The 56,612-nt window shown below is 68.4% G+C and carries 52 protein-coding genes and 1 tRNA gene; 24 read left to right on the top strand and 29 right to left on the bottom strand.

What is annotated here, in order from left to right; translation table 11 throughout:
- Positions 1–193: 193 nt before the first annotated feature.
- Positions 194–1,003, bottom strand: a complete 810-nt coding sequence (locus tag ACZ7KI_RS15535; RefSeq protein ID WP_470273788.1) for an Fpg/Nei family DNA glycosylase — start codon at positions 1,001–1,003, stop codon at positions 194–196.
- A gap of 1 nt (position 1,004) precedes the next feature.
- Positions 1,005–1,478: a ribose-5-phosphate isomerase gene (locus tag ACZ7KI_RS15540; RefSeq protein WP_465464641.1), complete on the bottom strand. Its 474-nt coding sequence runs from the start codon at positions 1,476–1,478 to the stop codon at positions 1,005–1,007.
- Between the two features lie 45 nt (positions 1,479–1,523).
- Here ACZ7KI_RS15540 and ACZ7KI_RS15545 point away from each other — a divergent pair, with 45 nt between their 5' ends.
- Positions 1,524–2,267, top strand: coding sequence for a 2-phosphosulfolactate phosphatase (locus ACZ7KI_RS15545; protein ID WP_470273789.1), 744 nt, complete (start codon positions 1,524–1,526; stop codon positions 2,265–2,267).
- The gene (locus tag ACZ7KI_RS15550; RefSeq protein WP_470273790.1) at positions 2,264–3,067 is read left to right on the top strand and encodes an MBL fold metallo-hydrolase; all 804 of its coding nucleotides are present in this window, start codon (positions 2,264–2,266) and stop codon (positions 3,065–3,067) included. Before ACZ7KI_RS15545 ends, ACZ7KI_RS15550 begins: the two co-directional genes overlap by 4 nt.
- On the opposite strand, the gene ACZ7KI_RS15555 is transcribed toward ACZ7KI_RS15550, so the two are convergent.
- Positions 3,064–3,684, bottom strand: coding sequence for a mycothiol-dependent nitroreductase Rv2466c family protein (locus ACZ7KI_RS15555; protein ID WP_470273791.1), 621 nt, complete (start codon positions 3,682–3,684; stop codon positions 3,064–3,066). The genes ACZ7KI_RS15550 and ACZ7KI_RS15555 overlap by 4 nt on opposite strands.
- A 165-nt stretch (positions 3,685–3,849) precedes the next feature.
- Between ACZ7KI_RS15555 and pepN the strand changes: the two genes are divergently transcribed.
- Complete coding sequence (pepN, locus tag ACZ7KI_RS15560) at positions 3,850–6,423, top strand: aminopeptidase N (protein ID WP_470273792.1); 2,574 nt, start codon at positions 3,850–3,852, stop codon at positions 6,421–6,423.
- Between the two features lie 103 nt (positions 6,424–6,526).
- Here the strand turns inward: pepN and ACZ7KI_RS15565 are convergent, their stop codons facing one another.
- Together ACZ7KI_RS15565 and ctaJ are read right to left on the bottom strand one after the other, a co-directional pair.
- Entirely contained in the window at positions 6,527–7,009 is a 483-nt protein-coding gene (locus ACZ7KI_RS15565; RefSeq protein WP_470273793.1) for a DUF5130 family protein, read from the bottom strand.
- Positions 6,996–7,259 carry an aa3-type cytochrome oxidase subunit CtaJ gene (gene ctaJ, locus ACZ7KI_RS15570; RefSeq protein WP_465506566.1) on the bottom strand — a complete coding sequence of 88 codons (264 nt, stop codon included), beginning with the start codon at positions 7,257–7,259 and terminating at the stop codon, positions 6,996–6,998. The genes ACZ7KI_RS15565 and ctaJ overlap by 14 nt, the downstream gene beginning before the upstream one ends.
- A gap of 300 nt (positions 7,260–7,559) precedes the next feature.
- On the opposite strand from ctaJ, the gene ACZ7KI_RS15575 reads away from it, so the two are divergent.
- Complete coding sequence (locus ACZ7KI_RS15575) at positions 7,560–7,931, top strand: hypothetical protein (protein WP_470273794.1); 372 nt, start codon at positions 7,560–7,562, stop codon at positions 7,929–7,931.
- Between the two features lie 125 nt (positions 7,932–8,056).
- Here ACZ7KI_RS15575 and ACZ7KI_RS15580 read toward each other — a convergent pair whose 3' ends face one another.
- Positions 8,057–8,551 (bottom strand): HNH endonuclease, encoded by a 495-nt coding sequence (locus tag ACZ7KI_RS15580; protein ID WP_470273795.1) that lies wholly within the window; start codon positions 8,549–8,551, stop codon positions 8,057–8,059.
- Between the two features lie 422 nt (positions 8,552–8,973).
- On the opposite strand from ACZ7KI_RS15580, the gene ACZ7KI_RS15585 reads away from it, so the two are divergent.
- From ACZ7KI_RS15585 to ACZ7KI_RS15595, 3 genes are read left to right on the top strand one after another with little or no spacing between them, the layout of a single operon-like run.
- A complete protein-coding gene (locus tag ACZ7KI_RS15585; protein ID WP_470273796.1) occupies positions 8,974–9,951 on the top strand; it encodes a mechanosensitive ion channel family protein in 978 nt (325 codons plus the stop codon).
- Between the two features lie 20 nt (positions 9,952–9,971).
- Positions 9,972–10,367, top strand: a complete 396-nt coding sequence (locus tag ACZ7KI_RS15590; protein WP_465464631.1) for a globin — start codon at positions 9,972–9,974, stop codon at positions 10,365–10,367.
- Positions 10,367–11,920, top strand: a complete 1,554-nt coding sequence (locus ACZ7KI_RS15595) for a glycoside hydrolase family 13 protein (RefSeq protein ID WP_470273797.1) — start codon at positions 10,367–10,369, stop codon at positions 11,918–11,920. The genes ACZ7KI_RS15590 and ACZ7KI_RS15595 overlap by 1 nt, the downstream gene beginning before the upstream one ends.
- Positions 11,921–11,952: 32 nt before the next feature.
- Here the strand turns inward: ACZ7KI_RS15595 and ACZ7KI_RS15600 are convergent, their stop codons facing one another.
- Both ACZ7KI_RS15600 and ACZ7KI_RS15605 read right to left on the bottom strand, forming a co-directional pair.
- On the bottom strand, positions 11,953–12,888 hold the full coding sequence (locus ACZ7KI_RS15600; protein WP_470273798.1) for a hypothetical protein: 936 nt from the start codon (positions 12,886–12,888) through the stop codon (positions 11,953–11,955).
- Between the two features lie 128 nt (positions 12,889–13,016).
- On the bottom strand, positions 13,017–14,465 hold the full coding sequence (locus ACZ7KI_RS15605; protein WP_470273799.1) for an LVIVD repeat-containing protein: 1,449 nt from the start codon (positions 14,463–14,465) through the stop codon (positions 13,017–13,019).
- A gap of 87 nt (positions 14,466–14,552) precedes the next feature.
- On the opposite strand from ACZ7KI_RS15605, the gene ACZ7KI_RS15610 reads away from it, so the two are divergent.
- Entirely contained in the window at positions 14,553–15,194 is a 642-nt protein-coding gene (locus ACZ7KI_RS15610) for a DUF305 domain-containing protein (protein WP_470273800.1), read from the top strand.
- Positions 15,195–15,271: 77 nt separating this feature from the next.
- On the opposite strand, the gene ACZ7KI_RS15615 is transcribed toward ACZ7KI_RS15610, so the two are convergent.
- The 8 genes from ACZ7KI_RS15615 to ACZ7KI_RS15650 all read right to left on the bottom strand — a co-directional run bounded on the left by ACZ7KI_RS15615 (position 15,272) and on the right by ACZ7KI_RS15650 (position 29,262).
- Positions 15,272–15,565, bottom strand: a complete 294-nt coding sequence (locus tag ACZ7KI_RS15615) for a hypothetical protein (RefSeq protein ID WP_465506559.1) — start codon at positions 15,563–15,565, stop codon at positions 15,272–15,274.
- Between the two features lie 63 nt (positions 15,566–15,628).
- Positions 15,629–16,264 carry a DUF8010 domain-containing protein gene (locus tag ACZ7KI_RS15620; RefSeq protein WP_470273801.1) on the bottom strand — a complete coding sequence of 212 codons (636 nt, stop codon included), beginning with the start codon at positions 16,262–16,264 and terminating at the stop codon, positions 15,629–15,631.
- Positions 16,257–16,676: an acyl-CoA thioesterase gene (locus ACZ7KI_RS15625; protein ID WP_470273802.1), complete on the bottom strand. Its 420-nt coding sequence runs from the start codon at positions 16,674–16,676 to the stop codon at positions 16,257–16,259. The genes ACZ7KI_RS15620 and ACZ7KI_RS15625 overlap by 8 nt, the downstream gene beginning before the upstream one ends.
- Positions 16,676–21,649, bottom strand: coding sequence for an NAD-glutamate dehydrogenase (locus ACZ7KI_RS15630; protein ID WP_470273803.1), 4,974 nt, complete (start codon positions 21,647–21,649; stop codon positions 16,676–16,678). Before ACZ7KI_RS15630 ends, ACZ7KI_RS15625 begins: the two co-directional genes overlap by 1 nt.
- 344 nt (positions 21,650–21,993) lie before the next feature.
- Positions 21,994–24,513: a tetratricopeptide repeat protein gene (locus ACZ7KI_RS15635; RefSeq protein ID WP_470273804.1), complete on the bottom strand. Its 2,520-nt coding sequence runs from the start codon at positions 24,511–24,513 to the stop codon at positions 21,994–21,996.
- Between the two features lie 16 nt (positions 24,514–24,529).
- Positions 24,530–26,206 (bottom strand): energy-dependent translational throttle protein EttA, encoded by a 1,677-nt coding sequence (gene ettA / locus ACZ7KI_RS15640; protein ID WP_044855908.1) that lies wholly within the window; start codon positions 26,204–26,206, stop codon positions 24,530–24,532.
- 273 nt (positions 26,207–26,479) lie between these two features.
- Positions 26,480–26,935: a single-stranded DNA-binding protein gene (locus ACZ7KI_RS15645; RefSeq protein ID WP_470273805.1), complete on the bottom strand. Its 456-nt coding sequence runs from the start codon at positions 26,933–26,935 to the stop codon at positions 26,480–26,482.
- Positions 26,936–27,234: 299 nt separating this feature from the next.
- Positions 27,235–29,262, bottom strand: coding sequence for a bifunctional copper resistance protein CopD/cytochrome c oxidase assembly protein (locus tag ACZ7KI_RS15650; protein ID WP_470273806.1), 2,028 nt, complete (start codon positions 29,260–29,262; stop codon positions 27,235–27,237).
- A 42-nt stretch (positions 29,263–29,304) separates the two neighbouring features.
- On the opposite strand from ACZ7KI_RS15650, the gene ACZ7KI_RS15655 reads away from it, so the two are divergent.
- Entirely contained in the window at positions 29,305–29,940 is a 636-nt protein-coding gene (locus ACZ7KI_RS15655) for a histidine phosphatase family protein (protein WP_470273871.1), read from the top strand.
- Here the strand turns inward: ACZ7KI_RS15655 and ACZ7KI_RS15660 are convergent.
- Together ACZ7KI_RS15660 and ACZ7KI_RS15665 are read right to left on the bottom strand one after the other, a co-directional pair.
- Positions 29,914–31,053 carry a sensor histidine kinase gene (locus ACZ7KI_RS15660; RefSeq protein WP_470273807.1) on the bottom strand — a complete coding sequence of 380 codons (1,140 nt, stop codon included), beginning with the start codon at positions 31,051–31,053 and terminating at the stop codon, positions 29,914–29,916. The genes ACZ7KI_RS15655 and ACZ7KI_RS15660 overlap by 27 nt on opposite strands.
- Positions 31,054–31,155: 102 nt before the next feature.
- Positions 31,156–32,334 (bottom strand): MFS transporter, encoded by a 1,179-nt coding sequence (locus ACZ7KI_RS15665; RefSeq protein WP_470273808.1) that lies wholly within the window; start codon positions 32,332–32,334, stop codon positions 31,156–31,158.
- Between the two features lie 121 nt (positions 32,335–32,455).
- Between ACZ7KI_RS15665 and ACZ7KI_RS15670 the strand changes: the two genes are divergently transcribed.
- The 6 genes from ACZ7KI_RS15670 (at position 32,456) to ACZ7KI_RS15695 (ending at position 37,076) form a co-directional block, all read left to right on the top strand.
- A complete protein-coding gene (locus ACZ7KI_RS15670) occupies positions 32,456–33,505 on the top strand; it encodes a LacI family DNA-binding transcriptional regulator (RefSeq protein ID WP_470273872.1) in 1,050 nt (349 codons plus the stop codon).
- Between the two features lie 186 nt (positions 33,506–33,691).
- Positions 33,692–34,081: a peptidase inhibitor family I36 protein gene (locus ACZ7KI_RS15675; RefSeq protein WP_470273809.1), complete on the top strand. Its 390-nt coding sequence runs from the start codon at positions 33,692–33,694 to the stop codon at positions 34,079–34,081.
- Positions 34,082–34,324: 243 nt separating this feature from the next.
- Positions 34,325–34,398: transfer RNA gene (locus tag ACZ7KI_RS15680), tRNA-Arg, on the top strand.
- Positions 34,399–34,730: 332 nt separating this feature from the next.
- On the top strand, positions 34,731–35,933 hold the full coding sequence (locus ACZ7KI_RS15685) for a hypothetical protein (protein ID WP_470273810.1): 1,203 nt from the start codon (positions 34,731–34,733) through the stop codon (positions 35,931–35,933).
- Positions 35,930–36,346: a hypothetical protein gene (locus ACZ7KI_RS15690; protein WP_470273811.1), complete on the top strand. Its 417-nt coding sequence runs from the start codon at positions 35,930–35,932 to the stop codon at positions 36,344–36,346. The genes ACZ7KI_RS15685 and ACZ7KI_RS15690 overlap by 4 nt, the downstream gene beginning before the upstream one ends.
- Positions 36,347–36,422: 76 nt before the next feature.
- Complete coding sequence (locus ACZ7KI_RS15695; protein WP_470273812.1) at positions 36,423–37,076, top strand: MFS transporter; 654 nt, start codon at positions 36,423–36,425, stop codon at positions 37,074–37,076.
- A 4-nt stretch (positions 37,077–37,080) separates the two neighbouring features.
- Here the strand turns inward: ACZ7KI_RS15695 and ACZ7KI_RS15700 are convergent, their stop codons facing one another.
- Positions 37,081–37,491, bottom strand: a complete 411-nt coding sequence (locus ACZ7KI_RS15700; RefSeq protein ID WP_470273813.1) for a MarR family transcriptional regulator — start codon at positions 37,489–37,491, stop codon at positions 37,081–37,083.
- 87 nt (positions 37,492–37,578) lie between these two features.
- On the opposite strand from ACZ7KI_RS15700, the gene ACZ7KI_RS15705 reads away from it, so the two are divergent.
- Entirely contained in the window at positions 37,579–38,655 is a 1,077-nt protein-coding gene (locus ACZ7KI_RS15705) for a substrate-binding domain-containing protein (protein ID WP_470273814.1), read from the top strand.
- A 114-nt stretch (positions 38,656–38,769) separates the two neighbouring features.
- On the top strand, positions 38,770–39,771 hold the full coding sequence (locus ACZ7KI_RS15710; protein WP_470273815.1) for an aliphatic amidase: 1,002 nt from the start codon (positions 38,770–38,772) through the stop codon (positions 39,769–39,771).
- Here ACZ7KI_RS15710 and ACZ7KI_RS15715 read toward each other — a convergent pair.
- Positions 39,749–39,883, bottom strand: coding sequence for a hypothetical protein (locus ACZ7KI_RS15715; protein WP_470273816.1), 135 nt, complete (start codon positions 39,881–39,883; stop codon positions 39,749–39,751). The genes ACZ7KI_RS15710 and ACZ7KI_RS15715 overlap by 23 nt on opposite strands.
- The gene (locus ACZ7KI_RS15720) at positions 39,880–41,349 is read right to left on the bottom strand and encodes an MFS transporter (protein WP_470273817.1); all 1,470 of its coding nucleotides are present in this window, start codon (positions 41,347–41,349) and stop codon (positions 39,880–39,882) included. Before ACZ7KI_RS15720 ends, ACZ7KI_RS15715 begins: the two co-directional genes overlap by 4 nt.
- 91 nt (positions 41,350–41,440) lie before the next feature.
- On the opposite strand from ACZ7KI_RS15720, the gene ACZ7KI_RS15725 reads away from it, so the two are divergent.
- Complete coding sequence (locus ACZ7KI_RS15725; protein ID WP_470273818.1) at positions 41,441–41,869, top strand: winged helix-turn-helix transcriptional regulator; 429 nt, start codon at positions 41,441–41,443, stop codon at positions 41,867–41,869.
- A gap of 8 nt (positions 41,870–41,877) precedes the next feature.
- Complete coding sequence (locus ACZ7KI_RS15730) at positions 41,878–42,882, top strand: ROK family transcriptional regulator (RefSeq protein WP_470273819.1); 1,005 nt, start codon at positions 41,878–41,880, stop codon at positions 42,880–42,882.
- On the opposite strand, the gene ACZ7KI_RS15735 is transcribed toward ACZ7KI_RS15730, so the two are convergent.
- The 5 genes from ACZ7KI_RS15735 to ligD (ACZ7KI_RS15755) form a co-directional block, all read right to left on the bottom strand.
- Positions 42,860–44,248, bottom strand: a complete 1,389-nt coding sequence (locus tag ACZ7KI_RS15735) for an amino acid permease (RefSeq protein WP_470273820.1) — start codon at positions 44,246–44,248, stop codon at positions 42,860–42,862. The genes ACZ7KI_RS15730 and ACZ7KI_RS15735 overlap by 23 nt on opposite strands.
- 34 nt (positions 44,249–44,282) lie before the next feature.
- Positions 44,283–45,647 carry a pyridoxal phosphate-dependent decarboxylase family protein gene (locus ACZ7KI_RS15740; protein WP_470273821.1) on the bottom strand — a complete coding sequence of 455 codons (1,365 nt, stop codon included), beginning with the start codon at positions 45,645–45,647 and terminating at the stop codon, positions 44,283–44,285.
- Between the two features lie 77 nt (positions 45,648–45,724).
- On the bottom strand, positions 45,725–46,270 hold the full coding sequence (locus ACZ7KI_RS15745; protein ID WP_470273873.1) for a MarR family winged helix-turn-helix transcriptional regulator: 546 nt from the start codon (positions 46,268–46,270) through the stop codon (positions 45,725–45,727).
- Positions 46,271–46,397: 127 nt separating this feature from the next.
- Positions 46,398–46,670, bottom strand: a complete 273-nt coding sequence (locus ACZ7KI_RS15750; RefSeq protein WP_470273822.1) for a hypothetical protein — start codon at positions 46,668–46,670, stop codon at positions 46,398–46,400.
- 51 nt (positions 46,671–46,721) lie between these two features.
- Positions 46,722–47,639, bottom strand: coding sequence for a non-homologous end-joining DNA ligase (gene ligD, locus ACZ7KI_RS15755; RefSeq protein WP_470273823.1), 918 nt, complete (start codon positions 47,637–47,639; stop codon positions 46,722–46,724).
- A 46-nt stretch (positions 47,640–47,685) separates the two neighbouring features.
- Here ligD (ACZ7KI_RS15755) and ligD (ACZ7KI_RS15760) point away from each other — a divergent pair, with 46 nt between their 5' ends.
- Together ligD (ACZ7KI_RS15760) and ACZ7KI_RS15765 are read left to right on the top strand one after the other, a co-directional pair.
- Entirely contained in the window at positions 47,686–48,651 is a 966-nt protein-coding gene (gene ligD, locus ACZ7KI_RS15760) for a non-homologous end-joining DNA ligase (RefSeq protein WP_470273824.1), read from the top strand.
- 268 nt (positions 48,652–48,919) lie between these two features.
- A complete protein-coding gene (locus ACZ7KI_RS15765) occupies positions 48,920–50,176 on the top strand; it encodes an HNH endonuclease signature motif containing protein (protein ID WP_470273825.1) in 1,257 nt (418 codons plus the stop codon).
- Positions 50,177–50,391: 215 nt separating this feature from the next.
- Here the strand turns inward: ACZ7KI_RS15765 and pip are convergent, their stop codons facing one another.
- Positions 50,392–51,336, bottom strand: a complete 945-nt coding sequence (pip, locus tag ACZ7KI_RS15770) for a prolyl aminopeptidase (RefSeq protein WP_470273826.1) — start codon at positions 51,334–51,336, stop codon at positions 50,392–50,394.
- 150 nt (positions 51,337–51,486) lie between these two features.
- Here pip and ACZ7KI_RS15775 point away from each other — a divergent pair, with 150 nt between their 5' ends.
- A complete protein-coding gene (locus ACZ7KI_RS15775) occupies positions 51,487–52,584 on the top strand; it encodes a carboxylate-amine ligase (RefSeq protein WP_470273827.1) in 1,098 nt (365 codons plus the stop codon).
- Between the two features lie 13 nt (positions 52,585–52,597).
- Here the strand turns inward: ACZ7KI_RS15775 and ACZ7KI_RS15780 are convergent, their stop codons facing one another.
- On the bottom strand, positions 52,598–53,203 hold the full coding sequence (locus ACZ7KI_RS15780) for a response regulator transcription factor (protein ID WP_465507387.1): 606 nt from the start codon (positions 53,201–53,203) through the stop codon (positions 52,598–52,600).
- Between the two features lie 442 nt (positions 53,204–53,645).
- Between ACZ7KI_RS15780 and ACZ7KI_RS15785 the strand changes: the two genes are divergently transcribed.
- Positions 53,646–54,344: an AraC family transcriptional regulator gene (locus tag ACZ7KI_RS15785; protein ID WP_470273828.1), complete on the top strand. Its 699-nt coding sequence runs from the start codon at positions 53,646–53,648 to the stop codon at positions 54,342–54,344.
- 78 nt (positions 54,345–54,422) lie between these two features.
- Here ACZ7KI_RS15785 and ACZ7KI_RS15790 read toward each other — a convergent pair whose 3' ends face one another.
- A complete protein-coding gene (locus ACZ7KI_RS15790) occupies positions 54,423–55,418 on the bottom strand; it encodes a DUF1702 family protein (protein ID WP_470273829.1) in 996 nt (331 codons plus the stop codon).
- Positions 55,419–55,866: 448 nt separating this feature from the next.
- Here ACZ7KI_RS15790 and ACZ7KI_RS15795 point away from each other — a divergent pair, with 448 nt between their 5' ends.
- Positions 55,867–56,472, top strand: coding sequence for a response regulator transcription factor (locus ACZ7KI_RS15795; protein ID WP_470273830.1), 606 nt, complete (start codon positions 55,867–55,869; stop codon positions 56,470–56,472).
- The last annotated feature ends 140 nt before the right edge of the window (positions 56,473–56,612 follow it).

Below are 56,612 nucleotides of genomic sequence, written 5' to 3' on the forward strand. Positions count from 1 at the left end.
AACGGAGGACCCGGGAGAGGCTTCCTAAGGGCCAAAAAAGGCCGAAAAAATCCAAAAAACAAACACCAAGAGGGGCGGTGGGGGGCTCCCTCCTTCTTGGGGGGGGGGGGGGGGGGGGCCCCCCCCCCCCGCTCCCCAGTACAGGATGGCGAGCCAGTACACGAGTAGGTACCTAAGAGAGGTGCGCGGCGCGTCAAGCAGGCTGACAGGTGGGGCACCAGAAGAGGTTCCGCGCGGCCAGGTCGCTGCGCAGCACCGGCGTCCCGCAGACCAGGCACGGCAGCCCTTCGCGGCGGTAGACGTAGACCTCTCCCCCGTGCCGGTCCTGTCGCGGCGCGCGGCCGGTCACCTCGGGCAGATGCTCCGGCGCGACCGTGTCGATCCGTCCCACCCGGACACCGTGCCGCATGAGCGTCACGAGATCCGCCCACAGGTCGTCCCACAGCCCGCGATCGAGCGCGCGGCCGGGCAGGAGCGGGGCGACACCGTGCCGGAACAACACTTCGGCGCGGTAGACGTTGCCGACCCCGGCCAGCACCGACTGGTCCATCAGCAACGCCGCGATCGACGTCTTGGACCGCGAGATCCGCTCCCACGCCTTGTCCGGCTTCGCGTCACGACGCAGCGGATCCGGGCCAAGCCGGGCCTTGATCGCGTCGACCTGGGGCGTGTCGAGCAGTTCGCACCGGGTCGGGCCGCGCAGGTCGGCGGAATGCGTCGGGCCGACCAGGCGCATCCGCACCTGTCCCACCGGCTCCGAAACCGGCAAGGCGTCGTCGGAAAACGTGCCGTAGAGGCCGAGGTGGACGTGCACCGTCCCGTGTGGACCGTAGTCGTGGAACAGGTGCTTCCCGTACGCCTCGGCCTTCACCAGCACCCGGCCGTCCAAACGGGACGCTTCAGCGGCGAACCGTCCCTGCGGGCTGCTCACTTCGACCGGGTGACCGGCGAAACGGCGTTTGTGCAGACGGGCGAGGCGATGGAGCGTGTGCCCCTCGGGCATGTCAGTGCTCGGGCAGCGGCGGCGGCCAGCCGGTGTTCTCGTAGTCGACGATCTGCTGGACCCGGCGGCCGTGGCGCTCGTCCGGGCTCGGCGGGGTCGCGAGGAACGCCTCGACGATCTCGGTGGCCTCTTCGGCGGTGTGCATCCGCGCCCCGACGCCGATCAGCTGGGCGTGGTTGTGCTCGCGGGTGAGCTTCGCGGTCTCGACGCTCCACGCGAGACCGGCGCGGGCGCCCTTCACCTTGTTGGCCGCGATCTGCTCGCCGTTGCCGGAACCGCCGACGACGATGCCGAGGCTGCCCTCGTCCGCGACGACCCGGCGGGCCGCCTCGATGCAGAAGGCCGGGTAGTCGTCCGCCGCGTCGTAGACGAAGGGACCGACGTCCTCGACGTCGTGACCCTGCTCCTTGAGGTGGGCCACGAGGTGGTTCTTCAGTTCGAAACCGGCATGGTCAGAGCCAAGGTAAACACGCACGGTGCGGAGTCTGCCATCACCACGAGCCTCGGGCATGCTCTGGGGGTGGACATCTGGGGCCAGCGGGAATCCGACATCAGACTCGAATGGGGTCCCGAAGGCGTCGGCGCCCTCGGCGGGACTTGTGCCGTCCTGATCATCGTCGACGTGCTTTCCTTTTCCACCACAACGAATCTCGTGATCGGCAACGGCGGACGGGTACGGCCGGTCCGCTGGCGCGATCACCGTGCCGAGGAAGAAGCGAAGGCCGCCGGAGCCATCCTGGCGGGTGAAGGCGAGTGGACCCTGCGACCTTCGTCTGTGACGGAAATCCCTTCCGGCACCCTCCTCGCACTCCCGTCGCCCAACGGCGCCACGCTCTGCGCCGCCGCGGCCACGACCGGAGCCGACGTCTTGGCGGGCTGCCTGCGCAACGCCTCCGCCGTCGCCGCGCGTGCGGCCGAACTCGCGGACGGCCGCCCGATCGGCGTCATCCCGGCGGGGGAACGCTGGGGCATCGACGTACTCAGCGACGAGGGCGCGTTCGGACCGCTGCGGCCTTGTGTGGAAGACCAGCTCGGCGCGGGCACGGTCGTGGCCGCACTACGCCACTACGGCCGCATGTCCGCCGAAGCCCGCCTCGCGGCCGTCGCCGCCGAAGCGACCGACATCCCCCAAGCACTGGCAGAGTGCTCCTCGGGGAGAGAACTCGCCGCGGCCGGGCACGGGAACGACGTCACCCTCGCCGCACGACTCGATACGAGCAGCACGGTTCCGGTGCTGCGCAACGGAATTCTGGAGGACCTGTGACTTGGCTCGAACTCGCGGACGGCGTGTACGCCCGCCGCTACGAGGAGCTGGACCTGACGGTCGGACTGGTCGTCGGGAGCGAACGCTGCCTGGTCGTCGACGTCCGGGGTGACGTCGACCAGGGCGCCGAACTCGCCGCGGCGGTGCGGGAGATCACCCCGCTGCCGTGGTCGGTCGTCTACACCCACGCGCATTTCGACCACGCCTTCGGCACCACGCCGTTCCTGCCGTGCGATGTCTGGGCGCACGAAGCATGCCTGACCGAGCTGACCACTTACGGTGAGGGCGCCCGGAAAAAGTGGATGGAGCACTACCTCAAGGAAAACCGGCCCGAAATGGCCAAGGCGCTGGAACGCACCGAGCTCACCATGCCGGACCGGCTGATCACCGACACCGCCGAGATCGATCTGGGCGGTCGCGAGGTCGTGCTGCGGTTCCTCGGCCACGCCCACACCGACCACGATCTGTTCGTGCACGTGCCCGACGCCGGCGTCCTCTACGCGGGCGACGCCGTCGAGAACGCCGAAGCAGGCTTCAGCGCGTTCTCCTTCAACGACGGCAGCTCGCTGCCCGGTTGGACGGACGTGATGGACGCGATCCTCGCGCTGGACCCGAAGATCATCGTCGCCGGGCACGGAGACCCGGTCGACACCGCGTTCATCGCGAAGCATCGCGATGGGCTGCGCGAACTCGTCGCACTCAAAACACGGATCAAGGCAGGAGACCTCACGACGGACGAAGCCGTCGCGAAGTCCCCTTACCCCGACGATGTCACCAAGGCCGCGCTGGAGACCCCTTAATCGAAGTTCAGGTCCCCGGTCCGGGTGCGCTTCAGCTCGAAGAAGTCCGGGTAGCTCGCGAGCGCGCGGGCACCGTCGAAGATCTTGACGGCGTCCTCGCCACGCGGGATCGAGCTGAGCACGGGGCCGAAGAAGGCGACGCCGTCGATGTGGATGGTCGGGGTGCCGACGTCCATTCCGACGGGGTTCATACCTTCGTAGTGACTCTTTTTCAGCGCCTCGTCGTACTCGGTCGACTCCGCGGCCTCGGCCAGTTCGGCCGGGGCGCCGATGGCTTCGAGGGTCTCCTTGATCACCTGCGGGATGTCCTTGTTGCCCTGATTGTGGTGGCGCGTGCCGAATTCGGTGTAGAAGTCGCGCAGGGCCTCCTCGCCGTTCTTCTGCGCGAGCGCCGTCGCGACACGGACCGGGCCCCAGCCCTTGCTCAGCAGCTCCTTGTACTGCTCAGGCAGGTCTTCGCGACCGCTGTTGAGCTCGGAAAGGCTCATGATCCGGAAGCGCAGATCGAGCGAGCGGTGCTTTTCCACTTCGAGGATCCAGCGCGAGCTGATCCAGGCGAAGGGACAGATCGGGTCGAAGTAGAAGTCGACCTTGGTCGTCTCGGACGGGGCGGTCATCAAGTTCTCCCAATGCCATCGTCTGGTGGAGCGGTGCCTACAGAGTGCTACACAGCGAGCCAACATCGCGGCCGTCGGTGTTGTTCCCGTCGTCAGCACCGCCCTCGACATGATTGGATGCCTGTAGTTGGAAACCAAAACCGATACCGATGACCAGAGGTGCCAGTGCCCGCCCCCAACCTGACACGAGACCAAGCCAAGCTGCGCGCGGATCTGCTCGACGTCGAGTCCTACGACATCGAGCTGGATCTGACCGACGGCCGCGGCGGTCCCGGTGAGAAGACCTTCACGTCGAAGACGACGATCAAGTTCGCGAGCGCCAGAAGCGGCGAAGCGTCGTGGGTCGACATCGTCGCCGAGGGGATCGAGTCCGCCGTCCTCAACGGGACGGAGCTCGACGTCAGCGGGTACGTCGAGGACAAGGGCGTCGAGCTGCCGTCGCTCGCCGAGTCCAACGAACTCGTCGTGGACGCGGTCTGCCGGTACATGAACACCGGCGAGGGCCTGCACCGGTTCGTCGACCCGGTGGACGACGGCGTCTACCTCTACACGCAGTTCGAGACCGCCGACGCCAAGCGCATGTTCGCCTGCTTCGACCAGCCCGACCTCAAGTCGGTCTACCGGCTCACCGTGCTCGCGCCGAAGGACTGGAAGGTCATTTCGAACGCGCTGGTCGAGTCGACGGAAGAGACCCCGGAGGGTGCCGTCCGCACCGTTTTCGCCGTGTCCGAGCGGATCTCGACCTACCTGGTCGCCCTCATCGCGGGCCCGTACAGCGAGTGGCGCGACGAGTACTCCGACGAGCACCGCACGATCCCGCTGGGCATCTACTGCCGCGCTTCGCTCGCCGAGCACATGGACGCGGACAAGCTGTTCACCGAGACCAAGCAGGGTTTCGCCTTCTACCACGACAAGTTCGCCACCCCGTACCCGTTCTCCAAGTACGACCAGCTGTTCGTGCCGGAGTTCAACGCGGGCGCGATGGAGAACGCGGGCGCCGTCACCTTCCTCGAGGACTACGTCTTCCGCAGCCGTGTCACGCGCTACGCCTACGAGCGCCGCGCCGAGACGCTGCTGCACGAGATGGCGCACATGTGGTTCGGCGACCTGGTCACCATGCGCTGGTGGGACGACCTGTGGCTGAACGAGTCGTTCGCGACCTTCGCGAGCGTGCTCGCGCAGGCCGAGGCGACCGAGTACAAGAACGCGTGGACCAGCTTCGCGAACATCGAGAAGTCGTGGGCGTACCGGCAGGACCAGCTGCCCTCGACCCATCCGATCGCCGCGGACATCGTCGATCTGCACGCGGTCGAGGTGAACTTCGACGGCATCACCTACGCCAAGGGCGCGAGCGTGCTCAAGCAGCTCGTCGCCTACGTCGGGCTCGACCACTTCCTCGAAGGCCTGAAGGTCTACTTCGGCAAGCACGCCTGGGGCAACGCGACCCTGGCGGATCTGCTGGGCGCGCTGGAAGAGGCGTCGGGCCGCGACCTGTCGTGGTGGAGCGCGCAGTGGCTGGAGACCACCGGTCTCAACTCGCTGAGCCCGCGCTACGAGGTCGGCGCGGACGGCACGTACACCTCGTTCGCGGTCACCCAGACCGGCGCCAAGCCGGGTGCCGGTGAGCTGCGGACGCACCGCGTCGCGGTCGGCGTCTACGACGAGGACGAAAACGGCAAGATCGTCCGCAAGCACCGCGTCGAACTCGACGTCGACGGCGAACGCACCGACGTGCCGGAGCTGGTCGGTCTCCCGGCGGGCAAGCTCGTGCTGGTCAACGACGACGACCTGACCTACTGCACGATGCGGCTCGACCCGGCGTCGCTGACCACGCTGATCGACCGCATCGCCGACATCACCGACCCGCTGCCCCGCACGCTGTGCTGGTCGGCGGCCTGGGAGATGACGCGGGAGGCCGAGCTCAAGGCCCGCGACTTCGTCACGCTGGTCCAGCGCGGCGTGCACACCGAGACCGAGGTCGGCGTGGTGCAGCGGCTGCTGCTCCAGGCGCAGACGGCGCTGAACTCGTACGCGAACCCGGCGTGGGCGGCGGACAAGGGCTGGCCGGAGTTCTCCGGACGGCTGCTGGAACTGGCGCAGGGCGCCGAAGCCGGTTCGGACCACCAGCTCGCGTTCGTGAACTCGCTCGCCGGATGCGTGCTCGACGAGAAGACGCTGGCGATCATCGCGGGCTGGCTCGACGGCACGGCTCCGCTGGAGGGCCTGACCGTCGACACCGACCTGCGCTGGCGGCTGCTGCAGGCGCTGGTCGCGCACGGCAAGGCGGAGAACGCCGAGATCGACGCGGAACTTGCCAAGGACGACACCGCCGCCGGGCGGCGGCAGGCGGAGCGCTCGCGGGCGCTCCGGCCGACCAGCGACGCGAAGGCCGACGCGTGGCAGCGGGCGGTGTACGACGACGAGCTGCCCAACGCGGTCAGCGACTCGCTGATCACCGGCTTCTCCCACCCTGGTCAGAAGCATCTGCTCGGCGACTACGTGACGCGCTACTTCGACGTCATCGACGAGGTGTGGCAGCGGCGCTCCAGCGAGCGGGCGCAGCCGACCGTGGTCGGGCTGTACCCGTCGTGGGCGGTCGAGCCGTCGACCGTGGCGGCGTCGGACACGTGGCTGGCCGGGGAGCGCCCGGCGGCACTGCGCCGTCTCGTTTCGGAAGGCCGGGCCGGGATCGTCCGCGCGCTGGCCGCCCGTGAGTTCGACTCGCAGGCCGACGCGTAGTCCGGTGACGCCCTTGGTCCCGTAACGCAATGAAAGGTCCTTTCCTTGCAAATTTTGCAAGGAAAGGACCTTTCATGGCACTCGGAAGTGCTTGAAGCGAGCGTCAGTGCTGAGGTGAGCCGGCCTGGTCGCTCAGCATGCGCAGGGCGTTCACGAGACCGCCGATGAGGTCGCCTTCCTTGAAGGAGGCCACCATGCTGGCCACGGCGAGCTTCGCGCCGCGATCGGGCAGGCGGTACCGGGCCTGCGAGCCCGTCACGATCTCGATGGCACGCTGACCGGGCGACACGGCGACGACCACGGAGTCGGCCGGGTTGTCGGTCGAGGCCAGCAGGCCTTCGGCGGCCGCGCGGGTGTCGTCGCCGAGTTCACCGAGGTACACACTGAAGTCGAGGCCGGTCTCGCGGCTGGCCAGCGTGAGCGCCTCGTCCAGCCGGGCAAGCTGCTGGGTCGAGAATGGGCTGATCGGCCCAGCCGGTTCGTACATCTTGGCGGCGGAAATCCGGCCGCTCGAGGTAACGGCGGCGCCGTAACCGGGCTCTTCGTCAACAGCTGCGGACGCGTGGGTCAGTTCACCAGTTGCCACGAGCGCCTCCCGTCACCGAAGTTCCGTCCGTCGCACCGACGGCGGTCGCACCGCCAACGTTCGCGTGCGAATGCCTGGCGCCGACACCCTCGGGGTTGGCGCTCCACCACATGGCCGGGTACTCCCACGGCTGCCCCGGCCGGTACCGGGCGTTGCCCGCGCCCTTCGACCGCAGCGTGGCCACCCCGCAAAGCGCGTAGATGGCCAGGGGGATCACCGCGAAGACCAGGATCGTCTCGACAAGGTTCACGCGCGTGAGCGTATCCGACCCGGGTACGGAACGCCGTGCCGCACCCGGTCCCGTGACATGGTCCGTGCCACCTACCGCTCGCCGTCCGCGAGGGGCCGTCCGCCGCTTGCCGCGAAAGCGCTCCCACGTTGGGCCGAAGCCCTCAAGGCCGAAAGGTTGCAACTCAACGTACGGGCGGCCGCACCCGGCGCTGTCGTCTTGTCGTGGCCTTGAAATCCTCGTAGCTTTTTCACCTGTACGGGCCTTGCGCCCAGCTCCCCCACCCCAGCAGGTAACGCACCGGTCGCAGGAGGACTTGTCATGCAGAGCACCCAGACACCCGGCCAGGCGATCATCGACGACATTTCGTCACTCTTCGAAACTGAATTCTTCACCGGCACGCGTGTGACGGCGGGCACACGGGTTACGCGGGGTACTCGTGTCACTCGCGGTACCCGGGTCACCGCCGGCACCCGCGTCACCCGTGGCACCCGGGTGACCCGTGGCACCCGGGTGACCCGTGGCACCCGCGTCACCGCCGGCACTCGCGTCACCTGCGGAACCCGCGTCACCCGTAGCACGCGCGTCACTCGCGGAACCCGCGTCACGGCAGGCACCCGCGTCACTCGCGGCGCCCGGGTGACCCGCGGCACCCGCGTCACCTGCCAGAACGACTTCTCGCTGGCCGCCTGAGCCCGGGCACGACCGGTCAAGCAGGGGACGGCGTACTCGTAACAAGTTTCACCACGGCATCATCGGCTCGCCCCGGCCGCCGAAAGGCAGCCGGGGCGCCGACGTGTTCAGCTTCAGAACCGAAGTCAGGCCGCGGTTCCCAGGTACGGCCGCCACAGCGGGTCGGCCTCCTTGGAATGGGCGAGCAGCCGCCAATGCGGCCCGTGCGGGGCCCTCGGCACGACGCGCAGCCGCCAGCCGATCTCGGACAGCAGCTTGTCCGCCTTCCGATGGTTGCACTTGGCGCAGCAGGCCACGCAGTTCGTCCAGGTGTGGGGACCACCACGGCTGCGTGGGACGACGTGGTCGATCGTCTCGGCCCGTCCCCCGCAGTAGGCGCAGCGGTACCGGTCGCGGTGCATCAGCCCGGCCCGGGTCAGCGGCACCTGCGCACGGTAGGGCACGCGTACGTAGGTACTCAGCCGGATCACCGAAGGCACGGGCAGCGAGACCGAAGCGGCGTGCAGTTCGAGCCCTCCCGGGTCTCCGTGCACCACCTCGGCCTTGCCGCACATCACCAGGACCACCGCGCGCCGCAACGGCAGCGCCGTGAGCGGCTCGAACGTGGCATTCAACAGCAATACCCGTCTGCGACCCCACGAAGTCGTCGTGGGTGCCGCCGTAGTCGACGGATCCCGCCCTCTACGCTGTCCGGGCGGGCGGGCAACACCCCCTGGCCGGGTTCCCGGCCCGCCCGGTGGCGCCCCGTGCGAGGGGGCACCTCCCGGATGAGCGCGCAACACGACCTCCGGCGCCTGTCCGGCCAAGGCTTGGCTCGGGACGCCGAGGGGGATGGGTTGTCGGTCTGGCACTCGACCACCTCCACCGGTGCAGGCATAGTCGACCACAGATCAGCCCCAAAGTGCACGTGTGTTACAAGACGTGTCACATGCGCGCGACCCCGCGTCCACCTGAAGTCGGGTGTTTTCGAATCCGCGGGGGCTCCTGCCGCGCCCAGCAGCGCGAACGGTCCCCGCCGAGCTGGAAAGGACATTTCTTCTCCGTGAACCTGCTCCCCACCGAACCACCGGCCTGCGTCAAGGACGCCAGCACCTTCTGCGGCCAGGTGTTCCAGGTCACAAACAACGAATGGCTCTCCGCGTCGGCCGGCTGGCTGCTGACGAAGCCGATCAAGATCCTGCTGATCATGGCCGTGGCGTTCCTGCTGCGGTACCTGGTCCGGCGCCTGATCAACCGCGTGACGCGGATGCCGGGCGGCTCCAAGAAACTGCCCACCCTGTTGAGACCGCTGCGGGAAAAGGCTCCCGAAGTGCTCGGGTCGGCGGTCATGGAACGACGCCGTCAGCGCGCCGCCACGATCGGCTCGGTACTCAAGTCGATGGCGACGTTCTTCATCTACGGCCTCGCGTTCATCCTCGTGCTGGGCGAACTGGGCATCGACCTGGCGCCGATCATCGCCTCCGCCGGCATCGTCGGTGTCGCGCTCGGTTTCGGCGCGCAGAACCTCGTCAAGGACTTCCTCTCCGGCATCTTCATGATGATCGAGGACCAGTACGGCGTCGGTGACGTCGTCGACGTCGGAGAGGCGTCCGGCACCGTCGAGGCCGTCGGCCTCCGGATCACCACCCTGCGTGACATCAACGGCACCGTCTGGTACGTCCGCAACGGCGAGGTGCTGCGGGTCGGCAACTCGAGCCAGGGCTTCGCGGTGGCCGTCGTCGACGTCCCGCTCAGCTACTCGGTCGACGTCGAGAAGGCCACCGAGCTGATGGCCGAGAAGTCGAAGGCCCTCCTGGAGAACGAGGCACTGGCACCCCACGTACTGGAGCCGCCCGAGATGCTCGGTGTGGAGTCCGTGACGCCGGAAGGCATCAAGGTCCGGCTGACGGTGAAGGTCCGGCCCGGCAAGCAGTGGTCCGTGCAGCGCGCGCTGCGGGCGCACCTGCTCGCCGCGCTCGACGAAGCGGGCTTCGAACCACCTCTGGGGCGCTTTATGTCGACCAGCCCCGCCGCCCAGTAGGACAAGGGCAGAATGGAAGTGTGTCCGTGAGCGAACCAGACCCCACGACCTTGTACGAGGCGATCGGCGGTGAACCGGTCTTCACCCGGATCGTCGCGCGGTTCTACGCCGAGGTGGCGGTCGACGAAGTCCTTCGCCCGCTGTACCCCGAGGAGGACCTCGGGCCGGCGGAGGAACGCTTCCGGCTGTTCCTCATGCAGTACTGGGGTGGCCCGCACACCTACTCCGATCAGCGCGGCCACCCTCGGCTGCGGATGCGGCACGCGCCGTTCAAGATCGGCCCGATCGAACGCGACGCCTGGCTGCGCTGCATCAAGATCGCGGTCGACGAGGAGCACATCGAAGAGCCGTACCGCAGTCAGCTGTGGGCGTACCTGGAGATGGCCGCCAACAGCATGATGAACAGTTTCGTCTGATGGGGCGCGACGTGGCTTGGTGGGACCAGGCGGTCTTCTACCAGGTCTACGTGCGCTCGTTCGCCGATTCCGACGGGGACGGCGTCGGTGACCTCGAAGGCATCCGCGGCAAGCTCGGGTACCTGGAGCTGCTCGGGGTCGACGCGCTGTGGCTGACACCGTTCTACCGCTCGCCCATGGCCGACCACGGGTACGACATCGCCGATCCGCGCGATGTCGACCCGATGTTCGGCACCCTCGGCGATTTCGACGTCCTGCTGACCGAGGCGCACAAACGCGGCATCAAGGTCACCATCGACGTCGTCCCCAACCACACCAGCAACACCCACGCCTGGTTCAAATCGGCGATGGCGGCGCCGCCGGGAAGCCCGGAACGGGATCGCTACATCTTCCGTGACGGGCTCGGCCCGCGCGGCGACGAGCCGCCGAACAACTGGGTCAGCGCGTTCGGCGGCCCGGCGTGGACCAGGGTCCCGGACGGCCAGTGGTACCTGCACCTGTTCTCGCCACAGCAGCCGGATCTGAACTGGACCAACCACGAGGTCGCCGCCGATCTGGAGCGCACCCTGCGGTTCTGGCTGGACCACGGGGTGGACGGCTTCCGCATCGACGTCGCGCACGGCATGGCGAAACCGCCGGGCCTGCCGGACATGGACCCGCGGGTTAACCCGATCGGGCAGAGCGAGTTCTACGACCCAAGGTTCGACAACGACCGGGTTCACGAGATCCACCAGATGATCCGCAAGGTCCTCGACGAGTACCCGGACGCGATGGCCGTCGGCGAGATCTGGGTGACCGACGAGGAACGCCTCGCGCGTTATCTGCGGCCGGACGAACTGCATCTGGCGTTCAACTTCCGGCTCGCGCTCACGCATTTCGACGCGGACGCGCTGCGGACGGCCATCGAACGGTCCCTGGCGGTACCGAAGGCCGCCGGGGCCTCCGCCACCTGGACGCTGAGCAACCACGACGTCTGGCGGCAGGTCAGCCGGTACGGCGGGGGTGAGCGGGGCGTGCGGCGGGCGCGGGCGATGGCGCTGGTCGAACTCGCGCTGCCCGGAACGGTCTATCTGTACAACGGCGAGGAACTGGGCCTCGGCAACGTCGACCTCCCGCCCGAGGCGCTCGCCGACCCGCGCGCCAAAACCGCCGGCGCCGAATTCGGCCGCGACGCGGCGCGGGTGCCGCTGCCGTGGGAAGGCGACCGTCCGCCGTTCGGTTTCTCGCGCAATCCGCGCACCTGGCTACCGATGCCCGGTTCCTGGGCGTCGGTGACCGTGGAGGCGCAACTGGAGGATCCCGCGTCGACGCTGTCGCTGTACCGGCGGGCGATCGAGCTCCGCAAGTCACATCGGGCTTTCCGCGGCGACGACCTCGAGTGGTACGGCGCCCCGGCCGGCTGTTTCGCGTTCCGGCGGCGCGGCGGCGGGCTGGTCTGCGCGCTGAACACGTCCGCGAGCCCGATCGCGTTGCCACCGGGCGAGGTGTTGCTCTCCAGCGTGCCGCTGGTGGACGGAAAACTGCCTCCGGACGCGGCCGCCTGGCTCGTCTGACCTCTTTCGGGAGCTCAGACGAGCCGAGCGACTCAGTTCACGACGATGGAGTAATTGCGGCTGTTGATCGACAGGGCGCCGTCAGCGGTGCGGCTGAAGACCTGCATGGGGTAGAAACCCGACGCGGTGGGAGTGAAGATGAAGCTCGCCTTGCCGTCGGCCCCGGCCGGGACCACGGTCGGATTGCTCCACTCCTCGTTGAAGTAGTAGACGTACTCGACGACGCCCAGCGTACGAGGGGTCAGGGTGAAGACGCCGGCGATGCCGGGACCTCCGCTGCCCTGCAAGTCCGGGTAATCGGTGCTCGCCACCAGCGGAGCGTCCTGGGCCGTGTACAGCCAGCCGGCGGTGCCCGAGGTCAACCCCGCTCCGGTCGTGCTCCGCACGTACAGCTGGTGAGACCCCATGGCCGCCGTGACGACGTTCGCGGTCGCGGTGCCACCGGCCGAGGCCGCGACGGTGGTCTCCGGCCCGTTGTCGATCCGGTAGGTGTAGGACACGACATCGGCGATGCCGGGGCTGAAGCGGAACTCGGCGGGCACTCCGACCCCGGTTTCCCAGGGCCCGGAGATCCGGGGCTCCGTCGACTGCACGTAAAAGTGGTGGACGTGCTGCGGCGACCGGTTGCCCGCGCTGTCGACGCTCGCCACGTAGAGATCATTCGGGCCGGACGTCTGCGGGGTGTAGGAAACCGTCGCGGACCCGCCGGCGTGGTTCGCCGCCACGAAGGTGCCTGCCGGATCGGTGTTCCCGTAGTAGAACCCGACGACCGTGCTGTCGCCGTTGGCGTCGAAGGTGAACGAACCCGGCACTCCGGCGCCGGGGTGCCAGGCACCGTCGTCCGGGTACTCGGCCGAAGTCACGGTGGGCTCGGCGATCAGGGAAGTGGCGCTCGCCTGTGCCGGTGCGGCGCTCAGCGCCACCACCCCGACGGCCAGCAGCGCGGTGACTCTCTGACGAATTCTCATTTCGAAACCCCCAGGTGATTTTGCTGTCGAATTCAACTGAACACATTCCCGCAGGGGAACGGACGCCATGAAAGGTCCTTTCCTCGCAAATTCTGCGAGGAAAGGACCTTTCCTAGCGCGCTAGGAGCTCAGTTCATGCCCGGGTGCAGCTTGTACTGCGTCTGGGCGTTGAACTGGTTCTGCCGGACGAGCTTCGCCGGGAAGGTCCGCCAGTCGTTCAGTTCCAGGACGTCGAGGCCCTTCACGATGTCGGACGAGAAGATGTGGCCGTTGTACCAGTACGCCGACCACGTGCCGCCGCCGACGAGCTTCTCGTTCGAGAGCGGGCCGCGCTCCCAGTACGCGATCTCCTTCGGCTTCGCCGAGTCGGTGAAGTCCCACACCGAGACACCGCCCTGGTACCAGGACTGGACCATGATGTCCTTGCCCGGAACCGGGATCAGCGAGCCGTTGTGCGCCACGCAGTTCTCGGTCTCGGACTGGAGCCGCGGGATCTTGTAGTAGCTGCGGAACTCCAGCTTGCGGTTGTCGCCGCGGCCGGTGATCTCGTAGATGCCGTTGGCACCGCGGGTGGAGCCGAACTTCTCCAGGCAGGTCGCCATGCCACCGCCGCCGAGTTCGTCGGTGAAGACGACCTTGTTGGCTTCGTTATTGAAGGTGGCGCTGTGCCAGAACGCGAAGTTCACGTTGTCCTGGACACGGCTGAGGACCCGCGGCTTGAGGCGGTCGGAGATGTCGAACAGGACGCCGTCACCCATGCAGGCACCGGCCATCAGGTCCTTCTCCGGGAGCGCCGTGAGGTCGTGGCAACCAGTGGTCGCCGAGCGGCGGGTGCCGTCGGGGTTGTCGCCGCCGGCGTTGCCGCCGTCCGGGAACAGCACCGGGGTCGCGACGAGCGCGGCCTTCGCCGGGTCCTTGACCGGGACCTTGACGATCGAGATCTTGTCGTGCGGCGGCTGGCAGTCGGGCAGGTTCGCGGCCGGCGCGTACGACGAGACGTACACGTAGACGTTCTTGCCGCTCTTGTCCGGCACCATCGTGTTGGTGTGCGAACCGCAGTCGGTCTCGACCGCCGCGACGTACTTCGGCGCAGCGAGGTTCGAGATGTCGAAGATCTTGATGCCTTCCCACGCCGACTTCTCCGACGCGGGCTTCGCGACGCTGTTGCACGAGTTGTCGCTACGCGAGGAGTCGGTCGACAGGAAGAGCAGGTCACCGGAGATCGACACGTCGTTCTGCCCGCCGGGGCAGAGGACCTGGCTGACGATCTTCGGGCGGTAGGGGTTGCGGACGTCGAAGACGTTGAAGCCGTCGTACGTGCCGACGATCGCGTGTCCCTTGGTGAACGCGATGTCCGTTCCGGTCGAGTCCTTGGTGAACGGTCCCTGCTGCGGGACGTTCGCGATCGACCGGAGGTTGGGGCTGTGGACGATCTCGTCCACCCCCGGGATCGTGGTCGCCGACGGTTCGGCGATGACGGCCGGCGCGACGACCGCGCTGGAGGCCCCGAGGGCGGCGACTGCGGCCGCCGACACGAAGACCCTGGTCAAGCGGCGTTTCAGCCCAGGCTGCAGCACGATATGGCTCTCCTTCCACCCAGCTTTACGGGAACCTTATTCCTTATTTAGGCTCAGCAGATACCGACCAATGGAGGATCTCCCGGGATGAAAAAGAGTTTGACATCGGCGCTGGTGATCGCCGCGTTCCTCGTCTCGGGCTGCACCGGCTCCGACACCCCCGCCACGACGACGTCCAGCGCCCCGGTGATCGTCCCCGGAAAGCCGGGTGAGCAGGCGGGCACCGTCGCTCCCGGCCCGGTGAAGCGCGATCAGCCCAACCAGGCCGACGTCGACTACATCACCATGATGATCCCCCACCACCAGCAGGCGAAGGTGATGACCGACCTGGTGCCGGGCAAGACGGCGAACGAGCAGATCCGCGCGATCGCGGGCCGGATCTCGGTCGCCCAGGACGGTGAGATCACGATGATGAAGACGTGGCTCACCGATCGCGGCAAGCCGGTGCCCGGCGAGGGCCACGACGGGCACGGAGGCCACCACGATCACGCGCTCATGCCCGGGATGGCGACGGAGGAGCAGCTGGCCGATCTGCGGGCGGCCTCCGGCACGGCCTTCGAGAAGCTGTTCCTCGACCTGATGATCGCGCACCACCAGGGCGCCTTGACCATGGCCGAAGCCCAGCTCGGCAAGGGAGTGGAGATCAAGGCTCAGGAGATGGCGCAAGAGGTCATCACCGGCCAGTCCGCCGAGATCGAGCGCATGAAGGCGATGCGGGCGACGCTCTAGTCACCCCTGCGTTTCGTCCTCTGAATGCGGTAGTTGGCGACGCCAACTACCGCATTCAGAGGACGAAACGCGGGAGGTCAGGCGTCGCCGGACGAGCCCATGTCTCCGAAGCCGGAGTCCGAGCCGGAGTCGTCGAGGGTGCCCGAGACGATCCAGGTCGCCAGCGCGGCGGCCTGGACGTAGGGCGCCGCCTTCGCCGCGGCCCGTCCTGCCGATTTGGCCCGGCCCCATTTCTCCGGGCGTTCGGCGCGTTCCGGCGCCTCTTCACCCGGCGGCCGCTCGGTGCGCCACGGGGTCTCCTCCGGCCGGACCTCGGCGAGGAAGTCCGCGGTCGGGTCCTCCCCGTCCTTACCGGCGTCCTTGTCGCTCATGGGGACAGCCTGACACCGCGGGCGGCCCGAAGCCACCCGCGGCGCGCGGCGGTAAGAAACCCGTCAGAACAGCAAGGGTAGGAGCGCGTGGCGGCGCTTGAGGACGGCGCCGTACCGCGCGTCGATGCGCATCCACGAATCCGTCGCGGTCACGCGGACGACGTCGTCGGCGATCGACGAGTCGAGGAAGCCCATCCCCGACAACGCGAACAGGCACCGCATCTGAACCTTGATCTCCAGCTCACCGCCGGTGACGGTGAGCACCGCCTGGTCCATCAGCGACGCGGGCGGGTTGCCGTGCGGGCCGACGTTGTCGCGGGCGAGCGCCACCCCGCGATCGGCGAGCTCCGAGATCACCGTCGCCGGCAGTTCGTCCACCAGCTGCCAGCGCCCCGGAGCGGGCAGCTCCGAATGCCACATCAGGTCCCTGGCCGGCCCCGGATCCATCCGCTCGCCGCCCGCCACGGTCAGCGCGGCGAGCAATTCGTTGCCGGAGACCGTGACGTCCGACGGCGTGATGTCGCCGGCGACGGCCCTGGTCGCGAGGACCTCGAACGGGGTCGCGCTCCACGCCTCGACGACACCGTCGCCGCGCTGACGCAAACGCACCAGCGTGTTCTGGTCGAGCCGGACCGCCCTGGCCACGAACGCGCCGAGCGTTTCGCGGTCACCCGCGTCCGGGATGACGAGCTCAGGCATCCACGAACCCCTTCTCCAGGAAGGCGCGTTCGTCCTCGGTCAGCCGCCGCGGCCGCTCGGACACCGTGTCGTACGGCGCGAGCACCGTCTCCGCGGTGACCGCGACCTTGTCGGACTCGGCGGGCCCGGCGTGTACCCGGTAGCCGAGAGTGAAGCTGGCGTGCTTCAAGTCCTTCAACGAGATCTCCACCCGGATGTCCTGATCGGACACCACGATCGGCGAACGGTAATGGACGGCCAGCTTCACCACCACGATGCCCTTGGGCAGTTCGGTGAGCCCGGCCCGGACGGCGTCCCCGAACAGCAGCGGGATCCGTGCCTCCTCGAGCAGGGTCACCAGATTCGCGTGGTTGACGTGCCCGTAGACGTCCATATCCGACCAGCGCGGCCGGATCAGGGAAATGTAGCTCACTACCTCACCGTGCTCCGGATCTGCCTCGCCGCCACCGACAGCGTCGCCAGGTCGAGCTTGCCGGACTTGCTGATCTCGTCCAGTGCCACCCTGGCGCGCTGCAGCCGCGACGCGTTGGTCTTCTCCCAGTGCGCGATCTTCTCATCCGCGTCGGTGCCGGAATCGCTGTGCCGCAACGCGTCCAGCGTGATCGCCCGCAGTGAGCCGTACACGTCGTCCCGCAGCGCCAGCCGCGCGAGCGCGTGCCAGCGGTTGCCGCGTTCGAGACCGCTGATCGAGGTCAGCATCTTGTCGACGCTGAGGTGATCGGACAGCGCGTAGTACAGCGCCGCGGTCTCCGCCGGGCTCTGCACCGCGTCGATCCCGACCTGCTGCTCGGCCAGCTCCGCCACGTCGGTGACGTCGAGCAGGCCGAAGGTGTGCAGCAGGAGCGCCACGCGCTGGGCCAGTTCGACCGGGACACCCCGCTCGGCCAGCCGCTCGGCGTTGTGGTCGACGGACTCGCATTCGACACCGCGGAGCAGTTCGTGCGCCCGCGGGGCCAGTTCGCCGACGACCCGGCCGAACCGGTTGATCTCGGCGAGCGGGGCCAGCGGCTGCGGCCGGTTGGTGAGGAACCAGCGGGCCGCCCGGTCGAGCAGCCTGCGGGTCTCCAGCATCATCTCGTCCGCGACCTCGGTCGGCACGACGTTGTCCAGCGCGTCGATCTGCGCCCACAGCGAGGGCAGGTCGAAGACGTGGGTGACCACGGCGTACGCGCGGACGGCGTCGGTCGCGGTCGCGTTCATCTCCTCCATCAGGCGGAAGACGTAGGAGATCCCGGCGCCGTCGACGACCTCGTTGGCCACCATCGTGGTGATGATCTCGCGCTTCAGCGGGTGCTGGAAGATCGCGTCGCCGAAGCGTTCGCGCAGCGGCTTGGGGAAGTACTCCGGCAGACGGCGCGAGAACACTTCCGAATCCGGGAGTTCGCTCGCCAGCAGCTCGTCCTTGAGGTCGAGCTTGACGTGCGCCATGAGCGTCGCCAGCTCCGGCGAGGTGAGGCCCTTGTCCGCCTTCTCCAGCGCACGGAACTCCGCCGAACTCGGCAGGGCTTCGAGCTTGCGGTCGAAGGCGCCCTTCGCGACCAGTGCCGCGACGAGCCGCTGGTGCACCGAGACCATCGGCTCGGCGTGCGCCCGGCTGACGCCGAGCACGGCGTTCTGCCGGTAGTTGTCGGCGAGCACCAGCTCGCCGACCTCGTCGGTCATCTGCTCCAGCAGTTCGTTGCGCTGCTCGGCACCCAGCGATCCGGTCGCGACCAGGTGATCCAGCAGGATCTTGATGTTGACCTCGTGGTCGGAGCAGTCGACGCCGGCGGAGTTGTCGAGCGCGTCGGTGTTGATCTTGCCGCCCGCGCGGGCGAACTCGATCCGGCCGAGCTGGGTCAGGCCCAGGTTGCCGCCCTCGCCGACGACCTTGACGCGAAGCTGGTTTCCGTTGACGCGCAAGGCGTCGTTGGCCTTGTCACCCGCGTCGGCGTGGGTCTCGTTCTCGGCCTTGACGTAGGTGCCGATCCCGCCGTTCCACAGCAGTTCGACCGGGGCCAGCAGGATCGCCTGCATGAGGTCGTTCGGCGCCAGCTTCGTGACGTCCTCGCCGAGCCCGAGGGCCTCGCGGACCTGCGGGCTGATCGGGATCGTCTTCGCCGACCGCGAGTAGATGCCACCACCCTCGCTGATCAGCGAACGGTCGTAGTCCTCCCATGACGAACGCGGCAGGTCGAACAGCCGCCGCCGCTCGGCGAACGAGGTCGCCGAGTCCGGGTTCGGGTCGAGGAAGATGTGCAGGTGGTTGAAGGCGGCCACGAGCCGGATGTGCTCCGAGAGCAGCATCCCGTTCCCGAAGACGTCGCCCATCATGTCGCCGATGCCGACGACGGTGAAGTCCTCGGTCTGGGTGTCCTTGCCCAGCTCGCGGAAGTGGCGTTTGACGCTCTCCCAGGCACCCTTCGCGGTGATGCCCATGGCCTTGTGGTCGTAACCGACCGAACCACCGGAGGCGAAGGCGTCCCCGAGCCAGAACCCGTAGTTCGCCGAAACCTCGTTCGCGATGTCGGAGAACTTCGCGGTGCCCTTGTCGGCCGCGACCACGAGATAGCTGTCGTCGCCGTCGTGACGGACCACGCCCGGCGCCGGGACGGTCTTGCCCTCGACGCGGTTGTCGGTCACGTCCAGCAGGCCGGAAATGAACATCCGGTAGCAGGCGATGCCCTCGTTCAGCTGGGCGTCGCGGTCCAGACCCGGGTCACCGGTCGGCGTCGGCGGGCGCTTCACGACGAACCCGCCCTTCGCGCCGACGGGCACGATGACCGCGTTCTTGACCGCCTGCGCCTTGACCAGGCCGAGGATCTCCGTGCGGAAGTCCTCCCGGCGGTCGGACCACCGCAGGCCACCGCGCGCGACGTCGCCGAAGCGCAGGTGCACGCCCTCGACCCGCGGCGAGTAGACGAAGATCTCGTACTTCGGCCGCGGCTCGGGCAGTTCGGGCACCGCGCTCGGGTCGAGCTTGAGCGCCAGGTACTGCCGGGAATTCCCGTCCGCGTCGGTGACGTGGTAGTTCGTGCGCAGCGTGGCGAGGATGACCGCCATCAGCCGCCGCAGGATCCGGTCCTCGTCGAGACTGGTCACCTCGTCGACCAGCTTGCCGATCTCGGCGGTGAGCTGATCGGCCTGCGACGCGCGGGCCTCGGCACTGATCGAGAGGTCGAAGCGGGTCTCGAACAACCGCACCAGCGCGGTGGCGATATCGGTGTGCGCGAGCACGGTGTTCTCGATGTACTCCTGCGAGAACGGGATCTTCGTCTGGCGCAGGTACCGCGAGTAGGCCCGCAGGATGGCCGCCTGACGCCAGGTGAGCCCGGCGCGCAGGACGAGCCCGTTGAAGCCGTCGACCTCGCAGTCGCCGCGCCAGGCGGCGTGGAACGCCTCCTGGAAACGGACGCGCAGGTCGGTGTCCGCGTGGTCGAGGACCTGCGGGTCGATCCGCAGGCCGAAGTCGTAGATCCACGACCGGCCACCGTCTTCACGGCGCAGTTCGTAGGGCCGCTCGTCGACGACCTCCACACCCATCCGCTGCAGGACCGGGAGCACCTTCGAAAGGGTGACACCCTCGCCGCGCAGGTACAGCTTGAAGCGCCGCTCCCCCGCCTCGGCGTCGGCGGGCAGGTAGAACGACATCGACAGGTCGCCCTCGTCGGTCAACGACTCCAGGGCACGGAGGTCGGCGAGCGCTTCGAGCGCGCTGAAGTCCTCCTTGTAGCCCTCGGGGAACACCGCGGCGAACCGCTGCCCCTGTTCACCCGCGGACTCCTCGCCCAGCAGGCCGATCGCGACGCCGCTGTCCCCGGCGCGCTCGCGGCGTTCGGCGAGGATCGCCTCGACCATCCGGTCGTCCCAGCTGCGGACGGCTTCGTTGAGCCTTTCCTGGATGCGCAGGGTGTCCGGTTCCGACGCCTGCGAGGGGTCGGTGTGCACGATGAAGTGCACCTGCGCGAGCACGGTCTCGCCTATGCGCGCGCTGTACTCCAGTTGCGTGCCTTCGAGTTCTTCGAGCAGGACCTCCTGCATGGCGAGCCGCGAACGGGTCGTGTAGCGGTCGCGCGGGAGGTACACGAGGCAGGAGTAGAAGCGGCCGTACGGGTCGCGGCGCAGGAACAGCCGCAGCCGCCGTCGATCCGACAACGTGATCGCGCCGGTCGTCGTGGAGTACAGCGAATCGGTGTCGGCCGAGAACAGGTCTGCCCGCGGCCAGTTCTGCAGCACCTCGAGCATCCGCTGGCCGGAGAAGGACTCCATCGGGAAGCCCGCGCGGTGGATGACCTCGCGAACCCTGTTGCACACCACGGGGATGTCCAGCACGTTCTCGTGCAGGGCGGTGGTGGTGAACATGCCGAGGAAACGGTGTTCGCCGGTGACGTTTCCCTTGTCGTCGAACGTTTTCACGCCGACGTAGTACGGATAGACCGGGCGGTGCACCGTCGACGGCGCGCTCGCCTGGGTCAGCACCAACAGCGTCGGCGCGAGCGCGGACACCGCCGTGTCAGGACCGGCGGTGAGGCTCCGCGCGGCCAAGCTGTCCTGGCGCAGCACGCCCAGCCCGGTCGCGAGCACCGCGCGCAAGGCGGGCTCGTCGTTGTCGGGGTGCGGGTTGTCGATCAGCTCGTAGCGGCGGTAGCCGAGGAAGGTGAAGTGGCCGTCGGCGAGCCAGCGCAACAGCCGGGCACCTTCGGCGACCTCGTGCGCGGACAACCGCGGCGGGTTCTCGTCCAGCTCGTCGGCGAGACGGCGCGCCTGCTCCGCCATCTTGTCGGTGTCCTCGACGACCTCGCGCACGTCGCCCAGCACCGACGAGAGCCGGTTGTCCAGCTCGCGGGCCCGGTCCGGGTCCGTCACCAGGTCGATCTCGATGTACATCCACGATTCGGCCGCCGAATTCGCCGGTGGCTCGGCCGGATCGGCGTCCGGGTGGACCGCCAGCAGCTCGCCGGTGAGATCACGGCTGACCACGACGATCGGGTGCACGATGCGCTGCACCTGCACGCCGTCACGGGCGAACTCGGCCGCGACGGAATCCACGAGATAGGGCATGTCGTCCGTGACGACCTGCACGACGGTGGCCTCACGCGTCCAGCCGTCTTCGGGACCGGTCGGGTTCAGCAGGCGCACCGCGGGCCGGCCGGGCATCCGGTCCTTGGCCAGCTGCAGATGCGAGCGGACCGCGCCGACGAGGTCGACCGGGTCGTCACCGAGAATCTCTTCGGCCGGGATGTGCCGGTAGTACAGGCGGATCAGGTCGCCGATCTCCGGGGCGTACGCCGCGGCGGCGTCGATCAGGTCGTCCCGGATCTGCTCCGGGTTCACCGACCGGCGCCGGGCGCCATCTTCGGTGCCGACATCTTTTCCGGGCGGGGACGAGACTCCCGTCGAGCTCATTTGAGACAACTCTCCACTGTGCGAGATTGACACCGCGACCGGCACGACTCTGTACCGGCCCAGACCCCAACCTACAGCTCCGGACTGACGGCTCCACAAGGCCGGGTCATTCCCGTCCGTCGAAGATTTCCCTGCTCAGATAGCGGAATCGCCGTGATCGGTTCAGCTACCGGCGGGTCACATAGGCGGTCTGTCCGGACCTTCGCGCGCCTCGCCGCACTGGGGTGACCAGCACCCATTCCCGCTCACGGGAATGACACGAGGTTTCACCCCGGTCGGCTGAATCGTTCCAGTTCAGCACTGCTCCGACCGAGGTGGAGCAAGGGACCTTTGCTATCGCCGGGTCAGTCGCTCCCATTGGCGCGGTGCCGGTCGCGGCCGTTGACCGGCCGCTTTCCCGAGTCCTGGGAACCCAGTTGTTTCACGAGCGCGGCGGCGCTCGCGGTGCCGGCCTGATGCTCGGCGAGCGCGCGGGCCAGCAGATCGGCGAGACCGGCGTCCGGCGGCGGCTCGTCTTCCGCGATGGCGCGGGCGTAGCTCTCCGGGAACGGCGTGATCGGCCGCCAGGAACCGGTGTCGGTCAACGGGTCCAGCGCCGGTGGCATCCGCAGCCGCGGCAGCCACGGATCAACGACCTCTTCCTTAGCGCTCTCCTGGACGTTCTCCTGGGTATCACCGGGGAACGACGGTGCCGGATCTTCCCGGGGCGGTGGCGCGAGCGGGACGGCGGGTTCGGCGTACTCCACCGGCGTCTGCTCCCGGCGGGCGCGTCCGGTTTCGGCGCGCTCCTCGGCGGCGGGGTCGGGATGCGTGGCGTCCGCGGTGTTGTCCGCACGACGGCGGCCACCGCCTTGCCCGGCGGCGCTGGAGATCCCCAGCCGGTCCAGCACCGATTTCGCCGCCACGGAACCGTGTTCCGCGTCGTGCCTGGTCGTCCGCGAGACGGGCGCGGTGGACCGGCGGGCGCGTTCTTCGGCCGCCCATTCGTCGCTCTCCCACAACGGCGCGGCGGTCCCCGGCGTACGCGGTGGTTCGGCTTCCGCCGCGATCCGCGGCCGGGGTTCGGCGGCGGGTTCGGGGGCCAGGAGCAGTTCCGGGATCACCGGTTCCGGCATCGGTTCCTCGTACCGGGCGGGAGTCTCCGACCGACGCCGCGCGGCCGGGATCGGGGTTTCCGGCCGGGTGACCGTGGGGTCAGGCGCCGAAGAGGTGACGTGCTCGCGAGCGGCGGGAGCTTCCGGACGGCTGCGTCGTCCGCGCTCCGGCTCCGGTCGCGGTGCGGGTTTCGGCGGCGGCATCAGTTTCGGCGCGGCGGGTTCGGCCTTGGGCTCGAACCGGATCGACGGCTTGGGCTCCTGGGGTTTCTTCGGTACCCGGCGGCGCCAGTCACCGGCGGACGCCGCGGCTTCGCGAGCCGGCTCCGGACGGGACGGCGGCTTCAACACCGGCGCTTCGGTCTTTTCCGCGGCGGGTGCCACGGGAGGCTGTTCCTCCGGACGCGGAGGGGCGACGGGACGCGACGGCTCGTCCGGCGTGTGCCGCGACGGCTCGGGTGCGGCGTGGCTGTTCTGCCGCACGGGCCGCGGCGGTTCACGGTGAACCGGCGGCTCAGCGGCCGCCCGCTTCGGAGGCGCCGCGTCGATCGGCGCCATCACCGAGGTCACCTCGGCCGGCGCGGGTTCGGGTGCCGTGACGGCGGACGGACGCACGGCGACGGCCCGCAGGACGTCGTCCAGGTCGACCGCGGTGTTCTCGGCCGCGCCGAACTCGCCGACCAGGACATTGCACGCCTGCCTGCGCGCGCGGGCGTGCAGGTGCTCGGCAGCACGCGAACGGTGCAGGCAGCCGATGGCCTCCTCGGGACGGCCGAGCCGTTCCTCGATCTGCGCGAGTTCCAGCCACAACCGTGCCGTGACAGCGTGCAGGCGGTGATCCTCGGTCCCGGCGACCGCTTCGCGCACGAGCATTCCCGCGGCTTCCCCGGATCCCGCGGGCAGCAGGACGCGGGTGGCCACCGCCAGCCGCAACCACGCGGCAGGCGAGATCCCGGCGGCCCGCACGGGCGCGTCGAGGACCGGCTGTGCCACCTCCAGCGCCATCTCCGTGTCGCCCCGGTCCAGCAACGTGCAGACGAGTTGCAGGACCAGCCGGATCCGGACGAGACCGCCGTCGTCGTCGGGGTTCGCGAGCTTTTCGAGCATGCCCAGCCCGGTCCGCGCGGCGTCCGCCGCCGCCGTCAGATCGCCGTGACGACGACGGTGCGCCGACACCCCGACCCGCAGCATCGCGCGGATCAGCAGCTGTGAATCCGCCGTCATCGAGCCGTCGCCGAGCACGAGCTTGTCCGCTTCGGCGAGCACGCGGTCCAATTCCGTCTTCCGGCCGAACTGGGCCAGGCAGCCGACGAGATGGCACAACGCCTCGGCCCGGTGCACCGGCGAGACCGCCGGATCCGCCAGCAGCGGACGCAGCGCGGCCAGCCCGGTCAGCGGGATACCGACACTGCGCGCGCAGACCGCGAGGTCGATCCTCAACCGGGCCGCGATGTCGCCGTAGCCCGCGTGTTCGGCGGCGCGCAGGGCCGCCACCGCCCGGCCGACCGTCCGGGGACGGCCGCCGAGCCGCACCCGAGCGGTCACCACGAGGCTCTCCGCGCGGATCCACTGCTCGTCGGCACCGGCCGCCTCGGCGAGCGCGGCCGCGCGCTCCCCGAGGACCAGTGCGAGTTCCGGCGCCCTCAAATGCAGGGCGTCCGCTCGTTCGATCAGCCTGCCGACAGCGGACAAGGTTCCCCCGGTGGCAGCCGTCCGCCCACCCACCATGGTGGTGGGTGAGCCCGGCCGTTGGCGCTTGCTGGCTTCCACGGGGAACCCCCGGCCCTCAGTCGCGGGTCAGCTTGCGATGGGTGACGCGGTGCGGACGAGCGGCCTCGGCACCGAGACGCTCGACCTTGTTCTTCTCGTAGCCCTCGAAGTTACCTTCGAACCAGAACCATTGCGAGGGGTTCTCGTCGGTGCCTTCCCAGGCGAGGATGTGCGTCGCGACCCGGTCGAGGAACCACCGGTCGTGCGAGATGACCACGGCGCAGCCGGGGAACTGTTCGAGAGCGTTCTCCAGCGAACCCAGCGTCTCGACGTCCAGGTCGTTCGTCGGCTCGTCGAGCAGGATCAGGTTCCCGCCCTGTTTGAGGGTCAGCGCCAGGTTCAGCCGGTTGCGCTCACCACCGGAGAGCACGCCCGCCGGCTTCTGCTGGTCCGGCCCCTTGAAACCGAACGCGCTGACGTAGGCACGCGAGGGCATTTCGGTCTGCCCGACGTGGATGTAGTCCAGCTTGTCCGAAACCACCTCCCATACCGTCTTCTTCGGGTCGATCCCACCACGGTTCTGGTCCACATAGGACAGTTTGACCGTCTCGCCGATCTTGACCTGCCCGGCGTCCGGCTCTTCGAGCCCGACGATCGTCTTGAACAGGGTCGTCTTACCGACACCGTTCGGGCCGATCACACCGACGATGCCGTTGCGCGGCAGGTCGAACGACAGTCCGTCGATCAGCACCCGGTCGTCGAAACCCTTGCGCAGCTTCTCGACCTCGACGACCACGCTGCCCAGCCGGGGCCCCGGCGGGATCTGGATCTCTTCGAAGTCGAGCTTGCGGTGCTTGTCCGCCTCCGCGGCCATCTCCTCGTAGCGGTCGAGCCGGGACCGCGACTTGGTCTGGCGCGCCTTGGCGTTGGACCGGACCCATTCGAGTTCGGACTTCAGCCGCTTGGCGAGCTTGGCGTCCTTCTTGCCCTGTACCTCGAGCCGCTCGCGCTTCTTCTCCAGGTACGTCGAGTAGTTGCCCTCGTAGCCGACGACGCGGCCGCGGTCGAGCTCCATGATCCACTCGGCCACGTTGTCCAGGAAGTACCGGTCGTGGGTGACGGCGAGGACGGCGCCCGCGTAGTTCGCGAGGAACTGTTCCAGCCACAGCACGCTTTCGGCGTCCAGATGGTTGGTGGGCTCGTCGAGGAGCAGCAGGTCCGGCGCGGACAGGAGGAGCTTGCACAGCGCGACCCGGCGGCGCTCACCACCGGAGAGGTGGGTGACCGGCTCTTCCGGCGGCGGACAGCGCAAGGCGTCCATCGCCTGCTCCACCGCGGAGTCGATCTCCCACGCGTCGGCGTGGTCGAGGTCCTCCTGGAGCTTGCCCATCTCCTCCATCAGCTCGTCGCTGTAGTCGGTCGCCATGAGTTCGGCGACCTCGTTGAAGCGGTTGAGCTTGACCTTGATGTCGCCCAACCCCTCCTCGACGTTCTCGCGGACGGTCTTTTCCTCGTTGAGCTCCGGCTCCTGCATGAGGATGCCGACGCTGGCGCCAGGCTGGAGGAAGGCTTCGCCGTTGCTGGCCTGCTCGATCCCCGCCATGATCTTCAGAACGGTGGACTTACCCGCGCCGTTGGGCCCCACCACGCCGATCTTGGCGCCGGGGTAGAACGCGGTGCTGACGTCGTCGAGGATGACCTTGTCCCCGACGGTCTTGCGCACCTTCTTCATGGTGTAGATGAACTCGGCCATACAAGCGATCGTAGAGCGAGCCGATCGCGGCCTTGACGGCGGTCACCACCGAACTACCCACAGTCAGTCCGATATCACTGATTGTCTGTTGGTGAACCCGCGTCCGCGATCGCGTCGACAGGGCGCGACCTGGTCATACCTCTCACGTTGGCGAGACAGGCGCCCTGCCACCGCGATAGCGGGGCCTTCGGCCGGGGCGGGTTCACGTGTTATATCGCGTTCGCGAGGCACGTTGCAGCTCCGCCCACAGGCTCTGAGTGAGCATCGGACCCCTCATCCCACAGGTGCCTCTTCCAGTGCGGTGACCATGGGATTCCCCGGAGGCGGCGACGGCATCGGGATCGCCCTGGGCCGGTCACGCCCGGTCCGCCGGATCTCGGCCGAACAACGCGCGAGGTTGGGGCCGATGGAGAAGGCCTCAAGCTCAGGTAGACCGAGAGGCGCCGGGATCTCCTCCGCGGTCTCGGCGCCCCGCAGCCGCCCGGCCACGATCACCGGATCACCCTTGCTGAGGCACGAGAAAGCCGCCATCGCCAGCTTTCGCCAGCAGGTGACCCTGACCGCGAGCTGCCGCCCATCGCCCCACTCCCCTCTTTCCTTGTCGTACCGGCGTTCGACACTCCGCAAACCGAACGACACGACGTCGTGCCCGTGCACCCGCTCCGGATGGTGGACCGGTTCACTGGTCAGGTTGCCGATCATGGTCACCCAGGTCTCGCCCATCGCCATCACATCCGCCTTTCGCCTCGATCCGGGCCGCTCCCGGTGTTTCCCTTGACCACAGCCTGCCTCGGTTCAAGGGGTGAAAACGGGCGCGAACGGGATCTGTGGACAACTGCGGGCGATGTGGGCTTCCTGTGGACAACTCGGACCGAAAACCGGGAAGGCAGGCGGAGATGTGGTAACGCGCCGCCATTGCGGGTGGCGGTGGTGGTGAGGCTCGTGACGGCCTTCCTGGGCGGATGAGGGGAACTTTGAGGGACTCTGAGTCCCTCAAGGAGTCCTTCACGACCCGGCACCTGCCGCACCTAAGAGCCGGAACCCGGACCCCGGCCCTGATCCGCCAGTTTCTTCAGCATCGCGTTGTAGGCGTTCAGGTCCTCGTCACCCGAGGCGTCCTCGCGGCGATCCCGGCGCCGGGCCTCCCGCTCGTCCTGCCGCGCCCACTGCACCAGCAGCGCGACCAGCACCAGCAGCACCGGCAGTTCACCGGACGCCCACGCGATCCCGCCGCCGAGCCGCTGGTCGGTCAGCAGGTCGGTGACCCACGGCAGCTTCAGCGACCGGTAGAAGTCCTGGCCGAGCACGGTCTGCATGCTCATCAGCGCGATACCGAAGAACGCGTGGAACGGCATGGCGGCGAACATCATCCCCAGCCGTCCCAGATGCGGGATCCGGCGCGGCGCCGGGTCGACGCCGATCACCGGCCAGTAGAAGACGTATCCGGCGAGCAGGAAGTGCGCGTTCATCGCCAGATGCGCCCAGTGGTAGTTCAGCGCGGCGTCGAACAGACCCGAGAAGTACAGGCCGTAGAAGGAACCGACGAACAACAGCAGTGCCACGATCGGATGCGTCAGAAACCGTGAGATCGGTGAGTGCACGAAGGCGAGCAGCCATTCGCGCGGTCCGGGCGGGGCGTCCTTGCCCGCCGCGGGCAGCGCGCGCAGCGCGAGCGTCACGGGTCCGCCGAGGACGAACAGCACCGGCGCCACCATGGACAGCAGCATGTGGTTGCCCATGTGGACGCTGAACATCGCGGGCGCGTACCGCCCGATGCCGGACGACGTCGCGATCAGCAGCACGAAACAGCCCGCGAGCCACGCGACGATCCGGCCGGTGGCCCAGGTGTCGCCGCGGCGCCGCAGCCGACGGACGCCGGCGAGGTACAGCCCGGCGAGAACGAGCGCGAGGGTGCCGTAAACGAGGTCGAACCGCCAGTCCGTGAGCAGCCGGAAGACGGTCGGCGGACCGGAAAGGTCGTAGCCGATCAGCAGTTCCGTCGTGGACGGCTGGGTGAACGATTCCTGCGGCGGCGGGGTCTTCGCGAGACCGGTGGCGATGCCGATCGTGATGAACATGATCAGCACCTCGACCGCGGCGAGCCGCAGCAGCTGCCCGCCACCGGCGCCGTTCACCAGCCCGGCGACGCCCTTTTGCCGTTGCTGGTGCCCGAAGACGCCGAGCAGCAGCAGCGCGACGATCTTCGCGAGCACGAGCAGGCCGTAGTCGGTGGAGAACAGGTCGGCGATCCTGATCCGCACCAGCGCGTTGACGATGCCGGAGACCGCCATCACGATCCAGCAGACCAGCGCCAGCTTGGAAAACCGCGTCGCGGCGAGGGTGAGGTTCTCGCCGCGGCGCCAGCCGAGCGCGAGCAACGCCACCAGGCCGCCGACCCACAGCGCGGCGGCGACGAGGTGGTAGAGCAGGCTGTTGGTCGCCATGTCGTGCGAGCCGCCGCTCGCGGAATGCCCGGTGACCGCGACCGGGATCAGCCCGCCGACGGACAGGAAGAAGACCACCGTCGTCCAGCCCCAGGTCAGCGCGAGACGGCAGCCGAGTGCGACCAGCAGCGCGATCAACGCGGTGAACAGCCAGGCCTTGGGCTGCTCGATGGCGTCCACGAGGTCGACGAGGACCTGCGGCGAGAGCACCTCGGTGAACGGGCGGCCAGCGCCGTCCGCGGCGGAGAAGAAGATCGACGCGGCGGCGGCGAAGAACCAGACCCACGCGGCGGCGCCCGCGACGCGGATGGCCGAGTAGCCGTCCGCCGCGAGCGTGCCGGTCTTCTGCGGCGGGACGAGGAACGCGGCGAGCAGCAGCGAACCGACGCACAGCACCGAGGACGCCTCGGCCAGCACCCTGACGACGGTGATGCCGTAGCGCGTCACCAGGCCCGGATCCGGCAGGCCCGCGATGACGTAACCGGCGCCACCGGTCAGCGCGACCAGTCCGACGGCCACCACCGCGGCGAGAAGCGCCCCGATCGACACCAGCGGCAGGACACCGGCCTTCCGCGCGGATGGGGCCGGTTTCGTCTCGGGGTCTGAAGGCACGTCACGAGGGTATGCCGGGTGCGCAAGGGGCAAGATGGCGGCGTGCGGATCATCCTGCTGAGGCACGCCGAGTCGCTCGGCAACGTCGACGAGCTCGCCTACACCCGGATCCCCGACCACGCCCTCCCCCTCACCGAGGCAGGCCGTGAGCAGGCACGGCGGGCAGGGCCGGAGATCAAGGCACTCTTCGACGGGGAGCGGCCGGCCGTGTACGTCAGCCCGTATCTGCGGACGCGGGAAACGTTGCGGCTATTGGACATCGGCAACTACGAGCGGATCGTGCCGGAGCCAAGGCTGCGGGAACAGGACTGGGGCAACCTCCAGGATCCGCTGGAGCAGGAGGTACAGAAGCAACGCCGTCACGAGTTCGGGCACTTCTTCTACCGGCTCCCGTTCGGTGAATCCGGGGCGGACGTCGACGACCGGGTGGCGGCGTTCCTCAGCGAACTGGCGGCTTGCGGCGAAGATCACCCCAGGACCGTGCTGGTCGTCTCACACGGCCTGACCATCCGGTTGCTGTGCCGGCGGCTCTTCGGCTGGAGCATCGAACTGTTCGAGTCGCTGTCCAATCCGACGACCTGCGAATACCGCGTCCTCGAGCGCGACGGCGACAAGTGGACGCTGGATCGCCCCTTCCGTCAGTGGCGGGACTCACCCGACAGGGAGACTCAGCACTGAGGGTGCGAGCAGCACCACCCTCGTCCCCAGCCCGGGGCTGGACTCGATGCGGGCGAAACCGCCGATCTCCGCCATCCGCGCGATGATCGAGTTCTCCAGGCCGAATCCGCGCCGCTGGTCGCCCACGTCGAAACCGGCGCCGTGATCGCGCACGGTCAAGGAAACGCCGCCGTCGATCTCCTCGACGCTGACGACGGCCCGTCTGGTCCCGGAGTGCTTGAGGGTGTTGCGCAGCGCCTCCCGCGTCGCGTCGTGCAGGGCCACGGCCGCCTCCTCCGAGAGGTCCGGACCACAGTCGTCCTGGATGACGATCTCGGCCCGCAGCCCCTCCGCGGCCATCTCGGCGGCGAGCAGCCGGAGCCGCTGATGCAACCCGAGCGGACCCGTCTGTTCGTGTTCGAGGCTGATCCGGATGCGCATCGCCTGTGCGCGGGCGGTGCGGCGGACCCGGTCGAGGCTGGCCGCCGGATCGAGTTCGTCGGCGGGCGCGGGGATCGCGAACGATTCCATCACCTGCAGGACGGTGTCGTGGACGTCGCGGCGGTGCCGTTCACGTTCCGCCGCCCTACCCTGCTGCTCTCCGAAGCCGAGCGCGAATCGCATCGAAGCGCCGACCAGGCCGACGATCGCGAGTGACGCCACCAGTGCCGTTCCGAGGGTGAGGAAGAGAGCGACCGGGGAGCCTGGGTACACGGTCGAATGCAGCACGATCGCGCCCCCGGTGACCAGCGCACCCGCGAGCGCGCCGCGCAGCAGGGTCCAGATCATCACCGTGCCCATCAGCTGGGTCCAGACGATCGACATGATCGCGGGGTCCGAGCCGATCAGCGCGGCCCCCAGAGTGAGTACCAGTGCGGATGCGGCGTCGGCCGCGGGGACCAGCCGGGTACCCGCCGGATCGCGGGCGGACCGGCGGAAGACCCAGGCGGCCTCGGCGACGTTCGGCACCAGGTGCAGCGCCGCGACCGCCCACAGCACCGAAGAGCCGCCGTCACCCGCCGCCCACAGCGCCTGCGCGAGCATCGCCAGCCGGAACACCACCGGGACCAGCACGAGCCGGGGCAAGGTGGTCCGCGCCAGCCGCGGCGGGATTCCGCCTCCGAGCATCAGCATCCTCACGCCGCTCCTCCCCGGATCAGCCACCCTGAAACAGCGAGCGAGTCGCATTCATTTCAGTTTACGAGCAATCAGCTTGCCCGCGGCGCGGCGAGGATGTCAACGGGCGACGGGTTCGGAAACCTCCTCCCGTTTCCGCGCCCTGGCGGCGGCCAACGCGGACGGGACGATCAGAGCGGCGGTCAAGCCGACGAACAGGAACGACACCCAGAGCGACGTCACCTGCGCGATTCCGCCGATCAGAGGCGGCCCGGCGAGGAAGCCGGTGTAGGCGATCGCGGTGACGAACGCCAGTTCCCGCTCCCCTCCGGTGCCGTCGGCGCGTTTGCCCGCCGCACCCGCGAGGCTCAACGCGATCGGGAAGGCCGCGGCCAGTCCGGCACCCGCCAGCACGAAGCCGACGAATCCGAACACCGGTGACGGCGCCAGCGCGGCGAGCACGAGTCCCACCGCGGCGAGCCCGGCGCCCGCGGCCAGCGCGCGGGTCGCGCCGAAACGGTTCTGGAGCCGGCCGCCCACGAGCCGGGCGAGCGCCATGGCCAAAGCGAACCCGGCGTAAGCGAAGGCCGCGGCGCCCTCGCCGACGCCGTGCACGGACGTCATCAGCAGCGCGGACCAGTCCGAACTCGCGCCTTCCGCGATCGCCGAGAACAGCGCGATGGCGGCGAGCAGCCAGAGCACGGGACGTTTGACGGGCGGTGTCCGCGGTTTCTCGACGGGTTCGGTGTGCACGGGTCGCGCGCCGGGCACTGCCGCGATGATGAAGGCGAGCACGATCAGCGCGACCACGGCGGCGACGGTGAGATGCCTGCCCGGCGACCACTGATGCGACGCGGCGAGGCCTGCGGCGACCGAACCCGCGAGCGCGCCGAAACTGAACCCGGCGTGCAGGGTCTGCATGATGGCGCGCCCGGAACGACGCTCCACCTCGACACCCGCGACGTTCATCGCGACATCCAGCGCGCCGTTGCTCACCCCGAGCACGAACAGCGCCCCGGCCAGCAGGGGCACCGACGTCGAGAAGCCGATCATCGGCAGCGAGGCACAGGCGATGATCGCACTGCCCGCCACCACCGCCCGCGCGCCGTACCGCTCGATCAGCCGCCCCGACACCGACGCCGCGATCAACATCCCGACGCTGGCCCCCAGGAGCGCCAGCCCCAGAACACCCGGCGAGGCACTCACTCTTTCCGACAGCGCCGGCGTCCGCGTCGCCCAGGAGCCGAGCGCGACCCCGTTGAGCGCGAACACGGTGAAAACGGCAGTACGATCACGCATAGACCCCAGTCTCCTTCCGATTCCTGTTTTCCCAGAATGACTTAAGCGCTTCAGAAAGTCCACCTGTCCCGCTCGGGTCTAGACTGCGGCCGTGACCAGCACGCGACGGCGAAGGCCGACGTTGGACGATGTCGCCGAGGCCGTCGGGGTGTCGCGGGCGACCGTTTCCAACGCGTACAACCGGCCCGATCAGCTGTCCGCCCAGCTGCGCGGCGAGGTGCTGCGCGCGGCCAAGAAGATCGGGTACGCGGGGCCGAACCCGACCGCGCGCAGCCTCGCCACCAGCCGCACCGGCGCGATCGCGGTCATGCTGGACACGAACCTCTCGCTCGCGTTCTCGGACCCCGCCCTCTCCGTCACCCTCGACGCGCTCGCCTCCGTCGTCGACCCCGGAGGGCACGCCCTCCTCCTGCTGCCGGGAGACGGCGAGAGCGGCGGCCCGCGCGCGGAACGCGTCTTGACCGCGCAGGCCGACATCGCGGTGGCGTGTTCCCTGGCGGACGGCGCACCGGCACTGGACGCGGTCCGCGACCGCAGGATGCCGCTGGTGGTGATCGACCAGCCGCACGTCCGCGGGGCGGCGAGGATCGGCGTGGAGGACAGGGCGGGCGCGGCCGCGGCGGCCCGGCATCTGCTCGAACTCGGGCATCGGCGGATCGGGATCTTCTCGGCGCAATGCCTGTCCTCGCCGCGCGGTGGCGAGATGACCCCGGAACACGCCGCGGACACGCGCTTCCACGACACGCGAGAGCGGCTGGCCGGCTACCTGGACACGCTGGCCGAGGCCGGTATCCCGGCGGCGGACGTGCCGATCTGGGAGGCGTCCGGGATCTCCGTCGAGGGCGCCGTCCCGAGCGCCTTGGGCCTGCTCGACCGGACCCCGCGTCCGACGGCGCTGCTGTGCATGTCCGACCAGCTCGCGCTGGCCGCGATCTCGGCGGCGGGACATCTGGGCCTGTCCGTACCCGCCGATCTCTCGGTCGTCGGATTCGACGACGTCCCACCGGCCCGGTGGTCCGAACCTCCGCTGACGACGGTCCGGCAAGACCTCTCGGCCAAGGGACGGATCGCCGGGGAACTGGTCCTCGGCCTGCTTCGCGGCGACAAGGCGCCCGCGCCGGCGCAACTTCCCGTCGAACTGGTCGTCCGCGGCTCGACCGCGCGCATTTAACACGCGTCGCCGGTCCGCACAACGCGCTTCGGCGATCTGTGGACAACTCACCCCGATCGAGCGGCGCACGACTACTTATCCACAGAAGTAGAAATGCGGGCAGACAAAGCCTTTCCGCCGGGTCATCGTGGAATCACACATTCACGACGGCGATCGAGCCGCCGATTCACGGGGGAGAACCCAGCCATGACACGACGTTTGACGAACCTGCGCGCCCGCCTCCCGCACGTGCTCCTGCTGGCCGTGTTCGGCTTGCTGACCAGTACCGGAGTCGCGAGTGCCACCACCGCGCCGCCCGAACCCGCCTGCCAGAAGGGCGAGTTCTGCGTATGGGGCGAAGAATCGTTCGGCGGCACGGTACACAAATTCGACCTGCGCACCGCCAATCCCGAGGAATGCATTCCGCTGCCCGAAGACTTCGCCGGGCATTCGTTCGTCAACCGGCTGAGCCGGGACGTGACGATTTACCAGAGCGAAGAGTGCACGACCGAAGGAGATTTCATCACCTATCCGGGTGGCGGCACCTACGTACCCCAAGGACCGTTCGTGATCCGCGCCCTCAAGATCTGGGACTGACCACCCCGGCGGTTCGCGCGCGTCGCTCGCCACGGAGTCGACTCGCGACCTGCGCGAACCCAGGGGCCGCTCCCCCGAAGCGGCCCCGGCCCGTGAGCGCGTCACCCCGCGTCGCGACGCGCTCACGGGCGTTCCAAAAAACGGTGGGCTCGACCTGAAACGATCTGGCGGTGTCGAACGATCGACAGGTTGGCGACGGCTAAGCTGCCGATGCTGGGCGACACCCCAACGTCGCCGACGTTGGCCCTCGTAGCTCAGCTGGATAGAGCAAGAGCCTTCTAATCTCTAGGTCGCAGGTTCAAGTCCTGCCGGGGGCACTACCAGGGGAAACCCTGGTGAGGTCAGCGTGTACGTCGCTTGCGCAGCAAGAGATTGCTTGCCGACGATCCGGCCATGTCGAGCACTTACGGCATGGCCGGATCGGAACTTTTCGCCGAGCTGTCGTCGGCCTGGGCCCGGTCCCTCAAGTCCGAGCGGACCTCACAGTGCCCGGACAAATCCTGTTCGAGACATCTTCGTTACCTCGGGGAACGGCTGCCTTCGAGGCCTGCCGCGACCCATGGAACCGATCCGGCGTATGTGACATCCTACCTTCAAGTGCCACATCGACCCGGCCGGCGAACGTCCGGGAACAAGGGGGGGTGGACCGATGGCGCCAGGCGGAGCGGGGTTCTTCGTACGGCCGGAAGCGGTGGAGGGGCTCGCCGGCCTCGTACGCAAGCAGGGGGATGGGGCAGGCGACTTCCAGCAGGCGTTCCGCAACACCATCGTGCGCGGCGACGACGGCGAGGGACTGCTCGCGCTGATCTGGCCAAAGCTGGACGACTGGCGGGACAACACGAGAAATCACCTCGGTATGGCGTTCAACTGGGGTGTCTCCGCCGGTGACGCACTCCATTGCGCGGCCGTCTGGTACCGCGACACCGACCGGGCCAAGGCGGGAGAACTCGACCGGCAGCTCCAGGAGCTCGGGGTCGAACGCGTCGGCCGGGACGAGGTCCGCGATCCGGCCACCGCGGGAACGTTCCGGGAAGTGGCGCCTGTGGACTATCCGGGTCCGGACCCGGCGAAGATCACCGATCCGGCCTGGTGGCCGGTCAGAGCTGAGGAAGCGGCCGAAGAGATCGTCAATCTCGGCGGCACCTTGGGTGACGTGGCCGGGTTCATCAAGGACCTCACGGGCGTGGACATCTTCCACCTGGCCTCCCGCGCCGTGATCGGCGATTGGAAAGCGTTGCAAGAGCGGGCGGTCCTGTTCCGCGACGCTGAATCCGGGTTCGCCGACATCGCCGCCAACATCCACCAGGGTCATTACGGCATTCAGGACCAATGGACCGGCCGCGCGGCCGACGCCGCCATGGATTGGCTCGACAAGTACCGCACGGCATGCCTGGACCTGTCCGGATACTGCGGTGCGGCGGGCGACGCCATCGAGGGCCTGGCCAAAGCGGCGTACCACCTGATGCAGGACCTCAAGCACGGCCTGGGCGCCCTGATCGACATCCTGCTGCTGATCTACACCAGAGGCTCGGCGGCGGCCGCGAGGGCCGGCAAGAAAAACGTCGAGTTCATTCTCGAGATCATCGGCATCATCGCCGATGGCAAAAACCTGTGGAAAGTCTTGGTCGACGGCGAAACCAAGCAGATCATCGCCCTCGTCATGTCCGCCATAGACCAGACCGGCGCCCTTCGCGCCTACGTCAGCGCCATCCTGGCGCTGGCGCACCAATTGGAACTCGGCCGGGCCATCGGCGAGGCGACCGGGGCCACCGCGCGCAACGTCGAACTCCCCAGCTGGCCCTTCACCTACGACCACCCACACGCGGATTGCGGACAGGAGGTCCGGGCATGACCCTCTTCGATCCCGCGGACAGCCCCAACTGGCCGACCGCCCGGTACAACATGATGCGACTGCTGGCCGCGTCCGGAACGGGGGCCGGTGCCGATTTCGCCAAGGACGTCCTGGCAGGCACCAGGCAACCACGCGAACTCCTGTCGCACCGGCCCGTCGCCGACGAACTCGCCGAGCAAGGTCCCGCCTTCCGGCGGCTGCTCGACAAGATCCCGCCGGCCGAGCTCCAGGAATTGCACGCGTATGCCCAAGAGGCGGTGCGTCGCGAGGTCGACGAGCTGGCAAGCATGGACATCGAAGCCGCCGAGGCGGAACTGCGTGCCGCGTCCGAGCCGCCGCGGGAATCGCGGCCTGCCGAACGGCGCGACGAGGACGACGACTGGTTCGACCGGGGAGTCATGGAGGAACTCTGACGAGGACCGCCGAGAAGTCGGCACGTCTTCCCGCGAAATGGTCGATCCGCCCCACCGGGCGCTATAGGTTGTGCGCATGTACGCGTCGACGCAGCACGATCCGCGCACGCCCGCCGGGCCTCCCTGGTGGCTGGTCATCGGACCCGGGTTCGCCGCGCTCATCGGCCTGTTCCTGCTCACCGTGATCTACCGCTTCGATGGCCGATCGGCCTTGCAGGTCGAGCTGGCCATGACCAGCCAGTCGCTGTTGCTGATCGGTCTCGTCGCGTACTTGGTCGCGGCCGCGATCGCCTTCCCGGCCGGACTGCTGCTCGGGGGACGTTTCCCGACGGCGGTGTCCGTGGTCGCGATTTGTTCGATGCTCCTCGGTGTGTTGGCGGTCGCCTTCGTTTCGGGCAGCGGAATGCTCCTGGTCGGGCGGGTGCTCACCGGACTCGGCGCGGGCGCGGTCATCGGGGTGACCGCCGCACTGATCCGACGGCTCCCCGCCAAACGGGGCGCCGCGACGGCGACGGCGGCGGGCCTCGGTGTCCTCGCCTTGCTGATCGCGCCGTTCCTCGGCGGGCTGCTCTCGGACGCTCTCAGCTTCCGCGTGGTGTACGTGGTGGCCACCCTGTTCGTGTTCGTCGCGCTCGTCGTCACCGGCGTTCTCGGCATCGTCGCGCAGGCGAAGGCGAAACCACCGGTCCAGCCGATGGTCTACCCGCCGCAGGGTCCAGCACGATCCTGACCCTTCAGGCGCCGAGACTCCGGAGCGCCGCCAGTACCTCGTCGGTCACGTCGAGACCGGCTTCGACCTCACTCACCTTCACCGCCAACCGCCGGTGCGTCGCCCGGCCGCGGGCGCTGAGGTGGACAAGCACGCGGCGCCGGTCTGCGGCGTCGACCTCGCGATAGGCCTGCGCCGTGGTCACCAGTTTGTCGACCACCCTGGTCAGGGTCGGGCCGGTGGTCAGCGTCCGGTCGGCGAGGTCGGCCATGGCCAGGCCGCCCTTACCGCTCAGCGCGTCCAGCACCAGCCATTGGTCCAGGGTGAGACCTTCTTTGGCGAGCACCCGCTCCACCATGGTGGCGACGGCGCGCGCGGCGCGGGTGAGCGAGCCGGTGAGCGACAGTCCTGTGGTCGCGACGCCGCGTGGCCCCATATCCCGTCCCCTTGCCAAAACCGGACACCCTGGCAATACTTCCAGGTGAAAGCAATTTGACCTTACCGGGCCACCGCACGGAGCGCCATGCCCCCACGCCTCGCCACGCGGACCCGCGACGACACCTGGCGCGTGGCCATGGTGATCCCGTTGCGGGGGCCCGCCGGGCTGTTCGGCCCGTCCTGCGAGGCGATCACCGACCTGGCCGTCCACGAACTCAACGAATCCGGCGGCATTCTCGGCAGACAGGTCGAGGCCGAGGTGGTCGACGGCGGCGGCAGTCCGGGACAGGTGGCCGACGACCTGCGTCGGCTCATCGACAGCGGCCAGGTCGACGCGGTGAGCGGCTGGCACATCTCGTCGATCCGGCACGCGCTCGCGCCGGTCGTGGCCGACAGGGTGCCGTACGTCTACACCTCGCTCTACGAAGGCGGCGAGCGCCGGTCGGGCATCTTCTGCACCGGCGAGACGCCGCGGTGCCAGATCGAACCGGCGCTGCGCTGGCTGCGCGATCACCTCGGCGTCCGGCGCTGGTTCGTCGTCGGCGACGACTACGTCTGGCCGCGGCGGTCGATGCGGGCGATCCGGCAGTACGCCAAGGATCTCGACCTGCATATCACGGGCGAGGCGTTCGTCGGGCTCGGCACGGGCGATATGTCCACAGTGGTCCGTTCGGTGGAACAGTCCACAAGCGACGGTGTGCTCATGTTGCTGGTCGGGCAGGACGCGGTGCGGTTCAACCGGGCCTTCGCCGCGCGCGGGCTCAGCGACCGCCTGATCCGCTTCAGCCCGCTGATGGAGGAGAACATGCTCCTCGCGAGCGGCGCGAACGCCACCGGCGACCTCTACGTCTCCGCCGCCTATTTCCGCTCCATGGTCACCGCCGACGCGATGGACCTGCTCGGCCGCTACGTCGACCGCAACGGTCTCGGCGCCCCCGCCCTCAACAACGCCGCCGAATCCTGTTACGAGGGGCTGTACACGCTGGCGGAACTCGTCCGCCGGGCGGGTACGTCCGACCTGCCCGCACTCAACGCGGCGATCGACGGCGTCGCCTACCACGGGCCGCGCGGCACGGTCGAGTTCCATGGACAGCAGGCCGACCAGCACGTCCACCTCGCGGTCGCCGACGGCTACGACTTCGAAGTCCTCACCCGGCTCTGAAATCCGGCCCTTGACTCGTCCCGGCACACCACATACTTTCAGATGAAACTATTCCAGATGGCATTGACAGTGGCTTCGACGTCCTGAAAAGCCGTTCGGAGACAAGGAGTCTTCATGCGACACGGTGACATTTCCGCCAGCCCGGACACGGTCGGCGTCGCGGTGGTCAACTACAAGATGCCGCGGCTGCACACCAGGGCCGAGGTCCTCGCCAACGCCCGCAAGATCGCCGAAATGGTGGTGGGCATGAAGTCCGGGCTTCCCGGCATGGACCTCGTGGTGTTCCCCGAGTACTCGACGCAGGGCATCATGTACGACCCGAAGGAGATGTACGAGACCGCCGCGACGATTCCCGGCGAGGAGACCGAAATCTTCGCCGCCGCGTGCCGGGAAGCCCAGACCTGGGGTGTCTTCTCCATCACTGGCGAGCGGCATGAGGACCACCCGCACAAGCCGCCGTACAACACTCTCGTGCTCATCGACGACCGAGGCGAGATCGTCCAGAAATACCGCAAGATCCTGCCGTGGTGCCCGATCGAGGGCTGGTATCCCGGTGACGAGACCTACGTCAGCGACGGCCCCAAGGGGTTGAAGATCTCGCTGATCATCTGCGACGACGGGAACTATCCGGAGATCTGGCGGGACTGCGCGATGAAGGGCGCCGAACTGATCGTGCGCTGCCAGGGTTACATGTATCCGGCCAAGGAGCAGCAGGTCCTCATGGCCAAGGCGATGGCGTGGGCCAACAACTGTTACGTGGCCGTGGCGAACGCCGCCGGTTTCGATGGCGTGTACTCGTATTTCGGCCATTCCGCGATCATCGGCTTCGATGGCCGCACGCTCGGCGAGACCGGCGAGGAGGAATACGGGATCCAGTACGCGCAATTGTCCGTCTCGGCGATCCGGGACGCGCGCGCCTACGACCAGTCGCAGAACCACATCTTCAAGCTGCTGCACCGTGGCTACACCGGCGTCCAAGACGCGGACGAAGGCGACAAGGGCGTGGCGGACTGCCCGTTCGACTTCTACAAGCTCTGGGTCACCGACGCCAAGAAGGCGCAGGAAAAGGTCGAGTCGATCACCCGCGACACGATCATTCCTCGCCACCCAGGATGAGCACGGTGAGCCGGATGCCTCGCGAAGTGTGCAGGAAACTCAGCGCCAGCGGGACGAGCACGAGCGCGCCCTGGTACATCGGCCCGGCGATGAGGTACTCGATGTGGATCATCCATTTCTCGGCACACCGGCGTCCATGATCTTCGCGGCCAGCGTATCCGTCCCCGGGTTCGCCGAACCGCGCCGACGCCCGGACGCGGTGATGATCGCCGCGAGGACGGCCATGACCAGCGGCACGATCAGCGCCGCGCGGAAGCCGCCGAGCGCGGCCTCTCGCGACCCGTCACCGAGGGCGGCGACGTTGACGGCGGTCACCGCGGAGAGTCCGAGCGCCGCACCGAACTGGAAGGCCGTGTACAGCAGGCCACCCGCCAGTCCCTGCTCGTCTTCGGCGATCCCCTCGGTGGCGACGATGGTGAGTGGTCCGTAGGCGAGCGCGAACCCGAGCCCCAGGATGATCATCGACGGGAACATCGCCGCGTACGTCCAATCCAGGCCCAGCGGCAGGAAGAGCGCGTACGCCACGGCGGCGAGCACGAGACCGCCGAAGATCACCCTCGTGTTGCCGAACTTCGCCACCAGGCGCGGCGTCAACGTCGGTGCGAGGACGGCGTCGACCCCGACGGCCAGTAGCGCCAAGCTCGTCTCGAGCGTGGACCAGCCTCGAAGTTCCTGCAGGTACAGGGTGACGAGGAACTGGAATCCGAAGAACGAACCCGCGAAGAGCAACGCACTGGCGTTGGCCCGCACCAGCGGTCCCGATTTCAGGATCCCCAGCCGCACCAGTGGCGCGGGCGAGCGGCGTTCGATGGCCACGAAGGCCGCCAGCGCGGCCACTCCCCCGGCGAAGGACGCGACGGTCCAGCCCCAGCCCTGTCCGGGGTGCTCCAGCCGGACCACCGCGTACGCGATCAGCAACATCGCCGCGGTGACGGTGACCGCTCCGGCGAAGTCCGCACGCCGGACGGTGCGTTCCCGCGCGACGGGTTCCTTGATGAGGCAGAGCGCTGCGAGCAGGACGACGGCGGACAGGAGCACCGGTGTGAAGAACACCCAGCGCCAGTCGATCCTGGTCAACAGCCCGCCGATGACCAGACCGAGGGTGAAGCCACCCGCGGCCGTGCCGGCATAGAACAGCAAGGCCTTGTCGCGCTTCGGGCCCTCCTCGAAGCTCGTGGTGATGATCGACAGGCCCGCCGGGGTCATGAAGGCCGCGGCGACGCCGGTGACGAATCGCGCGAGCAGCAACGTCCAGCCTTCGGTGGCGAACCCGCCGAGCCCGGAAAAGACGAGGAACACCACCAGCCAGGTGAGGAACATGCGGCGGCGGCCGTACAGATCGGCGGCGCGCCCGCCCAGCAGCATGAAGCCGCCGTAGCCGAGCACGTAGGCGCTCACCACGCCGCTCAGCGTGGCGGTCGACAGGCCGAGTTCGGCCCGGATGGACGGCAACGCCACGTTCAGCATGGCGACGTCGATGCCCTCCAGGAAGATGGCGCCGCAGAGCACGAGAAGCACACCCCAGGCCCGCCCGCTCATCTTCTCGGACGCGCGTGGCGGCGTTGTGGTCGTGGTCAAGATCGGTTCTCCCTCAGTGCGCGAGGTCCGACGGTTACCCATCAGCCGGTCGGTTCCCTCTTGTAACCAAGGGGATCTTCCGTCACCATCGATGACCATGGAAGAAGGCACTTTGAACTCACCTAGTCGTTGTGAACTCACCGAGGCCGACTACGAGGCCTTCCAGTGGGACACGCGCGAGGACTGCGAGGTCCGGCAGATCCTGGACCGGGTGGCGGACAAATGGTCACTCCTGGTCATCGCCCTGCTCGACCGGAACACCCTCCGGTTCACCGAGCTGAAGTACAAGATCGACGGCATCAGCCAGCGCATGCTCACCACCACGCTGCGTCACCTCGAACGCGACGGGCTGGTGAACCGGACCGTCTACCCGGTCGTGCCGCCCCGCGTGGACTACGCGCTGACACCGCTGGGCATGACCCTGCTCCAGACCATCCAGTCACTGGTCACCTGGACCGAGGACCACCAGAGCGAGATCGCCGCCGCGCGCGCCCGGTACGACCAGCGTGTCACCGTCTAGGGAGCCGCATGGCCAAACTGTCGGGCGGGGATCCGTCACTGCTGCGGCGGCTCAACGCCATAGCGGTCCTGCGGGCGCTGTACGCGGCCGAAGAACTCACCCTCGCCGAACTGGTCAAGGCGAGCGAGGTCTCCCGCCCGACGGTCGAGGAGATCGCCACCGACCTCGGTGAACAGGGCCTGGTCGAGGAGGTCCCCCTCTCCCCCGACGCGCCGAGGCCGGTGGGCAGACCGGCCAAGCGGTACCGCTTCCGTCCGGAGGCCGGGCACGTCGCCGGACTCGAGATCGGCCCGCACAAGGCGTTGTGCCTGGTCGCCGACCTTCGTGGCGACGTCGTCGGCCGGGCGGGGACCGGCCTGACGCCGGAGATGGCCGCGGCCGACCGCCTCGAGGTGGCGCACCGGGTACTCGCTGCCGCCCTCGATGGCCGCTCGACCATGCGCGTGCTCGGCGTCGGCACCACCGGGGTGGTGTCCGGCGGCAAGGTCGTCCGCGGCGAACGCCTTCCCGGCTGGACCGGCCTCGATCTGCCCGCGGAGTTCGGCGGCGCCTGCCCGGTGCTGGCCGCCAACGACACCAAGCTCGCGACACTGGCCGAGCACTGGCGAGGAGCCGCGCACGGCGTCGACGATGTCGTCTACGTGCGGGCCGGCCGCACCGTGTCCCTGGGCCTGCTGCTCGGCGGGAAACTGCACCTGGGGCACAACGGCGTGGCGGGCGAGATCGGTGCCGTGTGGCAACCCGGCCAGTACGCGTCCCCGGACAGGTTCGCCGAGCTGGTCGCCGCCACCGTGCTCACCGTCGACCCGCAGCTGGTGGTGATCGGCGGCGGGCTCGCGCGGAGCGGTGACCTGCTGACGACGCCGCTGCGGGCCGAACTGGCCAGGCTGTGCCTGTTCCCGGTGCGCGTCGAGACGTCGACACTCGGCGACGACTCGGTGGCACTCGGCGCGGTCAGGCTGGCGCTCAGCCGCGTGGAGCGCGAGCTGTTCAGCGTCGCGGACGTCGCCTGAGCAGGCTGATCACCACGATCAGCACGGCGACCGCGCCGCTGGTGAACAGCTGTGTACGCGCGTCGGCGTCGGTCCACATGAGGATCAGGACGCCGGCCATCGCGAGCAGCGCGACCCAGCTGAGCCACGGGAAGCCCCACATCCGCACCGGCAGATCCGCGGCCGTGCCGTCGCGTTCCGCCGCCTTCCGCAGCCGCAGCTGGGAGACGGCGACGAAGATCCACACCAGCAGGATGTTCGCGCCGATGGCGTTCAGCAGGAACGGCAGTACGCGGTCCGGCGCGAGGAAGTTCAGCAGGACGGCCACGAAACCGAAGGTGACCGACGCCAGCACCGCCGTCCGCGGCACCCCGGCGCCGGAGAGCCGCAGCATCGCGCGCGGCGCCTCACCCCGCGAGGCCAACGAGAAGACCATCCGCGAAGCGCCGTAGAGGTTCGCGTTCAGCGCCGAGAGCAGCGACGTCAGCACGACGAAGCTCATCAGGAGTGCCGCCGAGGGGACCCCGACCTGCTCCAGGACCGTCACGAACGGGCTGGTGTTGGCCGAAGCGGACTCCCACGGCAGCAACAGCACCATCAGCGCGACCGAACCGACGTAGAACAGCAGCAGCCGGACGATCACCGTCCGCGTGGTGCGGCGGATCGAATCCGCCGGGTCGTCGGATTCCGCCGCGGCGATGGTGACCAGTTCCATGCCGCCGAAGGAGAACGCGACCGCGAGCAGCCCGGTCAGCACTCCTTGCAGGCCGTTGGGCAGGAATCCGCCGTGCCCGGTGAGGTTGCTCAGGCCGACCGGTGACGTCCCCGGCAGGATCCCGAACACCGCCAGCGTGCCGAGCACGAGGAAGGCCACCACCGCGGTCACCTTGATCGCGCCGAACCAGAACTCGAACTCCCCGAACGAGCGCACGGCGAACAGGTTCACCACGGTGAGCACGGCCATGAACGCCAGCACCCAGGTCCACTGTGGAATCACCGGCAGGAGCCCGTTCGCGATCCCCGCCGCCGCGGTGGCTTCGGCGGCCACCACGACCACCAGCAGCGACCAGTACAGCCACCCGACGGTGAACCCCGCCCAGCGCCCGAGCGCCTTCTCCGCGTACACCGAGAACGAACCGCTGCTCGGCTCGGCGGCCGCCATCTCGCCCAGCATCCGCATGACGAGCACCATCAGCAGCCCGGCGACCACATAGGACAGCAGGATGCCGGGGCCCGCGGTCTTGATCCCCGCGCCGGTGCCGACGAACAGGCCGGCGCCGATCGCGCCGCTGATGGCCAGCATGGTGACGTGCCGCCGCCGGAAGCCGGTGCCCAATGACCGGGTTTCCGCTGCGGTCACGGATTCGGCGGGACCTGGTGCGGGCATGGTGGATCCATTCGTCTGCGGCGGTACGCGGCGCTCAACCGCGGGACAACTCTTCCAGCCGCTCGTGGAGCCGGTCGACGTGGTCCTCGCTTTCGGGCTTCATCAGCACGCTACGCAGGATCCTCGCGGCGTCGGCGTCCACCTCGGCTCCGGTGTGACGCAGGCCGAACTGCCGGTCGCTCACCCGCAGGGTGCTGAGGTACACCGGATCCTTCGCCGCGGCCATGCCGTCGCGCAGGATCCGCGTGCTCTCCGCGTCGATCTTCGACAGGGAAAGCGGTTCCGTACGCGGGAAGTACGCGACGATGTCGAGTTCCGGCTGCTGGTACAGGTCGAACCGCTCGGAGTCCTCCAGCAGTTTCGCCCACCGCAACGCCGCGCGGCGGCCGGCGGCGAGCACCCGGCCCAGCCCGTCGGGAGTGGGCGGCAGCACCCGGAAGGTGAGCCACAACGCGGCGGCGGCCGCGCCCGCACGGGAGCACTCCAAGCTGATCTCGCCGAGGTGCAGGTCTTCGGAGGTGAAGTAGGTGTACGGCGAATCGTGCAGGTAGAACCGCCCCGCCTGGGGATCTTTGAACAGCACGGCGCCGCAGCCGTAGGGCTGGAGACCGTGCTTGTGCGGATCGATGACGATCGAGTCGGCCTCGGCGATGGCGAGCCACGGGGCCTCCGGCAGTCCTTCCGGACCGTCCAAACCGGACAGAAGACGGAAGAACCCACCGTAGGCGGCGTCGACGTGCACGCGGACGCCGTACCGCTCCCGCAGCGCCAGCGCCTCGTGGACCGGTTCCACCGCGCCGAGCGCCGTCGTGCCGGCGGTGAGCACCACGGTGCCGATCTTCCCGGTGCGCAGCAGGTCTTCGAGCGCGTCGAGATCCATCGCGCCGCGGGCGTCGACGGGGACCGTGTGGCCCTCGACGCCGAGCACCCCGCACATCCGGCCGTGCGTGTAGTGCGCCTCGGCGCTGTAGGCGATCCCCTTGCCCGGATGCGATTCCCTGGCCACGAACAGCGCTTCGAGGTTCGCCACCGTGCCGCTGGTGGTCAGATGCCCCAGATGCTCCGTATAGCCGAACATCGTGGCCAGCTGACGGACGACCTCGCGTTCCATCTCGGCCGTCGCCGGGCCGCCGTCGAGCGCGTGGTTGTTGGGGTTGACCAGCATCGCGGTCAGGTAGCCGACCACCGCGGCCGGATGCGGCGGTTTGAGCATCTGGCCCGCGTAGGACGGGTGGAAGAACGGGTAGTTGTCCTTCAGCCGCTCGGTGAGCTCCTCGAACGCGGTCTCGAACCGCCCGTCGGGGATCTCCAGCGAGGGATGTGGCCGCACGGGAGTGAACGTCTCCGCCCACGCCTCGTTCGACGTCAACGCCTGACCCAGCCAGTACCGGAAATCCATCGGGGCGCCCTTCGATCGTTCGGCTCCAAAAAACGTAGAAGTCGCGACAGGGCTCCCGCAACCGCCTTCGGTAGGGCTCAGCTCCGCCGGGTCACCGCGGTCCGGCGCCGTTCCTCGCCCTTCTCCTCCAGTTGCTTGACGATCTCGCGCAGCGAACCGGCCAGCTCGGTACAGTCCGCGGGACTGAGCCGTTCGGTGACGAACGCCTCCTCCTGGTTGAACTCCGGGAAGAGCTCCCGCATGAGCCGCTCACCCTCCGGCGTCAGCGCGAGCAGCACCAGTCGTCCGTCGTCCGGGTGTTTACGGCGGGTGACCAGACCATGTGCCTCCAGGGTCTTCATGACCCCGGTCAGCGTCCCCTTCGTGATCCCGGATTCCGCGGCGACGTGCCGGGTCTCCTTCTCGCCGAAGATCCACACGACCCAGAGCACTACGAACGCGGTCCAGGTGAGGCCCGCCGTCCGCAGGACCGAGTTCTCGAAGTGCAGCCGGACCGCCGTGGCGGCGCGGTGGAGGTTGGCCACCGCTTCCATCCGCTCCCACAACAGGGGGATTCCGCCCAGCTTGGCCCGCACGGCGTTCTCGGTCTCGGCCAGCGTGTGATACCCGGTCAAGCGCCACATCCTCACCGGCCCCGGAGGTACCCGTACGGTGGCGCGCACCCCCGCGCGCCCGTTCCGCCGATCGTATGCGGAACGGGGTGGAGTCCACAGTGGTCTTTTCCGGGGTCTTTTCCGGGAGAATCGCTCGTCAGGCCGCCGGTGCCAAGGGCGTCACCAGATCTCGCGCGGTTTCGGACAACTCCGCGGGCACCCGGGCGCCCGGTGTTCCATCACGGGCGGTCCGGATCAGCCCGGCGTGGGCGAGCCGATGGGCGGTGAGCTGGTCACTGCAGGGCAAGCCGTCGACATAGAGATCCGGCTCCTGACTGACAGTGATTTCGGCTCTGCCTTGTGCCACCGCACGCAACATGGCCAGTGCGCGGTATGACAAGCCTTCGGGGTCTTTGCTGTTCTCGGTCATTCGGGGTCACTCCTCTGACCTCGGAGTTTCCCGTTCGCCGGGGCTTAAACATCACCGAGCGGGAACGGCGGCGCGATGCTCGGCGATGTCGCCGAACAGGTCACCCATCTCCTCGACGCGCTCGATCACCTGCTCGGCGGTGAACAGCAGATCGGCGGCCTTTCGGCAGGCCTCGACCTCCTCCCAGGTCACCGGGGTCGACGCGGTCGGGATGGCGCGGCCGCGCAGGGAGTAGGGCGCGATGGTGGTCTTGGCGGTGTTGTTCTGGCTCCAGTCGATGAACACGCGGCCGGGGCGGATCGCCTTGGCCATCCGGGCGACCACGGTTTCCGGTGACCGGCGCGCGAGCTCTTCCGCGACGGCCTTGGCGTACTCGGAGGTCCGTTCGTCGGACCGGGTGCGGACCGGGCAGTACAGCTGCATCCCCTTGTTGCCACTGGTCTTCGCGTACACGGTCAGGCCGTCTTCGGTGAGCAGTTCGCTGAGTGTCTCGGCGACCCGGCAGCAGTCGACGACGTCCGCCGGCGGCCCGGGGTCGAGATCGAACACCAGCAGATCGGGTGATTTCCGCGCCCCGCGCGGCCCGACCGTCCACTGTGGAACGTGCAGCTCCAGCGCGGCGAGATTGGCCGCCCACATCAGCGTCGGGAGGTCGCCGACCACCGGATAGTCGAGCGTCTCTTCCCCGCCCCGCCGGCTGCGGTTGGTCAGCCGCGCGGTGCGCACCCAATCGGGCGCGTGCCGGGAAACGTTCTTCTCGTAGAACGGTTCACCGTCGACGCCGTCCGGGAACCGGCGGAACGTGGCGGCGCGGTCGCGCAGATGCGGAAGCATGACGGGGGCGACGCGGCGGTAGTAGTCGAGGACCTCGCGTTTGGTGAAACCGTGCGCCGGGTAGAGCACCTTGTCCAGATTGGACAGCGCCAGCCGCCGTCCCTCGACCTCGACCGTTATCCGCTCCTCAGGCACCCTTCGACGATAGATCACCGGCGGGGTTTCCGGGGTACCGTGAGGCATGAGTACCGTTCCGGACGCGTTCGCCCCGATGCTGGCGACCGACGGCGACCTGCCAACCGGCGGGTGGGGGTACGAATACAAATGGGACGGCTACCGCTGCTGCCTGCGCGTCGCCCGCGACGGTGAGACGCGCCTGACCAGCCGTCGCGGCCTCGACATCACCGCGACGTATCCCGACGTGACCGGCGAAGCCCTCGACGGCCACGAAGCCGTACTCGACGGCGAGATCGTCGTCCTCGACGACCAGGGGCGGCCGAGTTTCCCGCTGCTGCAGACCCGGCACCTGCGCACCCCGGACGCGTCGCTGCTGGCGCGCAGCCCAGTGCACTTCTTCGCCTTCGACGTCCTGCTTATCGACGGCACCGTCCTGCTCGACGAGCCCTACGCCGCCCGTCGTGAACTCCTGACGTCGTTGGGAGGCGGCGGCCGCGTCGTCATCCCACCGGGCTACACCGACGACGACATCGCGCCCGAACAACTCCTCGAGGTCGTCCGGCAGCACGGACTCGAAGGGCTGATCGCGAAGAAGCTCGACAGCCGCTATCACCCCGGCAAGCGGTCGCGGCAATGGATCAAACGGGCGCTGTGGCTCACCCAAGAGGTCGTGATCGGCGGCTGGCGCCCCGGCGAAGGGCGCCGCTCGGGCACACTCGGCGCCCTGTTGCTCGGCGCGCACGACGAATCCGGCGAGCTGCGGTACATCGGCGACGTCGGAACCGGGTTCAGCGAAAAGGTCCTCGAAGACCTGCATACCCGGCTCGCTCCGCTGGCACAGAAGAAACCGCCGTTCGCCTCCGAGGTCCCGCGCGACCGCGCCAGGGGCGTGCGCTGGGTGTCTCCGGAACTCGTCGGCGAGGTCATGCACCGGAACTGGACGCCGGACGGGCGGTTGCGGCATACGACCTGGCGCGGGTTGCGGGCGGACAAGACGCCTGAGGACGTCGAGTTGCCTTCATCGCGATAGCTCAGAGCGGTCGGCGGCGTACCTCGTCGATCAGGCCCGCGGCGAACACCTGGCCACCGCCGCCGGACTTCAAGATACCGGGACGGCGTGAGCCCGGTGTACGCCCGGAATTCGTGACGGAAGGGCTGTCGCTATTTGACAAAGTCGGCTTCTGTACGCAGAGCATTCACTTCACGGTCACTTGTTCCCTATCGAGTGAAATGACCCGCTTACGGTCGTTACACTAATCGGACTAGCACAGGTGTTCGACATTCGGTATCATTGAGCCGTGGCCAGCGAAAACAGTCCCCAGGCGGTGCCCACTGAGTGGTGGCGTGCCGATACGGCGACGCTGCATGCCCGGAAGCAGGAAATCGAAGTTCTGAAGCGTCGATTGGATGCGGAGCAGAATGCGATCCTGGCGGAAATCAATAACCGGGGTGTGCGTGGGTGTTCCGGTCATTCGACGTTGGCGGCGCTGATCTTTGAAGACTTTCAGGTCACGGACAAGGAAGCCGGGGTCCGTGCGGACCGGGTTCTGGCCCTGCATCCGGGTCCTGCTATCGGCGGAGATCCCCAGCCGCCGTTGGCTCCGTTGACCGCCGAAGCCGCCGCCGAGGGCGCGATCGGGGGTGCGCAGATCGACGCGATCATCCGCACCCTCGCCCGGATCCCCTCCACGGTCTCGGAAGAAGACGCGCGAGGCGGTGAGAAGATCCTCGTCGACCTCGCCCGCCACGCCGGGCCCCGGCAGATCGCCCGTGCCGGGCGACGGCTGTTGGACAAGCTCGACCCCGACGGGAAGGAACCCCGTAACGAGGATCCGAAAGACACCCGGCCGGAGTTGCGGTTCGTGAAGCACCGTGACGGCACCCTCGGCCTCAAAGCCAGACTTGATCTCGAAACGTATGCGCGGTTGAAGTCCGACCTCGACCCGATGGCCAAACCGCATAAGGCCATCGACGGGGTCCGGGACTCCCGCACCCAGGACGAACGCTACGGTGACGCCTTCACCGACTACGTCCGGCTGAAGACCACGAGCCGGAACCTTCCCGGCCAAGCGGGCGAGGCCACCCACATTCTCGTCACCATGTCGTATGAGGACCTGATCAGCGACCTCGGCGAGGCACATTTGGATCTGGTGGGGCCGATCAGTGCTACCGACGCGCGGATCCTGGCCTGCGACGCCCGCGTTCGGCCCGGAGTTCTGGGCACCGCAGGCGAACCGTTGGACATCGGGCGGTCGAAACGGACGGTGTCGCTGGCCCAGAAGTATGCGTTGACCATCCGCGACGGCGGCTGTGCCTTCCCGGGCTGTGACATGCCGGTACCCCGCTGCACCGCGCACCACATCGTTTTCTGGCGGCACCACGGCGAAACGAAGATCGACAATCTCGTGCTCCTCTGCACGAAGCATCACCGGTTGATCCACCACAGCGAATGGAAAGTCCAAATCGCCCAAGACGGACTGCCGGAGTTCACTCCCCCCGCCTATCTCGACCCCACCGGCGAACCGAGGCGCAACACCATGCACCTCAGGACATAGACGAAACTTGATGTCTCCCTGCGGGCTGAGCTCCCCCGTTCGCCGGGTGTCGTGCAGGCACCGAAACATCTCTCTGGTGTGTTGACTCTGCTTGTCGCGAAAGCCACTTTGGGGACGTCCGATGTCCCGAAAGTGGCTTTCACGACACAGCCCGACACGGCCCGACACAGCGCAACACCACCCGACGCGGCCCCACGGCCCTCCGGCCACGCGCCTCACCGCCACCGAGAACCGAACCGCGCCAACGCCTCCAGCATCCAAGCCCGTTTGACGTCGCTCCCCCGATGCCCCGACCCGTCATCGATCAGCAACTCGGCACCGGGCCACGCACGAGCGAGTTCCCAAGCGGTGTCCACCGGGCAGCTCAGATCCCGGCGTCCGTGAATCAGCACACCGGGAATGTCTCGCAACAACCCGGCGTCGCGGATCACCGCGCCGGGTTCCAGCCAGGCCTCGTGGGAGTAGTAATGCGTGACAATGCGCGCGAAGGCCAGTTCCCACTCGCCGATCGGACCATTGTGGACGGTCGTGCCGGGTTCCAGTGACAGCACCGTGTCCTCCCAGGCGCACCAGGCACGGGCGGCCTCGGTTCGGACGTGCGGGTCGGGGTCTTCCATGAGCCGCGCGTAGGCCGCGACCAGGTCACCAGAGAGATCACCGCGGAAACGGGCCCACGCTTCGGGGAAGAACCGGCCGGCACCGCGGTACAGCCAGTCGATCTCGGAACGTCGTGTGGTGCTGACGGCGCTGACGATGATCTCGGTGACCCGCTCCGGGAATCGTTCGGCGTAGACGAGCGCGAGCGTCGTGCCCCATGAGCCTCCGGTGACGAGCCAGCGTTCGATCCCCAGGTGTTCCCTCAGCCGTTCCATGTCGGCGACGAGATGATCCGTCGTGTTGTGCCGCATGTCGGTCGACGGGTCGCTCGCGTGCGGGGTGCTACGGCCGCAGCCGCGTTGGTCGAACAGCACCGCGCGGTAGCGGGCGGGGTCGAACATCCGCCGCATTCCCGGCGTACACCCCTGACCGGGGCCGCCGTGTAGCATTACAGCGGGCTTCCCGTCCGGGTTCCCGCAGGTCTCCCAGTAGACGACGTTGTCGTCACCTACCTCGAGCAGTCCCGTGTCGTAGGGCTCGATGGGTGGATACAGGTCGACCATTCTCTCAGCGTAGACGAAGCTGATCAAGACTTTCCGTTAGGCCGCGAAACACTTTCGCCGCAACGAAGTTCAGCACACCGGCCCTTTCCTCACCGCGCCGGGAGGGGGAGATTTAGTGGTACCGGCGAAAACCACCAGAGATGGGGAACCATGGCGGTTTACGGCACGAACTTCACTCTTGGTGTGGAAGAAGAGTTCGTCCTCCTCGATCCGCTGGACGGCTCGGTCGCGTTGCGCGCGCCCGATCTTCTCGAACACCTCGCCCCCGAGCCGGACGTCACCGGGGAGCTCATGCGGTTCCAGATCGAGACCGCGACCGGCATCTGCCGCGGCCTCGACGAGGTGCGCTCGGAATTGACCCGGTTACGGCAGATCGTCGCGAAGGCCGCGGAGGCCGACGGCTGCCTGGTGGTGGCGTCGGGGATTCCGCCCGGCGGACTCCGGCCGGACGCGATCACGCCCGAACCCCGGTACCGGCGGATGGCGCAGGCGTTCCCCGACCTGATCGACGACGCGGGGACCTGCGCCTGCCATGTGCACGTCGGCTTGCCGTCGCGGGATCTCGGCGCGCGGGTCCTCGCCGGCCTGCGGCCGTGGCTCGCTCCGTTGCTGGCGCTCAGCGCCAATTCCCCGATCGTGAACGGCGCTGATGCCGGATGGGCGAGCAGACGTTTCCCGATCTGGGATCGGTGGCCGACGGCGAAACCACCCGAAGAATGGACCGGAGCGGCCGCGTACGACCGCGATGTCGAAGAGGCGCTACGCCAGGGTGACGCCCTCGACGCGGCCGGTGTGTATTACTACGCCCGGCTTTCCCCTCGTCATCCCACGGTGGAGGTACGAATCGCCGATGTCTGCCTGTCGGCCGAGGACGCGGTACTGCTCGCGGCGCTGGTGCGCGGACTGGTCACGACCTGCGCCGGGACGTCCACCCTGCCGCGAGCCCGTGGCGCCAGGATCGGCGCGGCACTCACGGCCGCCGCGCGCCGGGGCCTCGACGGGCCGGGCATCGACGTCTTCACCGGCCGGGAGGCCGATCAGCGCGAACTTCTCGGCGAACTCGTCGGCTTCATCTCACCCGCGCTCGGTGCCGCCGGCGACCTCGACGACGTCGAGCAGGGGATGCACTCCCTTTTCGAGTACGGGACCGGCGCGACCCGGCAACGCCGCCTGTTCGCGGAAGCGGCTTCCCCCGGTGAATTCGCCACGGATCTCGCCCTCGCGACGATGAACGTCCCGGCGCGGTGAGCCGGAACTACCGTCACAGCCAGCCGGACTCCCGCGCGATCCGCACGGCGTCGACCCGGTTGCGGGCACTGAGCTTCGACACGATCGTCGTCAGGTAGTTCCGCACGGTACCGGCGGAGAGGAACAACTCGGCCGCGATCTCGGTCGGTTCGGAGCCGACCGAGGCCAGCCGGAGCACTTCGATCTCCCGCGCGGTGAGCGGGCATTCCTCGCTGTCCCACGCCGCGAGCGCCAGATCGCCGTCGACGACGCGCCGTCCGGCGGCGACCCCGCGGACCGCGTTGGCCAGCCTGTCGGCGGGCGCGTCCTTGCGCAGGAAGCCGTTGACCTTCGCCGCCAGGGCCCGCCGAAGGGTTCCGGGGCTGCCGAGCGAGGTGAGGATCAGCGTGCGCACCCCGGGCAGCTGTTCGTGCAGTTCGGCGGCCGCGGTGAGCCCGTCCTTGCCGGGAAGATCGATGTCGATGAGCGCGATGTCGGGGCGCGAGGACCGGGCGAGCGGGAGGATCTCCTCACCGCTGGCGCATTCGGCGACGACCTCGATATCGGCTTCCAGCCCGAGCAGCGCGACCAGGGCCCCACGGACAATGTGCATGTCCTCCGCCACCAGGACCTTGATCATCGCCCCATCTGCCTTTCTCCTGCGCCTCGCCCCCGAGCCGACAATACTATCCTCACACACCCGTCCCGCGAAATGGAAACCGGCCCTTGACCGTCGCGGGGGGACACGGTCGAGGGCCGGTTCTGTGTTGCCGCGGGAATACTTTCTTCGGACCGCGCCAACACGGCCGGGGTGCGTCCGGCGTGATGCGCTACCAGGAATTCTGCGGTCCGCCGCCGTGGAGATCCAGTGCGCAGACCACCGCCGACCTGTGGTTTTCGCATGTGAGATTTTCACGTCGGCGCACACACGAATCCATATCCGGCGGTGAATCAAGCACTTCAGGAGAAGCGGCGGCGAACACTACTGTCGGAAACCGTAAAGCACGCCAGAATTCCTCGAGCGAAAGGACGGTAAAATGGATGAGACTGTCCGGCGAGCCGTGGAGCGAGCCATTGGGGCCATGAACGAGAAACTGGGCGAAGAGCTCACTATCGACGACATCGCCCGCGCCGCGACGTTCAGCAAATTCCATTTCACCAGGGTGTTCCAGCAGGCCACCGGCGTCTCGCCCGGCCGGTTCCTGTCCGCGCTGCGGCTCGACGAGGCCAAACGCCTGCTGCTGACGACCTCGATCACGGTCGCCGACATCAGCCACCGCGTCGGTTACAACAGCGTCGGCACCTTCAGCACGCGGTTCAGCAGCCGTGTCGGCCTCTCCCCCTCCGCGTACCGCCAGCAGGGCGGTTTCCAGCACCGGCTGGCCGGTGAACCCCGTCCCGGTGCGCAGCCGGCGATCGTCCGCGGTTTCGTCTCGGCGCCGCCGGAGATCTCGCCCGGCCTCGTCTTCGTCGGTCTCTTCCCGACACGTATCCCCGAGGGCGCGCCCGTGCGCTACGCGGTCATCGAGGCCCCCGGCCCCTATCAGCTGAGCGAGGTTCCGGAAGGCACCTGGCACCTGGTCGCGCATTGTGTGAGCGGGCCGCTCACGCGTCGCGGCGCCGGGTATACCGGCCACCACGGCCCGATCACCGTCGAACCCGGGGTCACCGCGCGGCTGGCCGACCTGCGGGTACGTCCCAAACGCTTGTTCGACCCGCCGGTACTGCTCGCGCTGCCCGATCTGCGGCGCCGGCCGAAGCCGTTCAAGCACGCGGCCTGATCCTCACCTGGGTGTCATGAGGGGTCCCCAACGGACGAAAAACGTCCGATGGGGACCCCTCATGACGTTCACAGGGCCTCAGGCGGAAAGACGGCCCGCCGAAGGAGCGAAGGCCTCGCGGATGTTCTGCCGCCACAGTTCGTAGGCCGGTGTCCCGTCCGCGGCGTTCTCGGCCACCTCGGTCCGGTCGGCGAGGTCGACGGCCTCCTCGATGCTCAGCCCGGCGAGCGTCCGCGCGGCGCGCCGGGTGTGCGGCGGGGCGAACGACGAGAACGTCCTCGCCTTCACCGCGAACACGACGCCGAGGCCGAGTTCGTCCTGATGCTCCCCCGCCGATTCGTGCAGCACCGTGAGCCCACGCTGGTCGCAGCCGCCGGCGAAGGTCGAGGCCAGTCCGACGCCGCTCCACAGGTCCGGGCGGCGTTCGGCGGGGAAGCGGTTCACCGCGGCGGCGACCTTCACCGGATCGGCACCGTTGATGAACCACAGCGCCCGCCCGACGCCCTGGTCACAGGCGCGGCCGAAGTACGAAGGCGCGCCCGCCCACGCGTACGGGGCGGGGACGAACTGCTCGCCGACCCATTTGCGGGTGTCGAAATACGCGCGGTCGAAACCGTAGCCGTCGACGGCCAGCCAGCTCATCGTCGGGTGGTACGGCACGCCGTCCAGATCCGGCAGCACCTTCTTCCACAGCGGCCTTGGCAGCCGCGCCATGGCGAACCCGATGCCGATGTAGGTCAGGAAGAGATGCGGACGGCCGGGGCCGCTCATCAGTTCGGCCGTACGGTCCTTCCGGCCACCGGGCATGACATCCAGGATGGTGAACGCCATCGCCGCGCCCTCGTAGGCGAACCCGCGCATCTCCGGCTCCACCATGTCCAGCCGCCGCTCGGCCTCCCAGAGCGCCGGAGCGTCGATCCCCCATTCGAACCCGCACACCACCGACTGCGGGATCGACTCCAGCCTGGCGGTCGCCGCCGTCGGCGGGATCCCGAAGCCGCGCCCCTCGAAGCCGACCGAAGCCAGCGAGGGCGCGAACAGGACCTTGCGCAGGGCACCCAGCAATGAAGTCATCACGTACGTCCTTTGTGGATAGTGTCGGCTTCGCGCGCGAACTCGGCTCCCGCCGAGGAGACCACGCCGTGCTCGCTGCGGGCTCGACGGCCGATCGAGGCCCCACCCGGTACCGCCGAACAGTCCATACCCCGCCTCCGACAATGGTGAATTCACCCGTTCGCCGGATTAATTCACCGGGACGGAACGTACTCACCAGGGAATGAAAGGTACTTATGGCGGAAAATTTACCGTCATCTGACCTGACACGGAGTAATCGATCGATTGCTCTTTAGTGATCCGGTCATGATCACCGGCTCTTCGTCATCTTCGCAGCTCACCCGGGTCCTTGGTCGGCCGACCAGGGCACCGGGAATAACGCAACCTCGAATCGTGCGATTCATATTCACTCTTCCAGGTTTGCTATGTACACTGAGAGTTAGCGCTTCTGGGGGATGAGGAGGTCGGAGTGATCCGAGTCCTATTGGCCGAAGATATGCACATGGTTCGTGGCGCCTTGGTCGCGCTGCTGAACCTCGAACAGGACATAGAAGTCGTCGCGGAGGTCTGCTCGGGTGACAAGATCCTGCCGATGGCCGCGGAGTACCTCCCGGACGTCGCGATCATCGACATAGACCTCCCCGCCAAAGACGGCCTCGCCGCCGCTTCCGAGCTCTACCAGCAACTCCCGTGCGTACGCACGCTCATCCTCACCTCACTCGGCCGTCCGGGCACCGTGCGCCGCGCGCTCGACGCGAAGGTCAACGGCTTCCTGCTCAAGGACGCGCCCGCCGACAAACTCGCCAACGCCGTCCGCTCCGTCGCCATCGGGCGCCGCGTCATCGACAGCGAACTAGCGTTGTCCGCGTGGGAAACGGAAGATTGCCCGTTGACCCCGAGGGAAGCCGAGATCCTGCGCCTCGCCGCGAACGGGCGCACGGTCGCCGACATCGCGGCCGAACTATTCCTGTCACCTGGCACGGTACGGAACTATCTCGCCACGGTGGTCACGAAACTCAACGCCCGCAACCGGGTCGACGCCATCCGCATCGCCACCGATTCCGACTGGCTCTGACCTCCCGCGCGTCTTCTCGTTTGCCACAAACGGTTCCGTGTCCCAAGTCATGACGATCGCATGCGGGGCAACGAAGAAATCACGGGCCACCGGGTGTTTCCGGCACTGTTCCGAAGATTCCGCCTCTGTCATCGTCACAG

The organism is Amycolatopsis sp. NPDC039088 (assembly GCF_055598845.1).

Bases quoted from the DNA above. Each gene is read 5' to 3' on its own strand.
- ACZ7KI_RS15535 (WP_470273788.1), bottom strand. From the start codon at position 1,003: ATGCCCGAGGGGCACACGCTCCATCGCCTCGCCCGTCTGCACAAACGC.
- ACZ7KI_RS15555 (WP_470273791.1), bottom strand. From the start codon at position 3,684: ATGACCGCCCCGTCCGAGACGACCAAGGTCGACTTCTACTTCGACCCG.
- ACZ7KI_RS15575 (WP_470273794.1), top strand. From the start codon at position 7,560: ATGCAGAGCACCCAGACACCCGGCCAGGCGATCATCGACGACATTTCG.
- ACZ7KI_RS15595 (WP_470273797.1), top strand. From the start codon at position 10,367: ATGGGGCGCGACGTGGCTTGGTGGGACCAGGCGGTCTTCTACCAGGTC.
- ACZ7KI_RS15600 (WP_470273798.1), bottom strand. From the start codon at position 12,888: ATGAGAATTCGTCAGAGAGTCACCGCGCTGCTGGCCGTCGGGGTGGTG.
- ACZ7KI_RS15610 (WP_470273800.1), top strand. From the start codon at position 14,553: ATGAAAAAGAGTTTGACATCGGCGCTGGTGATCGCCGCGTTCCTCGTC.
- ACZ7KI_RS15615 (WP_465506559.1), bottom strand. From the start codon at position 15,565: ATGAGCGACAAGGACGCCGGTAAGGACGGGGAGGACCCGACCGCGGAC.
- ACZ7KI_RS15620 (WP_470273801.1), bottom strand. From the start codon at position 16,264: ATGCCTGAGCTCGTCATCCCGGACGCGGGTGACCGCGAAACGCTCGGC.
- ACZ7KI_RS15630 (WP_470273803.1), bottom strand. From the start codon at position 21,649: ATGAGCTCGACGGGAGTCTCGTCCCCGCCCGGAAAAGATGTCGGCACC.
- ettA (WP_044855908.1), bottom strand. From the start codon at position 26,206: ATGGCCGAGTTCATCTACACCATGAAGAAGGTGCGCAAGACCGTCGGG.
- ACZ7KI_RS15645 (WP_470273805.1), bottom strand. From the start codon at position 26,935: ATGGCGATGGGCGAGACCTGGGTGACCATGATCGGCAACCTGACCAGT.
- ACZ7KI_RS15660 (WP_470273807.1), bottom strand. From the start codon at position 31,053: ATGCTGATGCTCGGAGGCGGAATCCCGCCGCGGCTGGCGCGGACCACC.
- ACZ7KI_RS15665 (WP_470273808.1), bottom strand. From the start codon at position 32,334: ATGCGTGATCGTACTGCCGTTTTCACCGTGTTCGCGCTCAACGGGGTC.
- ACZ7KI_RS15675 (WP_470273809.1), top strand. From the start codon at position 33,692: ATGACACGACGTTTGACGAACCTGCGCGCCCGCCTCCCGCACGTGCTC.
- ACZ7KI_RS15685 (WP_470273810.1), top strand. From the start codon at position 34,731: ATGGCGCCAGGCGGAGCGGGGTTCTTCGTACGGCCGGAAGCGGTGGAG.
- ACZ7KI_RS15690 (WP_470273811.1), top strand. From the start codon at position 35,930: ATGACCCTCTTCGATCCCGCGGACAGCCCCAACTGGCCGACCGCCCGG.
- ACZ7KI_RS15695 (WP_470273812.1), top strand. From the start codon at position 36,423: ATGTACGCGTCGACGCAGCACGATCCGCGCACGCCCGCCGGGCCTCCC.
- ACZ7KI_RS15700 (WP_470273813.1), bottom strand. From the start codon at position 37,491: ATGGGGCCACGCGGCGTCGCGACCACAGGACTGTCGCTCACCGGCTCG.
- ACZ7KI_RS15705 (WP_470273814.1), top strand. From the start codon at position 37,579: ATGCCCCCACGCCTCGCCACGCGGACCCGCGACGACACCTGGCGCGTG.
- ACZ7KI_RS15710 (WP_470273815.1), top strand. From the start codon at position 38,770: ATGCGACACGGTGACATTTCCGCCAGCCCGGACACGGTCGGCGTCGCG.
- ACZ7KI_RS15715 (WP_470273816.1), bottom strand. From the start codon at position 39,883: ATGATCCACATCGAGTACCTCATCGCCGGGCCGATGTACCAGGGCGCG.
- ACZ7KI_RS15725 (WP_470273818.1), top strand. From the start codon at position 41,441: ATGACCATGGAAGAAGGCACTTTGAACTCACCTAGTCGTTGTGAACTC.
- ACZ7KI_RS15730 (WP_470273819.1), top strand. From the start codon at position 41,878: ATGGCCAAACTGTCGGGCGGGGATCCGTCACTGCTGCGGCGGCTCAAC.
- ACZ7KI_RS15735 (WP_470273820.1), bottom strand. From the start codon at position 44,248: ATGCCCGCACCAGGTCCCGCCGAATCCGTGACCGCAGCGGAAACCCGG.
- ACZ7KI_RS15740 (WP_470273821.1), bottom strand. From the start codon at position 45,647: ATGGATTTCCGGTACTGGCTGGGTCAGGCGTTGACGTCGAACGAGGCG.
- ACZ7KI_RS15745 (WP_470273873.1), bottom strand. From the start codon at position 46,270: ATGTGGCGCTTGACCGGGTATCACACGCTGGCCGAGACCGAGAACGCC.
- ACZ7KI_RS15750 (WP_470273822.1), bottom strand. From the start codon at position 46,670: ATGACCGAGAACAGCAAAGACCCCGAAGGCTTGTCATACCGCGCACTG.
- ligD (WP_470273824.1), top strand. From the start codon at position 47,686: ATGAGTACCGTTCCGGACGCGTTCGCCCCGATGCTGGCGACCGACGGC.
- pip (WP_470273826.1), bottom strand. From the start codon at position 51,336: ATGGTCGACCTGTATCCACCCATCGAGCCCTACGACACGGGACTGCTC.
- ACZ7KI_RS15775 (WP_470273827.1), top strand. From the start codon at position 51,487: ATGGCGGTTTACGGCACGAACTTCACTCTTGGTGTGGAAGAAGAGTTC.
- ACZ7KI_RS15780 (WP_465507387.1), bottom strand. From the start codon at position 53,203: ATGATCAAGGTCCTGGTGGCGGAGGACATGCACATTGTCCGTGGGGCC.
- ACZ7KI_RS15785 (WP_470273828.1), top strand. From the start codon at position 53,646: ATGAACGAGAAACTGGGCGAAGAGCTCACTATCGACGACATCGCCCGC.
- ACZ7KI_RS15790 (WP_470273829.1), bottom strand. From the start codon at position 55,418: ATGACTTCATTGCTGGGTGCCCTGCGCAAGGTCCTGTTCGCGCCCTCG.